Below are 55,726 nucleotides of genomic sequence, written 5' to 3'. Positions count from 1 at the left end.
CGCGCTGACCGCGGCACTGCTCGATCTGCCCGTCGACCGCTGGCCGGTGCTGGGCGGGCTGGGCAACACCAGCTGGGTGCAACTGAGTGCGTACGGAAACCCTGATTCGCTCAACTGGCGTCTCGACGTGTGGAACGCTTCCGCGAGTGTGGCCAGTGACGTCCTCTGAGGTGGGCACCGGTTCCGGGGAACGCCCCGTCCTGCTCGTGCTCGCCGATTCGCTGTCGTATTACGGACCCAAGGGCGGTCTCCCGTCCGACCACCCCGACATCTGGCCCAATATCGTTGCACGGCAGCTTGGTTGGGACGTCGAGCTCGTCGCCCGGATCGGCTGGACGAGCCGCGACGTGTGGTGGGCACTGACGCAGGACCCGCGCGTGTGGTCCGCGGTACCCCGCGCCGGCGCCGTCGTGTTCGCCGTCGGAGGCATGGACTCGCTCCCGTCTCCGCTGCCGACCGCACTGCGCGAGCAGTTGCGTTACGTCCGCCCACCCGCGCTGCGTCGCGTCGTACGGACCGGCTACCAGTGGCTCCAGCCGCGATTGTCGCCGCTGGGCTGGCCGGTGGCGCTGCCCCCGCGGCTGAGCGTCGAATATCTGGAGAGTTCCCGGGCGGCTCTCGCGTACATGCGCCCCGAACTTCCCGTCATCGGAACCCTGCCGTCCGTGCATCGCAGCGACGCCTACGGCAAGGTGCATGCCGGCAGGCCCGGTGCCGTCGCCGCCATCACCGCCTGGTCGGAGGAGAAGAACGTGCCCCTCGTCGATCTCGCGGAGGCGGTGCGCGCCAACGTCTTCAGTGATGACGCCAATCCGGACGGCATCCACTGGGGCTGGGACGGGCACACCGAGGTCGCCGCGGCCATGATGACCGCCCTTCGTGCGGCGGGTGCCGCGCCGGAGGTATCCGGGGACGCCGTTCCGGCCGATCCCGTGTCGAGCGGAGCCGAGTAGTCCGATGCCCGTCGTCGTCGTCACCGATTCGTCGGCATCGATCCTGCCGGAACTCGTCGAGCAGTACGGGATCCACGTGGTCCCGCTCCACGTCCTCAGCGGCGGAAAGGATTTCCGGGAGGGCATCGACGAGGTCCCGGAGGAACTGGCCGGGGTCACCACGTCGGGTGCCTCGCCGAGCGAACTTTCCGAGGCCTACGCGGCAGCACTGGAACTCAGCGACGGCGCCGGAGTTCTCGCCGTCCACATCTCGCGGCAACTGTCCGGCACCTGGGAGGCCGGCCGCCAGGCGGCACAGGAGTTCGACGGCCGCGTGCGGATCGTCGATTCCCAGTCCGCCGGAATGGGATTGGGGTATCCGGTGCTGGAGGCGGCGCGGCTGGCGCAGCGCGGCGCCGACCTCGAGACGGTGTACCGGCGGGCGGTCGACGTCGCAAGCCGTGGACGTTGCCTGATCGTCGTGGACCGGCTCGATCAGCTGCGCCGCGGCGGCCGGATCGGCACCGCCGCGGCACTGCTCGGTACCGCGCTGGCGATGAAACCGGTGCTGCATCTCGTGGACGGCCGGCTGGTGCTGAAGGAGAAGACCAGGACCTCGACCAAGGCGATGGCCCGTATGGTCGACGCCGCGGTGGAGCAGGCGGGTCTGGACAGGACGGCCGTCGCTGTGCATCACATGCACGCCCCGCAGCGCGCGGAGGCGGTGGCGCACCAACTGAAAGACCGGATTCCGCAGGTCAGCGATCTCGTCGTCACCGATTTCAGCTCGGTGATCGGAGCCCACGTCGGGGCGGGCGCCATCGGCATCGTGTTGTGCCCCGAGCCCGTTCTGCAGCACGAAAACCACGATTCATCCACAACTTCGCACTGATCCACAGGCCGATTCGCACCGCCAGGTCGGCGGGCGTCGTCGTGGGCGGGTCGCTCTACTGTCGCGTCATGGGCATCAGGGAAGAACGCTCGAGAGGCCGGACCCGTCTCGCGTTCCTCACGTCGGGGGAGCGTGAGACCGGTCCGGCCACGCCGGCGGCGCCGGAATGGCTGGCCGAGCCCGGCGGAACCGAATTCGACGGCGACATCACGTGGTCGGCCGAACGCCGCCGGGGTGTGTTCTCGCTACCCGACCGGTGGCGGGACGCCCGGTTCGATCCGGGGCGTTCCGGGGCGATCGCGCTGATCGTGGTCGGAATCGTCGTCGCGGTGGCCACCGTGGTGGGCGTGCGCAGCGATCGGCCCGAGACGCAGTCCGTTCCGTCGCTGCCCGCCGCGAGAGCACAGTCCACGGCCGCCGCGGCCGACTCGACGACACCGTCCGCTGCCGCGGCGCCCACCGCGGCCCCCGCGGAGGAGATCGTCGTGAGTGTCGTCGGTCTGGTGACCGCGGCGGGTCTGGTCCGGCTTCCACCGGGTTCCCGGGTGGCGGATGCCCTCGCCGCGGCCGGCGGAGTACGCGACGGTGCCGACACCCTCGGATTGAATCTGGCACAACGACTGTCGGACGGTGACCAGGTACTCGTCGGAGCCGCGACGACGCAGGCGCCCCCGAGCGCGGTGGGCGGCACGTCCACCGGGTCCCCGGCGGCGGGAGGTGCGAACCCTACGGCCGGTGGGCTCGTGAACCTCAACACGGCGACGGCGACGGAACTCGACGCGCTGCCCGGCGTCGGTCCGGTCACGGCCGCGGCGATCGTCGCGTGGCGCACGACCAACGGCACGTTCACCGACATTTCCCAACTGGGGGAGGTGGACGGGATCGGACCGGTGCGGCTCGAGAAGCTGCGCGGTCAGGTCACGCTCTGATGCCCGAGGGTGAACCCCGGCTCCTGGATCTGCGACTGGTTCCGTTCGCCGGGATCTGTTGGGCGGCAACATTGATCGGTATTCTCGGCGGGTCTGCGGCGGCGTGGACCTGGGTGGGCGCACTGTCGGGCGCGGGTATTCTCCTCGCGGCCGGACACGTCGTGCGCGGGCCACGGCGGTGGACGGCGGGAGCGGTGGCGATCCTGCTGTTCGGGTCGTGCTGCGGTGGCGGCGTGGCCTGGCGGGTACAGAACCTGGAACGGCACCCGCTGACCGAACTCGCGCGGAACGGGACGTGGGTGACGTTGGTCGTGACCCCGGTCGACGATCCCCGGCCGATCGCGGGATTCGGACGTCGCGTGCTCGTGCACGCCGACGTCGTCGAGATCCGGCGGGCCACCGAGACGATCTCGACGGGCGGCGCGGTGGTCGTCCTCGCCCCGGCGGAGGGGTGGCTCGGCCTGCTGCCGGGACAGGAGGTGGTTCTGCGCGGACAGCTGAGTCCACCACGGCACCGGGACCTCAGCCTGGCCACCGTCCGGGTGTCGGGGCCGCCCACCGAGGTCGGGCCCGCGCCCCCGCATCAGCGGTGGGCCGGCGCCCTGCGCGCGCGGTTCGCCGCGGCCGCCGCCGTTCTGCCCGAGGACGAAGCCGGACTCCTGCCGGGGCTGGTGGTGGGCGATACCTCCGCGCTGCCGCCGGACCTGAAGGACGATTTCACCGCGACCGGGCTGACGCACCTGACGGCGGTGTCGGGGGCGAACGTCAGCATCCTCCTGGGTGCGGTCCTGCTCCTGGTGCGAGCGGTGGGAATCGGCCCCCGCACCGGCGCGGCGCTCGCCGCCGCCGCCCTGATCGCCTTCGTTGTGATCGCGAGACCGTCCCCCAGCGTGCTGCGCGCCGCAGCGATGGGTTCGGTCGCACTGCTGGCCCTGGTGAGCGGGCGACGGAAACAGGCGATGCCCGCGCTGGCCGCGGGCGTCATCGCCCTCCTGTCATGGTCACCGGCATTGGCAGTGGACTTCGGATTTGCCCTCTCGGCGACGGCCACGGCGGCGCTGATCGTGATCGCGCCGGTGTGGGTGGACCTGCTCGTGGGCCGTGGATGGCCGCGTGCGGTGGCCGAGACGGTGGCGGTGACCGTTGCCGCCTTCGTCGTGACCGCACCGATCGTCGCCGCGATGGCCGGGACCGTGAGCCTGGTGTCGATCTGCGCGAACATGCTTGTCGCCCCCGTGGTCGGGGTGATCACCGTGGTCGGGGCGGTCGCGGCCCTGATCGCGGCGGTCAGCGTGCCCGCCGCGGCCGTGGTGGTGCACCTGACGCACTGGCCGCAGTGGTGGCTCGTGACCGTGGCCGAACGGGGTGCGCGAATCCCCGGGGCGTTTATTCCGGTGCCCTCCGGGCTCACCGGTGCGATTGTCGTTTTCGGCGCCGTGCTCGCGGCCGGTGTGGCGCTCCGCAGTCGCGGGCCCCGGCTGGTGCTCGTCGGGATCACCGTCGGTGCGCTGATGCTGTGGGCGCCGATCTGGCCGCCGTCACTCGGCCGTCTTGTGTGAGCGTCGCCGAATCCGGGCAACCTCCGCAGAACTCGAGGAAAGGGGCGCACCGTGCAGGTGGGTTTCAAGCTGATGGCCGAGACATTCGATCCCCGCGAGATCGTGCGGCAGGCGGTCGAAGCCGAACGCGCCGGATTCGACTTCGTCGAGGTGAGCGATCACTACCATCCGTGGCTCTACACCCACGGTCATTCGGGGTTCGTATGGTCGATGCTGGCGGCCGCAGCGGCAGGTACCAGCAGTATCGGTCTGGCCACCGGCGTCACCTGCCCGTTCGTCCGCTACCACCCGGCGATCATCGCGCAGGCCGCCGCCACCACCGCCGTTCTCAGCGAGGGCCGTTTCACACTCGGGCTCGGCTCGGGGGAACGCCTGAACGAGCACGTCGTCGGCGGGGGTTGGCCGTCGGTCACCGTCCGGCATCGGATGCTGCGCGAGGCGATCGACATCATCCGGCTGCTGTGGTCGGGCGGCTACCACTCCTACGAAGGACGGCATCTCACCCTCGACGACGCCCGCGTCTTCGATCTTCCCGACGTGCCGCCCACGATCGCGGTCGCGGCGGGTGGAACGGAGGCCGTCGGTATCGCCGCCGAACTCGGCGACGGACTGTTCGCCACCGAAGCCGACCCCGACCTGGTGAAGGCCTACGCCGACGCAGGCGGGACGGGACCGCGGTACGGGGAGGTCCCGCTCGCGTGGGCGCGCGACGAGCAGTCCGCGGCCGAATCGGCGCACCGGCTGTTCCGGTTCGGGTTGACCGGGTGGAAGGTGCAGGCGGAACTGCCGAATCCGATCAATTTCGAGGCGGCGTCGTCCTCGATCCGCACGGAAGACGTCCGGGATGCCATGGCCTGCGGGCCGGACGTCCGGCGGCACCTCGACGTGGCAGCCACGTTCGTGGACGCCGGGTTCGATCACCTGGCGTTGATCAACGCCGGACCCGACGTGGACGGGTTCTTCGAGTTCTTCGCCAACGATCTGAGGGAGCCTCTGCGGGCGATGGCGACGCCGTGACTTCCGCTGTGCGGCAGTGTGCTTCGCCGTCATCACCCGCGTGAGACGCGGCGGGAGAATGCTGTTCGGCGCGCTGAACGCGGGGGTGGAGGCCGCGTTCTGTATCGTTTCGACTTCGATTCCCGATGTGTGTATGCGAAACCGAAACACCGACTACCATCCGGTGGCAGATCGAGCGGTGAACGGTCTTGGAACGCACCCGCATTGGAGGGCGAGAGGGATGTCGGAATCGGAGCGGACAGATCTCGATGTGGACGACGAACTGGACGCCGTGCAGGTGCGGAGAGCGCAGCGCGTCGTGGCGGCGCTGTCGCTCGACGCCGCCGACTGCCGCATGCTCCTGTCGATGCTGGGGATCGCGGGGAACCCCGACGCTCCGGAGTCCGACTGACCGCGGTCAGGTCACCTTGCGGTGGTGATGAGCGACGATCTCCTGCGCCACCGTCGCCAGTTTGAGGTTCATGTCCTGTGACGTGGTCTTGAGAATCTCCATCGCCTGGTTCTCGGAAATATTGTGGAAGGCCATCAGCAGACCCACCGCCTTGCCGATCTCCCGGTTACTGACGAGGCCGGCGCGCAGCGTCTCGGCCTCGACATGCTCGTGCACGGCCGCCAGCGCCACCGCCGCGAACGATGCGAGCATGATGCCCTGCTCGACGGACGTGGTGGTCAGCGCTCCCGGGGTGTCGGAGAACAGGTTGAGCGCCCCGACCTTGCGTCCCAGAATGACGAGGCGGAATCCGGCCGCCCCACGCACCGGTGTGTGGGCCAGAACCCGCCGGGACAGGCGGGGCCATTGCGAACCGGCGGCCAGGTCCGTCTCGAACTGGGGGGTGTCGCTGACGATGGCGTCGACACACGGCCCCTCGTTCTCGATGCGCTCGAACTCGTCGACGCGGGCTGCGACCTCGTCGCTGGCGGCGGCGGTCACGTAGCGCGACCCTTCCCGGAGCATCAGGCTGGCGTGTTCACAACCCTCGACGAGGCGCGGTGCGGCGTCGCAGACGGCCTGATGGACGTGCCCGAAATCCTGACCGGCGTAGAGGAGATCCGCGAGGGCCGCGAATGTCGCGGCCGACTTGCCGACGGCCTCGAAGCGCGCCGGTTCGGGCACTCTCTCTCGCATCCTGTCCTCCCGCTTCCGGGTCTGCGCCCGACTCTGTGATGTCAGTCTGCCAGAGTGGGGCGTCGCAGCCGGACCGGCCGAGAAGAATTCGCGATCGGCCGCCGGAATCTTCCGCCTCGGCGGAAGATGGCGCCATGGTGTCGCCCGCCGAGAGCCCACTCGTGACCGTTGCCCAGGGAACGTTGCGGGGCACCCGCCTCGGTGGGGTTCTGTCGTGGAAAGGCATTCCCTACGCCGCGCCACCGGTCGGCGAGTGGAGGCTGCGCTCGCCACGCGCGCCCGAACCGTTCACCGACGTGCGCGACTGCTCCCGGTTCGGCCCCATCGCACCGCAAAACGAGCACGGACCGCTACCCATCGACCCCGGACTGACTCTCGACGAGGACTGCCTGACCCTGAACGTCTTCGCCCCGGCAACGAGTACGGACCGACCGCGGCCCGTGATGGTGTGGATACACGGCGGTGCGTACTACCTCGGGTCGTCGGGGCAGCGCATGTTCGACCCCACCCGCCTGGTCGAGCGTGGCGAGGTCGTGGTGGTGACGTTCAACTACCGCCTCGGTGTGCTGGGATTCCTGGACTTCTCCTCGTTCTCGACGAAGCTGCATCCGTTCGACACGAACCTCGGCCTGCGCGATCAGATCGCGGCACTGACCTGGGTCCGCGACAACATCGCATCGTTCGGCGGCGACCCGGGCGAGGTGACGCTGTTCGGGGAGTCCGCAGGCGGCGGCGCGGTCACGACCCTGATGACGTCCCCGCCCGCGGAGGGGTTGTTCCATCGCGCCATCGCCGAGAGTTCACCCGCCACGTCCGTGTACGGCCCCGAACGTGCCGCGAGCATCGCCGAGTCCTTCCTCGAGCTGCTCGACATCGCGCCGTCCGACGCGGGGCGTCTGCGCGACCTCCCCGTCGACGTGCTGACGAAGGCGTGTGTGGAACTCGTCCAGCAGGTGCCCGCCCGGGTGCCCGGCACCCTCGCGGTGGCCCCCACGGTCGACGGGGACGTGGTCCCGCACTACCCGGTGGCGGCCTTCCGGAAAGGTCGCGCGCATCGGATTCCCCTGCTGATCGGGACTAACAAGGACGAGGCGTCGATGTTCCGGCTGATGAAGTCGCCGCTGATGCCGATCACCCCGGACTCCGTCCATCAGATGTTCGTGGCGATCGCCGCCGACCACCCGGACCTGCCCGCGGACGAGGAACAGGAGGTGGCGGGGGCGTATCCGGACTACCCGAAGAAGCGTTCGGCCATGGAGATCTCGCGCGACGCCGCGTTCCGGATGCCGACGCTGTGGATCGCGGAGGCGCACAGCCGGCTCGCACCGACGTGGCTGTACCGCTTCGACTACGCCACTCCCTTCCTGCGCGCAGCGCGAATCGGCGCCACCCACGGCACCGAGGTGCCGTACGTCTTCGGGAACTTCGGCGTCGTCCCGCACGACCCCACGTTCAAGCTCGGGGGACATCGAACCGCCGGGCACGTGTCGCAACGGATCCAGCGGCGCTGGCTGTCCTTCGCCTTGGACGGCACCCCGGACGGAACGGACGCCGAAGTCGGCTGGCCCCGGTACGACGAAGCGGATCGCACGACCCTGCTCATCGGCAAGTCCGACGCCGTGGTCGCCGACCCGGACCGCGAACTGCGCCGGGCCTGGGGTGAGGACGTGATCGGTTTCAGCTGAGTCCGGCAGGCCGCCGGTTTCGTCTCGGCGAAACGGGGGGATACCTTCTGAATGAGCCCTGCAGCAACGGAATCGGGCCGCGAACTCAGTATGGGGGTCGAGGAGGAGTTCTTCCTCGTCGACGGATCCGGGCACCTGTCCGCGGCCGGGCCCGACGTGGTCGCGGAAGCGGGCCACGACATTCGGGGGCTTCAGCGTGAGCTCGCCCGCTGCCAGATCGAGACGGCGACCGGCGTGTGCCACACCGGGCAGGAACTGCACGAGGAGTTGCGCAGCCTCCGGTGCCGGCTGACGAAGGCTGCGGCCGGCCGCGACCTGTCGCTGCTGCCGAGCGGTACGCCACCAATGGCCGAGAGCGTGCCTCCGGCGATCACCCCGAGCCCCCGGTACGAGGAGATGGCCCGCCACTTCGGGTCGATCGTGGACACGGTGATCACGTGCGGCTGCCACGTGCACATCGGGATCCCGAGCCGCGAGATCGGTGTCCGGGTGGGCAACCAGGTGCGCAGTTGGCTACCGGTGCTCCTCGCCCTCACGGGAAATTCGCCGTTCCACGGCGGGCACGACACGGGCTATCACAGCTGGCGGCACATCCTGTGGTCGCGCTGGCCGTCGGCGGGACCGCCGCCGCACTTCGATTCCGCGGACGAGTACGAGTCGGTTGTCGGCGCGATGATCGGGACCGGCGCCGCCATGGATCGCGGAATGATCTACTGGCACGTCCGGCTCTCCGACAAGCAGCCGACCATCGAGGTCAGGATCGCGGACGTCGCGATGACGGCGGCGCATGCGGCCCTCTACGCCGTGGTGGTGAAGGGACTGGTCGGGTGGGCGCTGCGGTCGGCGGCGGACGGTGTTGCCGTCCCGTGGTTGCGCGTCGAACTGCTGCGCGCGCAGTTGTGGCGTGCGGCCCGCGACGGACTCGACGGTGAATGCACCAGTCCCGCCGCTGACCGGTCGCTGCCGATCCGCCGGCAACTGGAACTGCTGAACGAGTGCATCGCCCCCGGACTGGGGTCGAGCGACCGCGCCTTCCTCGAATCGGGATTCGACACCGTTCTGCGGGAGGGGACGGGCGCCGAACGGCAACGCGCCGAGTTCGAGCGCGGCGGCACCCTCGCCTCGGTGGTGGGTCTCCTGACCCGGGAAGTGGTCAGCTGAGAGGCGGCAGGGAGCTGAGGTAGCCGGGATGCAGCAGCCCCGCGGAGTGGGGGCCCGTGAACACGGCGCCCGCGCTGGAATCGGGCCCGGCGCGGAGCGGACCGGGATCGTCGAGCAACGCCTCCATGGTCGCGGTGTCGACGAGGGCGAGGTCGATGCGCTGCGGGGCGGGGTGGTACAGCGCGAGGATCACCGGTTCGGGGTGGTGGGCGGCGGCGCGTCGCATCACCTGCAGCGCGGGGTCGGTGGCCAGGGCGAGCACGGTGATCCCGGCGAACGACGCGAGCGTGTCCACGACCTCGCGTCCGGACACGCTGCGCCACGTCTGCCCGTACCGGGTGAGCGCCTCGGTGTGGTGCCGCTGATCGGTGACCGGTCTCACCGTGCCGCGCGGCAGGTCGAGCAGCGTCCGCCACTGCGCTTCGAAGAACTCGCACGCGGCGTCGAAGTCGGTTCGCCTCGCGGCGGTGCTCCGAGACCCGTCCGGCTCGGGTTCGAGGGGGCCGTGACCGCGGGCGAACACGGTCTCGGTGTGCCCGGTCACGGAGCAGCGGGCCACCAATTGCACCGACCAGCGGACGAGCAGGCACCCGCGGCAGGTGTACCGGAGACCGAGCTCGTACCGTTGCCCGGCCGCGCGATCGTCGTCGAGGTCGATCGTGTGCGCGTAATCCTGGGGGGCGACGCCGTCCGCCCCGGTATCCGCGGTCATGTGATCGAGTGTCCACCGCCGACACGGTGTCCGGGCGGCGATGGCGATAGTCGGGTCCCGGGGTGTCGGCGAACGTGTCCGCCCCACGTGGCACGATCGTCGCGTGAGCACTCCAACTCAGCTCGAACAGCTCCATCTGGTCCTCGGTGACGAGGAGTTCCTCGTCGAACGCGCGGTGGCCCAGGTCGTCAGCCAGGTCCGTGCGACAGCCGCCGTTGCCGCGGGCGCGGAGCTTCCCGTCAACCGGCTGCGGGCGGGCGACGCGGGGGCGGCGGAACTCGCCGAACTGCTCAGTCCCTCCCTGTTCGCCGAGGACCGGGTGGTGGTGCTGGAGGCGGCGGCCGAGGCGGGCAAGGATGCGGTGGCCCTGGTCCTCGATGCCGCCGGAGATCCCCCGCCGGGCGTCGTCCTCGTCGTTCTCCACTCGGGCGGCGGACGCGCGAAGGCGATGGCCGGGGCGCTGGAGAAACTCGGGGCCGCGGTCCATCCGTGCGCCAAACTGAAGTCCGGCGACATCATCGGCTTCATCCGCGGCGAGTTCCGCACTCTCGGGGTCCGGGTGTCGCCGGACGTGGTGCAGACCGTGTTCGAAGGGGTGGGATCGAATCTGCGGGAATTGGCGGCGGCGTGTTCGCAGCTCACGGCAGATACCGGCGGCAAGATCGACGTCGCGGCCGTGCAGCGGTACTACTCGGGCAAGGCCGAGGTCAGCGGATTCGACGTCGCGGACAAGGCCGTCGCCGGCGACACCGCGGGTGCGATCGAGGCGCTGCGCTGGGCGATGCTGCGGGGTGTACCGCACGTGCTGTTGGCGGATGCACTCGCCGACGCGGTGCACTCGATCGCCCGGGTGGCCCCGGCCGGGCGGGGCGACCCGTTCCGGATGGCATCGGAACTGGGCATGCCGCCCTGGAAGATCAAGAAGGCGCAGGCCCTCGCGAAGGGGTGGACGCCCACCACGGTGGGGGAGGCCCTGCGGGTGGTCGCTGCACTCAACGCCGACGTCAAAGGCGCCGCCGCCGACGCCGACTACGCCGTGGAGAGTGCCGTGGGACGCGTCTCGCGGTTACGTCAGATCTGACGCAGACACGACGGACGCAGACACGACAACAGCCGCTCGATCCGAGGATCGAGCGGCTGTCGGAGCCTACGACGGAAGAACCGTCAGATCTTGTTGACAGCCTGCGCGAGAGCAGACTTCTTGTTGGCAGCCTGGTTGGCGTGAATGACGCCCTTGCTGGCTGCCTTGTCGAGCTTGCGGCTGGTGGCGACGAGGAGCTCGTTGGCCTTGTCCTTGTCACCGGCCGCCGCAGCCTCGCGGAACGAGCGGATCGCCGTGCGCAGCGAGGACTTCACCGACTGGTTACGGAGTCGGGCCGCCTCGTTGGTACGGATCCGCTTCACCTGGGACTTGATGTTGGCCACGCGTAAAATCCTGTCGTCTTTAGCTGGTTACGGTCGAGAAAGCTCTGGGCGCACACATATGCACCGACAGGCGAGATTACCAGTGATCGGTGTCCGATCTCAAACCGGCGGCGGGACGCGCCGACAAATCCTGCGGCTGTGCTGCTGAACGGGTGTGCATGTAGCAGCATGTCTGGGATGACGCCCCCAGCATCGAAGTCGTCAACAGTAGCGAAATCGTCGGCAACCTCGAAAGCCCCCGTCCGAAAATCGGGGGGAAGCACGCAGGCGGGTGCGAAGGCACCGGGAACCCAGTCGCGAACGCGGGTGAGAGCCCGGCCACGCAAGCCCGCAGAACCCGCCCACGTGTTCGACGGGTACACCGACATCGGGCGGTACGGGCTGGCGTTCGACGAGATGTTCGACCGCGACGGCACCGTCCGCCCGCCGTACAAGGGCGTGTTCAAGGCGCTCGAACCGGCGGACCGTGCCGACCTCGCCGCCCGATCCGACGCCTTGGGCAGGGCGTTCATCGACCAGGGTGTGACGTTCTCGCTGTCCGGTCAGGAGCGGCCCTTCCCGCTCGACCTGGTGCCGCGGGTCATCGCCGCAGCGGAATGGACGCGCCTCGAAAAGGGCATCAAGCAGCGCGTGCATGCGCTCGAGCTGTTCCTCGACGACGTCTACGGGGAACAGCGCATCCTGCGTGACCACGTCCTGCCCAAGCGGCTCGTCACGTCGTGTGAGCACTTCCACCGGGAGGCCGCGGGGATCGTCCCGCCGAACGGTGTGCGGATCCACGTCGCCGGGATCGACCTCGTCCGCGACGAGAACGGGGTGTTCCGCGTTCTCGAGGACAACCTGCGTTCCCCGTCCGGGGTGTCGTACGTCATGGAGAACCGCCGCACCATGGCGCGGGTCTTCCCCGACCTCTTCATGTCGCACCGCGTGCGGTCCGTCGGCGACTACGCCTCGCACCTGCTGCGGGCGCTGCGCGCGTCGGCCGCCCTGAACGAAGCCGATCCGACCGTCGTGGTGCTCACCCCCGGCGTCGCGAACTCCGCGTACTTCGAGCATTCGCTGCTCGCCCGGCAGATGGGTGTCGAACTGGTCGAGGGCCGCGACCTCTTCTGCCGCGACAACATGGTCTACATGCGCACGACGGAGGGGGAGCGGCAGGTCGACGTCATCTACCGCCGCATCGACGACGACTACCTCGACCCCATGCACTTCCGGCCGGACTCCGTGCTGGGGGTGGCCGGCGTGCTCAACGCGGCGAGAGCGGGCAACGTCGTCATCTCGAGTGCCGTCGGGAACGGCGTGGGCGACGACAAACTCGTCTACACGTACGTCCCGACGATCATCGACTACTACCTCGGTGAGAAGCCGTTGCTCGCGAACGTCGACACGTTCCGCTGCTGGCTGGACGAGGAGTGCGAACAGGTCCTGGACCGGGTCGACGAACTGGTGATCAAACCGGTGGAGGGCTCCGGCGGCTACGGCATCGTCTTCGGCCCCGACGCGTCGCCGAAGGAACTGAACACGATCACGCGGAAGATCAAGGCGGATCCGCGCGGGTGGATCGCCCAGCCGGTGGTCCAGCTGTCCACGGTCCCGACGAAGATCGGGGACGAACTGGTGCCCCGGCACGTCGACCTGCGGCCCTTCGCGGTCAACGACGGCGACGACGTGTGGGTGCTGCCGGGCGGGCTCACCCGGGTGGCGCTGCCCGAGGGGTCGCTCGTGGTGAATTCCAGCCAGGGCGGCGGCAGCAAGGACACGTGGGTGCTGGCGAGCAGAAGCTCGGACGAGGAGCGGGAACTCGCGGGCGAGGAACTCGTGGCCGAGCCGGCGCAGTCCGCGGAGGCCGAGCAGGGGCCCGAACTCAGTACCACCCAACTTCAGCAACAACAGCAACAGCAGCAGCAACAGGGGCAGGGAGGTGATTGCTGATGCTGGCGAGGAACGCGGAATCGCTGTACTGGATCGGCAGGTACGTGGAGCGGGCCGACGACATGGCCCGCATTCTCGACGTCGCCGTGCACCAACTGCTCGACGACGCCTCGGTGGACCCCGACCGCACGTCGCGGTTGCTGCTGCGGGTGCTCGGCATCGACGCGCCCGACACCCCGCTCGACGTCCGGTCGGTGACCGAACTGGTCGCATTCAGCCGCAACCAGGTGGGCTCGATCATCGATTCCCTCGCCAGTGCCCGCGAGAACGCGCGCGGCGCCCGCGAGGTCACGTCCAGCGAGATGTGGGAATGCCTCAACACCACGTACAACGGGCTCGCGGAACGGGAGCGGGCGGCCAAGCGTCTCGGGCCGCACGAGTTCTTCCGGTACGTGGAGGAACGTGCGGCGATGTTCGCGGGCCTTGCCGACTCGACCTTGAGCCGCGACGACGGGTACCGCTTCCTGCTGCTGGGCCGCTCGATCGAACGCGTCGACATGCTCGCGCGGATGCTGCTCTCCCGCGCGGGCGACCGTCCGTCGTCGCCGGCATGGGTCACGGTGCTGCGTTCCGCGGGTGCCCACGACACGTACCTGCGGACGTACCGCGGTGCGCTGGACGCCAACCGGGTGGTCGAGTTCATCCTGCTGGACCGCCTGTTCCCGCGGTCGGTGTTCCACGCCATCCGGCAGGCGGAGCTGTGCCTCGCCGAACTCGACCACCAGCCCGACAGCCGCGTCGGACCGCGGGCCGAGGCGCAGCGTCTCCTGGGCCGGGCCCGGAGCGAACTCGAGTTCCTGCCGCCCGGCGTGCTGCTCGAGGATCTCCAGGATCGCCTCGCGGGGTTGCAGGAGACCTGCCGCGAGCTCGGAGAAGCCATCGCGCTGCAATATTTTCACGCCGCGCCGTGGGTGGCGTGGACCGATGCACGGGCCGTCGGCGGCGACGCCGTGGTGGAGGGAGAGCTGTGAGCTGGCGTATGAGAGTCGTGCACACCACCGGGTATGCCTACGACGCACCGGTCACGTCCTCGTACAACGAGGCGCGACTGACCCCGCGCGGTGACAGCAGGCAGACGGTGATCCTGAACCGGGTGGAGACGACGCCCGCGACGCGCTCGTACCGCTACACCGACTACTGGGGCACCGCCGTCACCGCGTTCGATCTCCATGCGCCGCACAAGGAACTCGAGGTCATCGGGCTGTCCGTCGTGGAGACCGAACCGTTCTGGGAGCCGGAGGAGAAGGCGGACTGGGACGAGCTGGCCAGTCCACCGCTCACCGACCGGTTCAACGAACAGCTGAGCAACACCACGTTCGTGCCGCGCAGCCGCAAACTCGACGGCATCGCCCGGGACCTGCGCAAGGGCCGCACCCCCGACGAGGCCGTTGTCGCGGCGGCGGACTGGGTGCATCGGGAAATGGACTACGTCCCGGGGACGACGGGCGTCCACACGTCCGCGGTCGACGCGTGGGCAGAGCGGCAGGGCGTGTGCCAGGACTATGCGCACCTGACGCTGGTGTTGTTGCGCAGCATGGGAATTCCGAGCCGGTACGTGTCCGGCTACCTGCACCCGAAACCCGATGCGGCGGTGGACGACACGGTGGCCGGCGAGAGTCACGCCTGGGTGGAGGCGTGGACCGGTGCGTGGTGGGGATACGACCCCACCAACGCGGTGGCGGTCAACGAACAGCACGTGTCGGTGGGCATCGGGCGGGACTACGCGGACGTTCCGCCGCTCAAGGGCATCTTCTCCGGAGGCCGGGCAACTGATCTCGAAGTCGTCGTGGAGATCACGCGTCTGGCGTAAAGTGCGACCCAGATCTCTGTGGAAAGCAGGACTAACGATCCATTTCGACTGACGAAGGTGGGTTCAATGTCTCCAACCGCACAGGAATACGTAGAAGTCGAACCGATCTCGGATCTCAAGAAATACGTAGCAGAGGCGATCGGTACGTTCGTACTGGTCTTCGCGGCGGTGGGGACGGCTGTCTTCGCCGGCGCCAAGGTCGGAAACCTGGGTGTGGCACTGGCATTCGGACTGACACTCCTCTTCCTCGTCTACGCCATCGGCCCGATCTCGGGCTGCCACGTCAACCCGGCCGTCACCGTCGGGCACCTCGCGCTCGGCCGGTTGTCGGTCGCGAAGGCCGGGTTGTACGTCGTCGCCCAGGTCATCGGTGGCCTCGTCGCCGGCGTGGTGATCTACGCGATCGCGCAGAGCCTGCCGTCCTACAACAGGGCCGACGACGGTCTCGGCGCGAACGGCTGGGGCGCCCACAGCCCGTCGGCGATCAAGGGACCGCTCGGCGGGGTCATCGAGAACGGCTACGGCATCGGTGCGGCGATGATCATCGAAATCCTCCTCACCGCGCTGCTGGTGTTCGTGGTCCTCGCCTCGACCGACCAGATCTCCGACGTCCCCCTGGCGGGCGTCTCCATCGGATTCACCCTCGCCGTGATCCACCTCGCGTCGATCCCGATCGACAACACATCCGTCAACCCCGCCCGCAGCCTCGCCGTCGCGCCCTACCAGAACGGCGCGCTCGCCCAGGTGTGGCTGTTCATCGTGTTCCCGTTGATCGGCGGCGCGGTGGGAGCCCTGGCCTACCGATCGCTGTTCGGCCGGTACGACCGACTGCAGAGCTGAGCGACGCCCGAATCCATGCGGGCCGGGATTCTCGCGTGCGCGCTGCTCGTGCTCACCGGCGCGGTGCCCGCGGCCGCCGCGGCCGAGGACGCACCGCCGCGGGGGCCGAACTACGTCGCTCTCGGCGACTCCCGGGCCGCCGGGCCGCTGATCGAGGTGTCCGCGCACCGCGACCTGTGCCTGCGGTCGCCGGACCTGAATTATCCGGCGAAGCTCGGTCAGCTGATCGGCGCCGCCACCGTCACCGACGTCACCTGTTCCGCCGCGACACCCGCGCACGTGATCAGCACCCCGCAGTTCGTGGGGACGCACTTCGCTCCGCCGCAGATCGACGCGCTGCGGGCGGATACCGACGTGGTGACGCTGAGCATCGGCGGGGGCGGCTCGAACCACCTGCCCGTGTCGGTGCGCTGCGTCGCCCTCGTTCCGGGCGCGGACGCCGGTTGCCGCGACGACCCGCGGGCGGAGCAGCTCGCGGTCGAGGGGATCGCGAAGATGGCGCCCCAGGTCGACGCCGTGGTGGCCGCGATCGTCGCGAAGGCGCCGCATGCGGAGGTGTACCTGATCGGGCACGGCGGTTCGGTCGGGCGCCGCGGATGCCGGCCCAACCTGCCGGTGTCCGACGCCGACGCGGTCTGGCTCGAGCGGTACTTCGAGCGGTTCAACCAGATCTACGTCGACGCCGCCGCCCGGTACGGAGTCCACTACATCGACATCGCGAAGGCCGCCGTCGACGGCGGCCACGACGCGTGCGCGCCGACGGGACAGCGCTGGTTCGAGGGGATGGTGCCGCAGTCACCCGCGGAGCCGGCGCACCCGAACGCGCTCGCGATGACGGCGATCGCCGAGATGGTCGCCGACGACCTGCGGCGGTGAGCCGTCAGTGCCAGCTGAAATCGGCGCGCAGACGGGTCGCCACGACCTCGAACTTGTCGCGGTCCATGACGGCGCCCTCACGGCGGATCCCCGCCTCGGGCACGTCCAGCACCCGGTCGAGACGGATCCAGCTCGGACGGCCCTCCGCGTCCCACGAGCCCGACCCGACCGCGATCCAGTCCCGGTCGCCGTCGTGCTTGCTCTGCGACGACAACATCAAGCCGAGCAGGGTCTCGCCGTCGCGCCCCACGACGAGCACCGGCCGGTCCTTGCCCTGGCTGGGGTCCTCCTCGTACGCCACCCACGTCCAGACGATCTCGCCCGGATCCGCGCGGCCGTCGAGGTCGGGGGAGTACTCGATCTTCCGGGCCCGATGAGCCGTCGGCGCGGAATCGGCGGTGACCGGACGTCCCGGGGTGGGCTTCGGTGCGGTCGCGGCCGATCCGGTGAGGACACCGGCCGCGCGGTCCAGTGCGCCGGACTTTTGCAACTGCGCCAGAAGCTGGGGGCCCTTGTCTCGTGCAAGTCGGCCCAACGTCTTCCCGATGCTGCTCCACGTGCTCGCCATGGCCGCCGAGCTTAGTGCGTGTATGCCGCAGCAGCCGCAAAGCGGTGGCTTGGATATCCTGACAGGTGACAGTGGCCCGGAACCGGGCCGGTGCCGGTCCAGGTAAGGGGTCCCCCATCAGCAGCTTCGCCGACAAGACGTTCACGGATCCTGCCCGGATCCGGAATTTCTGCATCATCGCGCACATCGATCACGGCAAGTCGACGCTGGCCGACCGCATGCTTCAGCTCACCGGCGTGGTCGAGGAGCGGCAGATGCGTGCCCAGTACCTCGACCGCATGGACATCGAGCGCGAGCGCGGAATCACGATCAAGGCGCAGAACGTCCGGCTCCCGTGGAAGGTGGGTGACGAGGAGTACGTCATCCACCTCATCGACACGCCGGGGCACGTCGACTTCACGTACGAGGTCTCCCGGGCGCTCGAGGCGTGCGAGGGCGCGATCCTGCTGGTGGACGCCGCGCAGGGCATCGAGGCGCAGACCCTCGCCAACCTGTACCTGGCGATGGAGAAGGACCTCACCATCATCCCGGTGCTCAACAAGATCGACCTGCCCGCGGCCGACCCCGACCGTTACGCCGAGGAGATCGCGCACATCACCGGCTGCGAGCCGGGGGACGTGCTGCGCGTGTCCGGCAAGACGGGCATGGGCGTCAAGGAACTGCTCGACGAGGTCGTGAAGCAGGTTCCCGCTCCCGTCGGCGACCCCGACGGTCCGGCGCGTGCCATGATCTTCGACTCGGTCTACGACGCCTACCGCGGCGTGGTCACCTACGTCCGGGTCGTCGACGGCCGGATCTCGCCCCGCGAGAAGATCACGATGATGTCGACGGGCACCACCCACGACCTGATCGAGGTCGGCATCATCTCGCCCGAACCCAAGGCCAGTATCGGCCTCGGCGTCGGCGAGGTGGGCTACCTCATCACGGGTGTGAAGGACGTGCGCCAGTCGCGGGTCGGTGACACGGTCACCGCCGCGCGGGGCGGCGCGACGGAACCCCTCGTCGGTTACCGCGACCCCAAGCCGATGGTCTATTCCGGGCTCTACCCGCTCGACGGCTCGGACTATCCGGTGCTGCGCGACGCCCTCGACAAGTTGCGTCTCAACGACGCCGCCCTCGCCTACGAGCCGGAGACGTCGGTGGCGCTCGGGTTCGGGTTCCGCTGCGGATTCCTCGGGCTGCTGCACATGGAGATCACCCGGGACCGGCTCGAACGCGAGTTCGGGCTCGAACTGATCTCGACATCGCCGAACGTGGTGTACCGGGTGGTGATGGAGGACGGCTCCGAGCACGTCGTCACCAACCCGTCGTACTGGCCGGAGGGCAAGATCCGCGAGGTGTACGAGCCGATGGTGAAGTGCACCGTCATCGCGCCGAGCGAATTCATCGGCGCGATCATGGAGCTCTGCCAGAACCGGCGCGGCGAACTCGGCGGCATGGACTACCTGTCCGAGACCCGCGTCGAGTTGCGCTACGAGATGCCCATGGGCGAGATCATGTTCGACTTCTTCGACGCCCTGAAGTCGCGGACCAAGGGCTACGCCAGCCTCGACTACGAGGAGGCGGGCGAGCAGCAGGCCGACCTCGTGAAGGTGGACATCCTGCTGCAGGGCGAGGCCGTCGACGCGTTCTCGTCGATCGTGCACCGCTCCGCGGCTGGCGCGTACGGCGGCCGGATGACGTCGAAGCTGCGCGAGCTCATTCCCCGTCAGCAGTTCGAGGTGCCGATCCAGGCGGCGATCGGGTCGAAGATCATCTCCCGCGAGAACATCCGCGCCATCCGCAAGGACGTGCTCGCCAAGTGCTACGGCGGCGACATCAGCCGTAAGCGCAAGCTGCTCGAGAAGCAGAAGGAGGGCAAGAAGCGGATGAAGACCATCGGTCGCGTCGAGGTTCCGCAGGAGGCCTTCGTGGCGGCGTTGTCGTCCGAGTCGGTCGGGGACAAGCCGAAGAAGTAGTCGCTCGATCCTGTTGCCCTGACGTCCGATCGAAAGTAGGAGCTGCCCGTGGCCCTCGAAACCTGGCTCACCCGGACACTGGGAATCGAGGTGCCGATCTTCGGTGCCCCGATGGGCGGACGGGCCGGCGGGACCCTCGTCGGTGAGGTGTCGAAGGCGGGCGGGCTCGGACTGCTCGGCGCGGCCCGCTACGCCACCCCGGAGTGGGTCGCGAAGGAGACGGCGGGCGCGCGGAGCATCGGCGGCGACGCGCTCGGAATCGGGTTGATGACGTGGGCACTCGACGACGACGACACCCTGCTCGACGCCGCGCTGGCCGAGAACCCCCGCGTCGTGTCGCTGTCGTTCGGCGATCCGGCGCCGTACGTGGAGCGAGTGCACGCCGTCGGGGCGCTGGTGGTGTCGCAGGTGAACACGATCGACGACCTGCGGGTCGCGGAGGCCGCGGGGGTCGACGTCGTCATCGCCCAGGGCGGTGAGGCGGGCGGCCACACCGGCCGCATCGGGACGTTGCCGCTGCTGCAGGAGGTCCTGGAGGCCACCGCGCTGCCGGTGCTGGCCGCGGGCGGGATCGCGACGGGCCGCGGGCTGGCCGCGGTCCTCGCCGCCGGCGCCGAGGGTGCGATGATCGGGACCGCGCTGCTGGCCAGCCCCGAAACCATCGGACCGGAGTACGCCCGCGACAGGCTGATCGCCGCCGGCAGCGCCGACACGGTGTACACCTCGGTGTTCGACCAGGCGCGCAGCCAGCCGTGGCCCGCCCGGTGGGGCGGACGTGCCCTCGCCAACGAGTTCACGTCACGCTGGCACGGAGCCGACGCTCCCGAAATCGAACTCGCCACCGCGTACGACCCCGCGAATCCGGACCTCGGCGTCGTCTACGCCGGGGAGGCGGCAGGCCTCGTCGCGTCGGAGCGCCCGGCGGGTGACGTGGTGCGCCGCATCGCGACCGACGCGGAGCGTTTGCTGCACCGCTTCGCGGAGTAACCCGTGGCGCCGGATCCGCGAGTGTGCGAAGGTTAGCCTCCACTTGCTCGGGAGGAGGCGCACGTGCGCGTCGGAGGGATCTTCGCGGTCACGGCCCGGCAAGACCGCCATTCTGTCCCAATTCATGTTCGCCACAAGGCAACTCGTGGTCGTCGCGGACCTGGAGGACGGCGCGAGCGCGGTGTTCCGGAGATTGGGGCTGACGCTGCCGCCGGCCTCGTGGCCGAAGTGGGTGGCACCGGAGGCCGCCTGACCCTCAGCCCCGAGCGGGTGGACGCCCTCGACGCCGATCTCGGCGTCATGCTGCCGAACGGCGGCACCCGCGACGATCTGATGGCACTACCCGGATTTGCCCAGCTGCTGTCCGTGCAGCAGGGTGGTCTCGCCGTCGAGGACTACGCGACGGTGGTCGGGTTCAACACCGCGTCCAGCCTCTACCGGCTGTACTCGCTGGGCCGGATCACGCCGCAACTGGAGGCAGTCGGCACGTGATCAGACGGTGTTGTGGGCGGGTTGGAAGCCGCCGGCCGCCGCCTCCTCGGCGCGGATGACGTGGACCACCGCGTTGATCAACGCCAGATGGGTGAACGCCTGCGGGAAGTTGCCGAGGTGCCGGCCCGAGTCGGGATCGATCTCCTCCGCGTACAGCTTGAGGGGGCTGGCGAAGCCGAGGAGCCGATCGCACAGGCGTTTGGCGCGGTCGAGTTCTCCGATCTCGACGAGCGCCGATACGAGCCAGAACGAGCAGATCGTGAACGTGCCCTCCTTGCCCTTCAGTCCGTCGTCCGTGGTCTCCACGCGGTAGCGCAGCACCAGCCCGCCCTCGGTCAGTTCGTCCGCGATGGCGAGGACGGTGGCGCGGATGCGTGGATCGTCGGCGGGCAGGAACCGCAGGAGCGGCGCGAGGAGGAGGGACGCGTCGAGGCCGTCGCTGCCGTACCGCTGCGTGAGGACGCCGCGCGCGTCGACCCCGTGTTCGAGGATGTCCTCCTTGATCTCGTCGGCCAGTTCGGACCACTGCTGCGCGTAACTCGTCTCGCCCTGCTGATCGGCGAGTTTCGCACCCCGGTCGAGGGCCACCCAGCACATGATCTTCGACGACGTGAAGTGCTGCGGCTCGCCGCGGACCTCCCAGATCCCCCGGTCGGGCAGCCGCCAGTGCTTGACCGCCTCCTCCACCTGGCGTTTGAGCATCGGCCACAGGGTCTCCGGGACCCGCTCCCGCGATTTCACGTGCAGATACACCGAATCGAGGATCGTTCCCCAGATGTCATGCTGGATCTGGTCGTAGGCGCCGTTCCCGATCCGGACCGGTCGCGCGCCGTCGTACCCGGAGAGGTGATGCAACTCCGACTCCTCCAGCGTCTGCTCCCCGCCGACGCCGTACATCACCTGCAGCGGGTGGTGGTTGCCGTCCTCGGCGCTCGACACGTCGTAGATGAACGAGAAGAAGTCGTTGGCCTCCCGGTCGAGCCCGAGGCTGTACAGGCCCCACAGTGCGAACGTCGAATCGCGCACCCACGCATAGCGGTAGTCCCAGTTCCGTTCACCCCCGGGGGTTTCCGGAAGGGACGTCGTCGACGCCGCGAGCAGGGCCCCGGTGGGGGCGTACGTCAGCCCCTTCAGGGCGAGAGCGCTCCGCTGCAGGTAGCCGCGCCACTTGTGGTCGGGAAAGCGGCCGATGGTGATCCATTCCCGCCAGCACTTCGCCGTCTGCCACATCTTGTCGGCCGCCTCGTCGAACGTCTGCGGCGCGGACATGTGCGCCCACGACAGGGCGACGAACACGTTGTCGCCTTCCACCATCCGGGTGCGCGCGCGGGCCTCCCGCCCCTCGAGCCCGATCTTCATGTTCGTCGTCAGTCTCAGCGTCGGATGGTCACCCGGGCTGCTCGACCGGCAGGTGGCGGTGGCCTCCTCGTAGACCTTGCCCGTGTACTCCCAATGCGCCGCGCCGCGGTGGTAATCGAAGGCGGGTTCGCAGCTCATCTCCAGTTCGACGGTGCCGTTGACGCACTTCACCGTCCGCAGCAGGATGTGCTCGGCGTCCCAGTCCGTGGGGGTGCGGCGGTGCGAGCGCGAGCGCTGCTGGACGTTGTGCCACGGACCGAGCACGAGGGCGTCGCGGACGATGAGCCACCCCGTCTCGGTCTGCCACGTCGTCTCGACGATCAGTCCGCCCGGCAGGTAGCGGCGGGCGGCGGGCACGTTCTGCCCGTACGGCCCGATGCGGAAGTGGCCCGCGCTGCGGTCGAGGATGGCGCCGAAGATGCTGGGGGAGTCGGGCCGCGGGACGCACATCCACTCCACCGAGCCGTTGCGTGCGATGAGGCACGTCGATTCGCAATCCGACAGGAACGCGTAGTCGTCGATCGGCGGGAACGAATGGTGGTGATGATGCGGGGCCGCATGCAGCCGGCCGTGGGAATGCGCGTCGCTGGGCACCATGTCATCATCATCGACCGCCACCGCCCCGCCGTCCACCTCTCCACCGGCCCCGGGCGGGCGAACGATAGGGTGGCACGGTGGACCGGATGGCGAGTTGGTGGGACGGCTTCGAGCTGTGGATCGCCGGACTTCCGTTCGTTCCGCAGGTCGCCCTCGTCCTGCTGGTGATGGTGCCGGTGTGCCGGGGTCTGGCGTGGCTGCTCGATCGCGGCCTGGCCGCAGTCTTCGTCCTGCTCAGGCGGGACGTCCGGAAGGTGGAGGAACCCTGATGCCGCGCTCACGCGTCACTCTCGCGCTGCTCGCGCTCATCGTCCTCGTCGTCGTCGCGTGGCTGCTCACCCGGTAAATCCCGTTCGATGTGAGTACTTGGTTCAGCCTCTGCTACATTTCACGGCGTGTCTGAAGCCGCTGTACACCAGGTCCGCCATGAATTGGCGTTGATCGCTGTCGGCATGCTCGCAGTCGCCGACATCGACTGTTGTTGATTTCTCCCCGCGCACCCGAGTGCGCCCGGGTGGCCCCACGCACGCTCGACCTGCCTCGTGCCACCGATCGTCGAACGCACCCCTGACTGCCCGCTCGGGCTGTCTCCGCGTTCCCTCGTTCCGCATCTTCATCGAATTTTTTTCGCACCACGCCTCTGTGACAGTTCCCAGGAAGGTTTCTCCCAATGAAACGCCGTTCTCGCAGTCTTCTCACGGCCCTCGTGACGCTCGGAGCTGTGGCCCTGACCGCGTGCAGCGGTGGCGCGAGCGACACGGTCGGCGGCGACTCTGCCAGTGCCGACGGTAGTGCCGGCACCATCAACCTGTACGCGTACGCCGTGCCGAAGCCGGGCTTCGACAAGCTGATCCCCGCCTTCAACGCCACCGACGAGGGCAAGGGCGTCGCCTTCCAGCCGTCCTACGGTGCCTCCGGCGACCAGTCCCGCAAGGTTAAGGACGGCGCCGACGCCGACTTCGTCAACTTCTCCGTCGAACCCGACATCACCCGTCTCGTCGACGCCGGCCTGGTCGACAAGAGCTGGAACCAGGACGCCTACAACGGAATTCCGTTCGGCTCGGTGGTCACCATGGTCGTGCGCGACGGCAACCCGAAGAACATCCACGACTGGGACGACCTGCTCCGACCCGACGTCGAGGTGGTCACCCCCAACCCGTTCAGCTCCGGATCCGCGAAGTGGAACCTGCTCGCACCGTACGCGGCGAAGAGCAACGGCGGTCAGGACCCGGCCGCCGGTCTCGACTACATCACCTCCCTGGTGAACGATCACGTGAAGATTCAGCCGAAGTCGGGCCGCGAGGCGTCCGAGGCGTTCCTGCAGGGCACCGGTGACGTGCTGCTCAGCTACGAGAACGAGGCGCTGTTCATCGAGGGCAACGGCGACCCCGTCGAGCACGTGACCCCGCCGACCACGTTCAAGATCGAGAACCCGGTCGCGGTGCTGTCGAACAGCAAGAACCTGGAGAAGGCCAACGCGTTCAAGGACTTCCTCTACACCACCAACGGCCAGAAGCTGTGGGCCGAGGCCGGATTCCGCCCGGTCGACCCCGCCGTCGCCACGGAGTTCACCGACAAGTTCCCGGAGCCGGCGAAGCTGTGGACCATCGCCGATCTCGGCGGCTGGGCCAAGGTCGACTCCGAGGTATTCGCCAAGGACACCGGGTCGATCGCTGTGATCTACGACAACGCCACCAAGTAAGACCGACATGAGCAACACACCGACGACGACGGCAGGCGGACGCGGCACCACGGTGCCGTCTCCGCCCGCTCCGCCTGCTCGCAAGAAGGTCGCCCGGGTCACCGGTGCGGTGGGCCCGCTCGGCATCGGCATCGCGACGCTCTGGCTGAGCATCATCGTGGTTCTGCCCCTCGCCGCGCTCACCGTGGCGTCGTTCGGCGACGGCATCGGCGGGTTCGTGGACGCGATCACGTCCCCGGTGGCGCTGGCATCCCTGCGCATCACCGTGCTGGTGTCGGTGGTGGTGGCCGTGATCAACGTGGTCATGGGCACGCTCATCGCCTGGGTTCTCGTTCGCGACGAGTTCCCCGGGAAGCGGATCGTGAACGCGCTGATCGACCTGCCGTTCGCGTTGCCGACCATCGTGGCCAGCATCGTGCTGCTGTCGCTGTACGGCCCGGAGAGCCCGATCGGGGTCCACCTCAATGCCACGCAGCCCGGTCTGATCGTGGCCCTGGCATTCGTGACGCTGCCGTTCGTCGTCCGCTCCGTGCAGCCGGTGCTGATCGAGGTGGACAAGGAGGTGGAGGAGGCCGCGGCCTCGCTGGGCGCGGACAACGTGACGATCTTCCGCCGGGTGGTGCTCCCGACCTTGACGCCGGCCATCATCAGCGGCGCCGGGCTCGCGTTCGCCCGCGCGATCGGTGAATACGGATCGGTCGTCCTGATCGGCGGAAACATTCCCCGAGAGACTCAGGTCGCTTCCCAGTACATTCAACAGCAGATCGAAATCGATCGGCCGGCCGCTGCGGCGGCCGTGTCGGTGGCCCTCCTGGCCATCGCGTTCGTGACGTTGTTCGTCCTCCGGGTCTTCGCCAGCCGGGGGCAGCGTCGTGAGGAGCAGGCGGAATGAAGCTCTCGGGATCGACCCGGATCACGCTGCGTGCGGTCGCGTTGCTCTATCTGTTCGGGCTGCTGGTGGTGCCGATCGTCATCATCCTGTTCCGTACGTTCGAGAACGGTATCGGCGCGTTCGTCGAGTCGATCAGCACGCCCGCCGCGATTTCCGCGCTCAATCTGTCCCTGCTGATCGTGGCCATCGTCGTCCCGGTCAACGTGGTGTTCGGGATCGTCACGGCCCTGGCGCTGGTGCGGGGCCGCTTTCCCGGACGCGGTCTGGTGCAGGCGGTGGTCGACCTGCCGTTCGCCGTTTCGCCGATCGTGGTCGGTGTGTCGCTGATCCTGCTGTGGGGCGCCAACGGCTGGTTCGGCGGACTCGAATCGCTGGGATTCAAGGTGATCTTCGGGCTGCCCGGCATGGTCATCGCCACCCTGTTCGTGACGCTGCCGTTCGTCGTGCGGGAGGTGGAGCCCGTCCTGCACGAGATCGGCGAGGAACAGGAACAGGCCGCGGCGACGCTCGGCGCGAGCCGCTGGCAGACCTTCTGGCTGATCACCCTGCCCGCCATCCGCTGGGGCCTGACGTACGGCGTGGTCCTGACCGTTGCCCGGTCGCTGGGCGAGTTCGGTGCGGTGATCATGGTGTCGTCGGGATTCCCCGGCGTCTCCCAGACCCTGACCCTGCTGGTGCATTCGCGTTACATCGACGACCACAACACGTTCGGCGCGTACTCCGCAGCCACCCTGCTGATGGGCATCGCGCTGATCACCCTGCTTCTGATGACCCTGCTCGACCGCAAGAGGAGCACCACATGATCACCGTGACCGGCGCCCGGAAGAACTACGGGTCGTTCGCGGCCCTCGACGACGTCACCATCGACATCCCCTCGGGTTCGCTGACCGCGCTCCTCGGGCCGAGCGGTTCCGGCAAGTCGACCCTGCTCAGGTCGATCGCCGGCCTGGAAACCCTCGACTCCGGCACCGTGGTGATCGGCGGGACCGACGTCACGAACATCTCACCGCAGAAGCGGGACATCGGGTTCGTGTTCCAGCACTACGCGGCGTTCAAGCACATGACGGTGCGCGACAACGTCGCGTTCGGTCTGAAGATCCGCAAGCGCCCGAAGCCGGAGATCGACAAGAAGGTCAACGAGCTTCTCGAGATCGTCGGCCTCGACGGATTCCAGCACCGCTACCCGGCGCAACTGTCGGGCGGCCAGCGTCAGCGCATGGCGCTCGCGCGGGCACTGGCCGTCGACCCGAAGGTCCTTCTCCTCGACGAGCCGTTCGGCGCGCTCGACGCGAAGGTCCGTACCGACCTGCGCACCTGGCTGCGCCGCCTGCACGACGAGGTGCACGTGACCACCGTCCTCGTCACCCACGACCAGGAGGAGGCGCTCGACGTCGCCGACCGGATCGCGGTTCTCAACAAGGGCCGGATCGAGCAGATCGGTCAACCGGAAGACCTCTACGACCGGCCGGACAACGACTTCGTGATGTCGTTCCTCGGGTCGGTGGCCAAGCTCAACGGGCAGCTGGTCCGCCCGCACGACATCCGCCTGGGCCGCGACCCCGACATGGCCCTCGCGCAGCAGGCGGGGACGGCCGAATCGCTGGGCGTCACGCGGGCGACCGTCGAGCGGGTGGTGCACCTGGGGTTCGAGGTGCGGGTGGACCTGCGCAACGAGGCCACCGGCGAAGCCTTCTCCGCGCAGGTGACGCGCGGCGACAGCGCCGCCCTGGGCCTGCAGGAAGGCGAGACCGTGTACGCCCGGGCGACGCGGGTCCCCGAACTCCCGGAGGCCGAAGTTCCGGTATCCCTGTAATTCCCGAGTGAGGTAGGAGGCGACCGTGCCGACCCCGGCAGAACCCGTCCGTGACAACGTTCTGATCGTGCACTGGCACGACCTCGGGCGTCACCTCGGGTGTTACGGGGCGTCCGGGGTGCGCAGTCCGAACCTCGACCGGCTCGCCGCCGAGGGCGCCCTGCTCACCGACGCGCACGCGGCGGCACCGCTGTGCTCGCCGTCGCGCGGCGCCCTGTTCTCGGGCCGGTATCCGCACAGCAACGGTCTGATCGGTCTCGCCCACCACGGCTGGCAGTACCACGACGACGTCCGCACACTGCCGTCCCTGCTGGCGGAAGCGGGTTGGTACACGGCACTGTTCGGGATGCAGCACGAGACCGCCTATCCCACGCGGCTCGGCTACCACGAGTACGACGTCACCAATTCGTACTGCGACTACGTCACCGATCGGGCGTCGCGGTGGCTGGCGCGATTCCCGACGCGACCGTTCCTGCTGACGGCGGGCTTCTTCGAGACACACCGCCCGTACCCGGTCGACCGCTATCCCGCCGCCGATCCCGACGGGTTCGACGTCCCGTCGTACCTGCCCGACCGGCCGAAGGTCCGTGAGGATCTGGCCGGATTCCACGGTTCGATCGAGGTGGCCGACGCCGCCGTCGGTCGGTTGCTGCAGACACTGGACGACGAGCATCTCGACGACAGCACGTGGGTCGTGTTCCTCACCGATCACGGTGAGGCATTTCCCGGCGCGAAGTCGACCCTGTACGCGCCGGGCACGGGAATCGCGACGATCATCCGGCCCCCGCGACGGCTGCGGGCGGAGCCCCGCGTGTACGACGACCTGTTCAGCGGCGTGGATCTGGTTCCCACGCTCCTCGAATTGCTCGGAGTCCCGATACCCGAGGCAGTGGAAGGAGTCTCCCACGCCGCGCAGTTGCTGGGGCGATCGGCGTCGACGGCGCGCGACGCGTTGTTCACGGAGAAGACCTTCCACGACAGCTTCGATCCCATCCGGGCGGTCCGCACCAAGCGGTTCAGCTACATCGAGAACTACGCCCCGCGTCCCAGGCTCGACCTGCCCCTCGACATCGAGAACAGCCTGTCCGGAGAGGCGCTGGGCACCGAGCATCTCGATCCCCGTCCGAGCAGGGAACTCTACGACCTCGGCGCCGATCCCGACGAGCGGGACAACCTCGCCGACACCGAGGAGTTCGCGGCGACCCAGGCCGAGCTCGCGCTGGAACTGGCGACGTGGCGACGGTCGACGGGTGACTCGATCCCGAGCGAGGAGGAGGGAACGGCATACGCGCGGAAGGCCATGGAGGAGTACCTCGCCACCCTCGATCGGGTGCCGGACGTGCGTTCGGCCTACAGTGCGGAACGCGGAATCCTCGACCAGCCGCGGAGCGGCGCAGTCACGTAGGTGCCGCGGAGCTACCGCCCGGCCTCGTGCCGGGCGAGTTCGGCGAGAATGCGCGCAACGAGGTCGTCGAGGTCGGCCCCGGTGGTGTCGAACGCGAGGTCCGGGTTCTCGGGGGCCTCGTACGGGGCGTCGATACCGGTGAGGCCGCGGAGTTCGCCGGCCCGCGCGCGGGCGTAGAGGCCCTTCGGGTCGCGTCGCTCGCACTCCTCGACGGGGGTGCTGACGTGAATCTCGAGGAAGGACAGGTCCGCGGCTTCGTTCAGTGCGCGGGCGATCGCCCGATCCGACCGGAGGGGCGACACCATCGACGCGATCGCCACCACCCCGGCGTCGGCGAACAACCGGGTGAGATGGCCGACGCGCCGGATGTTCTCGGCGCGGTCGCCCGGGGTGAACCCGAGATCGTCCGAGATTCCGTGCCGGACGTTGTCGCCGTCGAGGAGGTACGCGGCGCGACCGGCATCGACGAGGGTCCGCTCCAGCGCGACCGCCACGGTCGACTTGCCCGAGGCCGGCAGCCCGGTCAGCCAGATGGTGGCACCGCGCTGGGCGGTGGCCGTCCAGCGGCGATCCCGGTCCAGCGACGAGGGGTGCCACTTGATGTCGTTGCGGGTCTGCGCGCCGGGCACGACTTCGCGGGCTTCGCTGACGGTACCGGCGCCGACGGTGTCGTTGCTCTGCTCGTCGATGAGGATGAAGGCGCCCGCGTCGCGATTGGTGGCGTAGGGGTCCGCGAGCACCACCGTGCTCGTCCGGAGCGTGATCCGGCCGATGTCGTTGAGGGCGAGTTCGCTGGGGAGGTCGTGTTCCTCGAGAGTTTCCGGGTCGAGCCGGGTGTGGAGGGCCTGGACGGTGGCACGGACCGTCCGGCTCGTGTGCTTGAGCGCCACCCGGTCGCCGGCCCGGAGCGGTGTCTCGCCGAGCCAGCACACGGTCGCGTCGATCTCGCGGGCGGCGACGGGTGCGCCGGCATCGGCGGCCGCGCTCACCACGAGATCGCCGCGGGCGACATCGAGGTCGTCGGCGAGTTCGAACGACACCGACAGCGGTGCGACCGCGACGGCCCGGTTCGGATCGAGGGTGTCGAGAGCGGTGACCGTGCTGCGGGAACCGGCGGGCAGCACCAGCACCTCGTCTCCGACGGAGAGGGTGCCCGCGGACAAGCGCCCGGTGTAGCGGCGTCGCTGATGATCGGTGGGACGTGCGACCCATTGGATCGGCAGTCGCAGTTCGGACGCGACGGCCGACGGTGCGGCCAGTTCCACCCCCTCGAGGTACTCGAGGATCGTGGGTCCGTCGTACCAGGGTGTCGCATCCGACCGGGTCACGACGTTGTCGCCGCGAGTGGCGGACACCGGGATCACCGTGAGGTCGCGGTGACCGAGGCGTTGCGCGAGTAGGCCCAGTTCGGATTCGACCTCCTTGAACCGGGTCTCGTCGAAGTCGACGAGGTCGATCTTGTTGACCACCGCGACCAGGTGCGGCACGCCGAGGAGGTCGGCGATCCGGGCGTGGCGGCGGGTCTGCCGGAGCACACCGGCCCGCGCGTCGACGAGCAGCACGGCCACGTGGGTGTTCGACGCGCCGGTGAACATGTTGCGGGTGTACCGCTCGTGGCCCGGGGTGTCGGCGAGGACGAAACTCCGGGTGGGGGTGGAGAAGAAGCGGTACGCGACGTCGATGGTGATGCCCTGCTCGCGTTCGGCGCGCAGTCCGTCGGACAGGGCCGCGAGGTCGGCCGCGCCGTCGGCGTCGGTCACCGCCTCGAGGTGGTCGGTGGGGAGGCTGCCCGTGTCGTGGAGGAGCCGTCCGATCAGGGTGCTCTTGCCGTCGTCGACGCTGCCCGCCGTGGCGAGGCGCAGCAATTGTCGGGGCCGGCTGGTGGTGGTCATCAGAAGTACCCCTCGCGTTTGCGGTCTTCCATCGCGGCGACGGAAGTCCTGTCGTCGGCCCGGGTCTCACCGCGTTCGGAGACCGTGGCCGCGGCGATCTCCTCGATCACACCGGCGACGTCGCCGGCGTCCGAGCGCACGGCACCGGTGATGGTGAGGTCTCCGACCGTGCGGTACCGCACCCGGAGTCGTTGCACCAGTTCGTCTTCGGTGGGCAGCGTGTATTCGGACAACCCGAGCAGGATGCCATCCCGTTCGAACACCTGCCGCTCGTGGGCGAAGTAGATCGACGGCAGTTCGAGGTTCTCTAGTTCGATGTACCGCCAGATGTCGAGTTCGGTCCAGTTGCTGAGCGGGAAGACCCGAACCTGTTCGCCCCGGCGGATTCTCCCGTTGTACAGCGACCACGGTTCGGGACGCTGGGAACGCGGATCCCACTGCCCGAACTCGTCGCGGAAGCTGAGCACGCGTTCCTTGGCGCGGGCTCGTTCCTCGTCCCGGCGGGCACCGCCGAACGCGGCGTCGAAGCGGTGCTCCTCGAGAGCGTCGAGCAGGGTGCGGGTCTGCAGGCGGTTGCGGGACGTGCCCGGGCCGCCCGATTCGGTGACGCGGCCCTTGTCGATCGACTCCTGCACCGACGCGACGATCAGCCGGTGCCCGTCCTCGGCGAGCCGGCGGTCGCGGAATTCGAGCACCTCGGGGAAGTTGTGACCGGTATCGACGTGCAGCACCGGAAACGGTACGGGGGTCGGCCGAAACGCCTTCTCCGCCAGCCGGAGGAGAACGATCGAGTCCTTGCCCGCGGAGAACAGCAGAACGGGTCGTTCGAGTTCGGCGACCACCTCGCGAATGATGTGCACCGCCTCGGCCTCGAGCGCGCGAAGTTCGTCCACGGTGGCAAGGGGAGCTGGGGTGGTCATGCCGGGTACCCCTTCTCGGCCGCCTCGATGCGGTAGCGCTCGGCCCATTCCCGGGAGCGACCGTCGCTCTGCCGTTTCAGAGGTGGCGGGGGCGCGAGTTCGGCGTCGAGGCCCAGTTCCACGAGCACCTTCGCCGTCGTGGCCTGCGGGTCCGCCACCAGGTCGGTGAAGCTGATCTCGACGGGTGAGATGTCTTCCGCCGCGAACCAGTCGCGCCAGCGGAGTTCCTGGTCACGCAGAATCGCGGCGAGGTGCGCGATGCCCTCGGCGTTGTACTCGGCTCCGTCGTTCGGGGCGGGTGGGGTGGCGTCGTCGCGCCACACCTGTGTCTGCACGGCGCGCCACATGGACACCGCCTGCCCGACGAGGTCCGGCCGGAACACGTGGACGAACGTCGGGTCGGGCCCGAGCAGGTCGCCCAGTGCGGAACGCAGACCGCTGCCGGTGCGATTCGGCAGTCCGGCAACGCGATCGAGCAATAGCGGAACCTGATTCCACATCAGCTTGCCGCCCCACACGCCGTTGGGGGTTCGCCCGAGGCCGAGCAGTTGGTCGCGCCACTGTTCGGACGTCCGGGTGTCGACCGTTCCCGGTTCGAGCGGGGCGAGCCGCGAAAGCACCGCCTCGTCGGTGACCCCGTCGAACCACTGCCGCGGTTGCGGTGAGCGACTGGTCGACGGCAGGTATTGAAAGAATTCTTCGGGGTTGCCGGCCACGGTCGTGGCGCGCAGGGATTCGACGAGCAGGGTGCTGCCGCTGCGCTGAGACGCGCAGACGAGATATGAGCGTGGCTCCGACATGCCGGAAACTATAAACGCGGAATCGGGGGCCGCAATTGGGGGGAAATCTAATTATCGTGATCGAAACACTTGATTATTCTGCGGCATGTGCATTTGTCGGCGATGTGACGCGGTGTATTCCGATTCCGCAGTTCACAACGGTTTTTCGGCTGCGGAATAGGACGCCGGGAAATGGCGCTGCGGCGAGTGAACAAAGAATCAGGCTGATCGCAATGGGGTGCGAATGCGACGGTGTCAGCCCTTACGGCAAATGAGGACCGGGCACCGCGCGTGGTGGATGAGGCTCTGGCTCGTGGAGCCCACGATCGAGGCGGTGAACGGGTTCCGCCCGTGACTGCCGACAGCGATCAACTGCGCCCCGAACGAGTACTCGAGGAGCACCTTCATCGGCCCGCCGCGCTCGAGGCAGCGGGTGACCTCGACGTCGGGATACTTCTCGCGCCACCCCGCGAGGCTCTCGGCGAGCCAGGCCTCTTCGTGCTGCACGAGATCCGACCAGTCGGTGAAGCGCCGTTCCTCCGAGTACCACGCCCCGAGCGTGGAGTGCTCGGCCCAGGTGTGGACCGCGACGAGGGGAACGCCGAAGAACGCCGCGAACTCGAACGCATGGGCAACGGCCATGTCGCTCAGTTCGCTTCCGTCCACCCCCACCACGACGGGACGGGTTCCACTGACCTCGTGGCCCTGGATGCCGCGCCAGACGACGACCGGGCATTCGGCGCGATTCGACACCCGTACGACGTCGGAACCGGCGACCACCGATTTCATCTCGCTCGTCGCCGCAGGTCCGAGTACCAGCATGCGGGCCGTCTTGGACAGTTCCACCAGCGCCTGGGCGGGAGGTCCGGGATGGGTGCTCCGCTCCACCTCGAGGTCTCGCTGCCCGTCGAGGACGGCCTTCTCGGCTGCGGCGAGAATCTCGTCGCCGTCCGGGGCGCCGTCGCCGCCGCGGGAGTTCGGATGCTTCGGTAGCACGTGCACGAGGCGGAGCGGTTCCTCGAACCGCCGCGCAGCGGATGCGGCCCACGCCGCTGCCTCCAGCGCGCCGTCCGATCCGTCGATACCTGCCACGATGCCGCGTCGAATCCGTGCTGTAGTCATGGGGGTGCTCCTCACCTCCATTCCAGTTTGATCCAGGACGGCGGTGGCGCGCCAGAGGCAAATCGCCGGCCGCGCGCGCGGCGCGGTCGGCCGCCCCGGTGTCACCTGGGGTTTCACCAGTTTCCGGACGAACGTTGAACCGGAAGCACAGTTGTACCGTGTGTACGGCTGGGAGGTGGTGACCGATGCCGGATGCCCAGACGGAGCTCATGCATGCCCTGTACGAGGAGCATGCCCCCGCGGTATGGAGGTATGCCCTGAGGCTGACCGGCGATCGTGTCCGCGCCGAGGACATCGTGCAGGAAGTGCTGCTGCGAGCCTGGAAGCACCCGAACGTGCTGGACCAATCGGAATCGTCGGCCCGGGCCTGGCTGTTCACCGTCGCCCGGAATCTCGTGTTCGACGAGCACCGGAGCGCCCGCTCCCAGCGGGAGATCGGCATGAGCTCCACACCCGAACGAGCCGCACCCGACAGTTCGGATGGTGCGCTCGACGCCTGGATGATGGGCGACGCGCTCGCCCGGCTGACCCCCGACCACCGTGCCGTCCTCGTCCTCGGTTATTACCGGGGGATGTCGACGCATCAGATCGCCGGCGAACTCGGGATACCGGAAGGAACGGTGAAATCCCGCATGCATTACGGATTGCGGGCCCTTCGACTGGCTCTGCAGGAAATGGGGGTGACCCGATGACGTTCGACGACTTCGAGTCGCACGAGGATCCCTACGCCCGCTGGGACGCGGCGTACGTGCTGGGGGCGATGTCCGCCGGCGATCGGCGCGAATACGAGGCGCACCTCGCGCACTGCGCGCAGTGTTCGCAGGCCGTGTCCGAACTGGCGGGAATGCCGGGGTTGCTTGCTCTCATCACCCCCGAGGAGGCATTCGGAACGCTGCCCGGGAACGAGGCAATCGAGGACGAGCAGACGCCCGCACCCCGCGTGCTGGCCCAACTGGTGGGCACGGTGCAGCGGCGCAGACGCCGCCGGCGAGCGGCCACGGCACTCGCTGCCGCTGCCGCCGTGGTGGCCGTCGCCGTCCCCACCGCGGTGCTGGCGACGCAGGACCGGCCCCCGGCCACGCCCGCGACAGCGATGTCTGCCCCGGACCGCGCGAACACCATCGACACGGTGTTCACACCCGTGGTTCCGACCGCGATCACCGCGAGTGCCTCCGTCGCGTCGACGTCCTGGGGCACGGTGGTCTTCGTCGAATGTTCCTACAAGGAGACGTGGCCGGGCGACGGTCGGTACGGCGCCGCCACCGAGGAGTACACCTTGACCGTCACCGATCGCGCGGGAGCCGTGACGACCCTGGCGACCTGGACCGGTGAGGCCGGCCGCACGGTGCGGCCCACCGCCACCACCAGCCTGCCCGTCGACTCGATCGCGAGCATCGACGTACGGTCCTCGGACGATCACCAAGTGCTGCTGACCGCGATGCTGTGAGAAACGGGACGCGGTGAATGTGGTCACGGACGAAGCAGCCCCGGCCCGTGGGGCCGGGGCTGCGCCGATTCCGGAGCCGGTGCGGCAGCCGGTCAGCCGACGACCAGCCCGGCGTGCATCGTTGGGTGATACGTGCAGTGGAACCCGTAGGTTCCCGGCGTCGACGGAACGGTGAGGGTGGCCGTTTCGCCTCCCGCGATCTCGACGTCGAACGCACCCGCCACGTCCGAGGTCACGGTGTGTTCCGCGGTGTCGTCGTTGCGAATGGTGATCCGGTCTCCGGGCGACACCGTCGCGGGAACGGAAAACGCGAATCCCGCGATCACGATCTCGTCCGGTGCTGCGGCGGTTCCGGTCGCCGCCGCGGGCATGGTCATGGTCGTCGGCATGGTCGTGTCCGGCGACGGTGTCGACGAGGCGCCGTCGTCGCTACAGGCGGCGAGTGCGCACACAGCGACGAACACCGACGCGAGGAAAGGTGCGGTGGAGGGTTTCATACTCCTTCCACGATTCGTGGCCGTGTTTCGTTCATCGTGATTGTTCTCGATTGTTCTCGCAAAAATGTTCTGCCACCGGTGAACCCGACCGGCACGTCGTTCGTGTGTATATCCAGTGGGCGGCCGCAGGTCGCCCCGACCCGATCCACGACACGGGGGTCTGCCGATGAATCCCACCTACCACGAGCCGCGGAAATCCCAGCAGAGCATGCGCGTCGCCGACTACATCGTCGCGGCACTGGCCACCGAGGGGGTGGCCCATGTCTTCGGTGTGGGCGGCGCGAACATCGAGGACCTGTACGACGCACTGCACCGTTCCCGCGACGTCGAGGGTGTCGTCGCCAAGCACGAATTCTCGGCGACGACGATGGCCGACGGCTACGCCCGGACGTCGAACCGGATCGGGGTCGTCGCGGCGACGTCGGGTGGGGGAGCGCTCAATCTGGTTGCCGGGCTCGGTGAGTCCTTCGCCTCGCGGGTGCCGCTGCTCGCGTTGGTCGGGCAACCGCCGACGATGCTGGAGGGGGCGGGCGCGTTCCAGGACACGAGCGGACTGGCAGGGTCGATCGACGCCTCCCGGTTGTTCGGCGAGGTGTCACTGTACTGCGCGCGCGTCGAGTCGCCACTCGACGCCCCGCGCCTGCTCGCCGAGGCGCTGGCAGCCGCGCGCCGCGGGGGACCGGCGGTATTGCTGCTGCCGAAGAACATTCAGCAAGCAATCGGTGAATTTCACGTGCCGTCGCGGACGGTGTGGACGGCACCGTGCGCCGCCGCGACGGATGTCACGCGGCTCGCCGAGGCGCTCCGGGACGACTACGGCCGGATCACGGTGATCGCCGGCGACGAGATCGCACGGGCCGATGCGCGCACCGAACTCGCCGCACTCGCGTACACGCTCGGTGCGCGGGTGGCCGCCACGCCCGACGCGAAGGACGTGATCGACCCTGCCGCGCCGGGGCGGCTCGGGGTGACCGGCGCGATGGGGAACCCGGATGTGATCGACGCGCTGCAGGATTCCGACGTCTGCCTGCTCGTCGGCACACAACTGCCGGTGATGGCACGGGGCGGGCTCGATACCGCGCTGGAGAAGACACTGGTGTACAGCGTCGGATCGGCGCAACCGTATCTGCAGACACGTCACCTGCCGACCCGGGACCTGAGGGCAACGCTGCGCCGGCTCGTCACGGAGATCGGACCGCCGGCTTCGCCGATACCCGTCGTGCCGGGCGAACCGACGTCGATCCACGTGCCCCGATCGGACACGTCGGGACTGCACTACACGGACGCGATGCGGGCGCTGGCCGGGGCGTTGCCCGACGACGCCGACGTGTTCGCGGACGCAGGCAACACGGGTGCCGCTGTGGTGCATCACCTTCCGGTTCGACAGGGGGGCCGGTTCGTCGTGGCACTCGGAATGGGCGGGATGGGATACACCTTCGGCGCCGCGATCGGGTCGGCGTTCTCCCGCGGCCGCCGCACCTTCGTGATCGCCGGTGACGGCGCGTTCTACGCGCACGGACTCGAGATACACACGGCGGTCGAGTACGACGTACCGGTCACGTTCGTTCTGTTCAACAACAACGCCCACGCGATGTGCCTGACGCGCGAACAGGTGTATTTCGAAGGCACGTACACGTTCAACCGGTTTCGTCCCGCGCACATCGCCGCGGGGGTCGGGGCCCTGTTTCCCGGGCTGCCGTCGCACACGGTCCACACACACGCCGCCCTGGCCGACGCGCTACGGGCCACGACGGAGTCGGTGGGGCCCGCCGTCATCGAGGTCGTCTGCGACGCCGACGAGCTACCACCGTTCCTGCCGTTCCTGCCCGCCCGAGGCAGTGCCGAGAGAACCGAAACCCGAGAAGGAGCACGCCGATGACCGCCCACGAGATCGCAGCCCTGCCCGACCTTCCCGCCGACCTGCCCGGACTCGTCCGCATCGAGACCTCCGACCGTCACGCCACGACGCCGATCATCATGGACATGCTCCGGTCGGTGTACCCCCACGACCAGGTGTTCGGAAAATACTGCACCGTCAACGAATACATCGACTGCCCACCCGACGAGGTGTTCCGATACCTGTCGGACACCCGCAGCCTGGAAGAGTGGACGTACAGCCTGCGGGGATTCACCCCCACCGACGAGGACGGGCTGTGGCTCGCGTACGACCGCCTCGGCGACACGACCGAGATCTACACGCGCACGGTGGCCCACGCCGATGCGCGCACGGTCGACTATCACTGCGCCTGGGACCAGGGAAAGCACCTGTGGATGGTGTATCTGATGCGGGTGGTGGACGCCCGCACGGTACTCGACGTCGACGGATCGGTCGTGCTGTGGACGAACTGCCACCACCCGTTCTACGAAGACAATCCGTACCCCGAGACCGCGCCGGCGGACCGGGTGCCGTGGGTCGGCGACTTCTGGGACATGTTCGCCGCCGGACACCAACTCGAGATGACCAACCTCAAGGCCATCTGCGAATACCGGTGGGCGAACAACCTGCCGGTCACCCCGGACTGGATGGGTGAGTGAGACATGAACACCGTCAGCCTGATCGACATCGCCGGCTACCTGCCCGAGAACAGGGTGGGCGCCGACTATTTCGCACAGTTCGCCGCCACCGACCGGTTGGCCCACAACATCATGTTCCGGGCGCCGAAGTTCCGCCACCACATCGCGAGCGACGAGAACGCCGTCGACATGGCCGAACGCGCGGTCGCCCCGCTCACCGAACGGAACGGCGCCGAGCTGATCTCCAACGTGGACATCCTCATCACACACACCCAACTGCCCGACGTCCCGATCCTGGGCACCGGCGGCGAACTGGCGCGCCGTATGGGCATCACCCCGGACTGGGTGGTGGACCTGCACAACGGCGGTTGTGCGTCGTTCGTGTACATGATCAAACTGGCGCGTCAGATCATGCAGACCAGCGACGCGTCGACGGCGCTGATCGTGTCGGTGCAGAACAGTGCGGGCCAGATCTTCACGCAGTCCGAGGTACGCACCCTGGCGCAGTCGGCGGTGCCGGGGGACGGCGCCGGCGCCTGCCTGCTCGTGAAGTCGGACGCGGCACCCGTACTCGGCCTCGAGTGCCGGACCTACCCCGAGTTCGCGGGAGACATGACCGCCGCGGTCGATCCGCCCCGCAAATACTGGGAGACCGGAACCGGCCAACTACACATCGGATTCACCGAATCGAAGATCGCGAAGGTCTTCGCCCGGGGAAACCGGCTGGTCCCCGAGGTGGCGATGGCGGTGTGCAAGCAGATCGGTGTCTCCCCGGACCAGATCGACACCCTCGTCACCAACCAGCCCAACCGGTTGTTCCTCCGCAACTGGCGTGACGCACTCGAACTCCCGGCGGAACGACACCCCGACACATTCGACGAGTGCGGCAATCTGTTCGGCGCCGCGATCCCCGTCACGCTCGACATCGAGAACCGGGCAGGCCGGATCCCCAACGGATCGCTGGTCATGATGTCCGCGTTCGCGCACGCGGGCGATTTCGCCGGCGCCGGGGCGATCCGATGGGGCGCAGCCCCGGCCGGGGGTGCGCAATGACGGCGCCGACCCTCGCGGGGCCCGGTGTTCGATTCGACCTCGCCCTGAGCGAGAACCCGTTCGCGCCGCTGCCGTCCGTGCTCGCCGCGCTCGACGACGTGATGCGCCGCGCGCATCGCTACCCGGAGTTCCTGCCCGACCGGCTCGTCGAGATCATCGCGAATCACGAAGCACTCGACCAGGATCAGGTGGTGGTCGGGGCAGGCGCCACCGGCGTCGCCCTGCAGATCATGCACTCCGTCGCGGAGCCGGGGGAGCGGATCGTCTACACCGCCCCGACATTCGACGGGTACCCGATCATGGCGGACATTGCGTCGCTCGACGCCGTGCCGGTGCCGATCCTCCCCGACGGGGGGCAGGATCTGGCGGCGATGGCGGCCGCGATCGACGACCGCAGCCGGCTCATCGTCGTGTGCCGTCCGCACAACCCCACCGGAACGCTCGTCGACTCCGCCGAGTTGCAAGCCTTCCTCCGGTGTGTCCCGGAGCGGGTGATCGTGATCGTCGACGAGGCGTATGTCGAATTCGTCGACCGCGGGCTGATCCTGGACGTGCACCGCATCATCGCCGAACATCCGAATGTCGTGTTCCTGCGCACGTTCTCCAAGGCGTACGGACTGGCCGGGTTGCGCATCGGATTCGGCTTCGCGAATGCGGCTCTGGCGCGGACGATTCGACGACGGCAACTGCCGTTCGGGATGGGCAGCGCCGCCGTTCCCGCGGTCGCCGCGTCGTACGCCGCCGAAGACGAGCTGCGTGCCCGGGTGTCCGCCATCGTCGCCGAGCGCGACGAACTGTGGCGCACCGTGCGCGCGGCGGGAGTTCCGGCCCCGCGCAGTCACGCCAACTTCCTGTATCTCCCCGGTTCGGGTGTCGGCGACACATTGGCCCGCGCCGGAATCAACGCACGCACCTATCCCCACGGTGACGCGCGGATCGCGGTCGGGGACCCGGACGCCGGGCGGGCGGTGGCCGACGCGCTCAGGCCGACAGCGCGCGGTGCCGCTGCAACTGCACCCGGGTGTGCGAGTACCGGTCGAGGATGACGTCGACCAACCGGGGATGTGGCCCGATGGTGGCGGCGTAGGTGATGCCGGGTCCGCACGATTCTGCGGCGCGGCTCAGCCGGTCGGTGAGCAGTCCGGGTGCGAGGAACCAGGGTGCGATCACGATGCGCTCGGCCCCCGCACGCCGCAGGGTCGAGATCGCTTGCCGGACTGTCGGTTCGGCCGCTGTCGCGAAACAGGTGATGCCTCTCGACCAGCCGGTGCCCGCCACGACGGACTCGGCCAGCCCGCGGGTCCGGTCGTTCGCCGCGGGATCGGACGAACCGACCGCGGCGAGCACCACCCCGAGGCCGGACTCGCCGAGGGGACCGCCGGTTTCGACGATGCGCTCACGGACCGCGTCGACCAGCCGTGCGTCGTGCCCGAGGACATCGGCCTGCCGGACGTGCAGATGGGGATGGCGGAGGCGCGCGGCGTCGAGGAGCGCCGGAAGGTCGACGCGGGCATGGAACGCACTGCCCAGCAGCAACGGAACGACCACCGCCGAGGCATGACCCTCGGCGGCGACCGCGTCGATCACCTGATCGACGGACGGTGCGTTGAGATCGAGGAAGCACAGCCGGACATCGAGGTCCGGCCGCCGCACGCGAAGCGCCGACACGGCAGCCGTCACCACCCGCGCACTGCGGGGGTCGCGACTGCCGTGGGCGACAGCGATCAGCGGGGTCATCGCACTAGACGCGCTCGCCGAGCTCCACCGCTGCGATGGCATCTCCGACGAGCCCGGCCGCGAGCGTGTTTCCGCCGGCCGGATCGATCAGCAGGAAGCTGCCGGTGTGGCGGTTGACGGTGTAGTCGTCTGCGACGATCGGTTCGGCGACCCGCACCGAGATCTTGCCGATCTCGTTGAGTTCCAACGACTCCGGCGCGGGCTCCGACGTGAGCTCCTGCTCGTTGAACCGCTCGACGAGCGTTCCGACGATGGCCTGCGTGGTGCGGGTGCCGTGCTTGAGGAGCAGGCGGGCACCGGGACGCAGCGGCTTCTCGGCCAGCCAGCAGACGGTGGCATCGAACTCACCGAGCGGTTCGGGGGCGTCCGCGGGCGAGGCGATGACGTCGCCGCGGGAGACGTCGACGTCATCGGCCAGAACCAGGGTGACGCTCCGGCCCGCGTGTGCGCTGTCGAGTTCGCCGTCCGCGGTGTCGATGCGGGTGACCGTGGTGCGGACACCGGACGGCAGGATCACGACCTCGTCGCCCGGAGTCACCTCGCCGGCGGCGATCTGTCCCGCGTACCCGCGGTAATCCGGGAAGTCCGCGGTCCGCGGACGGATCACGTACTGGACGGGGAAACGGAGACCGACACGGTGGGGTTCGGCGTCCACCGGGATCGACTCCAGGTGCTCGATCAGGGTGGGACCGTCGTAGTACGGAGTGTTCTCCGACCGAACCGCAACGTTGTCGCCGTGCAGGGCCGACACCGGGATCTCGACGACGTCCTCGGACGCCCAGCCGAGCGAACTCGTCAGCGAATTGAACTCCGCCGAGATGTTCGCGAACACGGTGGCCGGGTCCTCGACGAGGTCGATCTTGTTGACGGCCAGCACCAGCTTGGGGACACCCAGCAGCGCGAGAACGGCGGCGTGCTTGCGGGTCTGCGAGATGACACCCTTGCGCGCGTCGACCAGCAGGATCACCAGCTGCGCGGTGGAGGCGCCGGAGACGGTGTTGCGGGTGTACTGCACGTGGCCGGGGGTGTCGGCGAGCACGAAGGTGCGGTTGGGCGTCGCGAAGTAGCGGTACGCCACGTCGATCGTGATGCCCTGCTCGCGTTCCGCGCGCAGACCGTCGACCAGCAGGGACAGGTCCGGGGTGGACAGGCCCTTGTCCACCGACGCGCGGGTGACCGCGTCGATCTGGTCGGCGAGAACCGATTTCGTGTCGTACAGCAGACGGCCGACGAGGGTCGACTTGCCGTCGTCCACACTGCCGGCTGTGGCAAGGCGAAGTAATTGCGCGCTTCGCGGGCTACGCGCCTGGAGGTCGCTCATGATCAGAAGTAGCCCTCTCGCTTGCGGTCTTCCATGGCCGCTTCGGAAACTCGGTCGTCGCCGCGGGTCGCGCCGCGCTCGGTCAGCCGGGACGCCGCGACCTCGGCGAGGATCGCCTGGTTGTCGCCGGCCTCGGACAGCACTGCGCCGGTGGTCGACCCGTCGCCGACGGTGCGGTAGCGCACCGACAGCGTCTGCAGGTCTTCACCCTCGGACGGTCCGCCCCACACGCCGGGCGTCATCCACATGCCGTCGCGCTGGTACACCTCGCGCTGGTGTGCGTAGTAGATGCTGGCCAGTTCGACGTTGTCGCGGGCGATGTACCGCCAGATGTCGAGTTCGGTGAAGTTGCTGAGCGGGAAGACGCGGACCTGCTCACCCGGGGAGTGCTTGCCGTTGTACAGGTTCCACAGCTCGGGGCGCTGCTTCTTCGGGTCCCACTGGCCGAAACTGTTGCGGAGCGAGAAGATCCGCTCCTTGGCCCGGGCCCGTTCCTCGTCGCGGCGCGCGCCACCGAAGACGGCGTCGAAACGGTTCTCGGCGATCGCGTCGAGCAGCGGAACGGTCTGGAGCGGGTTCCGGATCCCGTCGGGACGCTCGGTGAGACGGCCGTCGGCCAGGTAGTCCTCGACCTTCGCCACGTGCAGGCGCAGGTTGTACTTGGCGACGACGTGATCGCGGAAGTCGAGGACTTCCTGCAGGTTGTGACCGGTGTCGACGTGCAGCAGCGCGAACGGCAGCGGCGCAGGCCAGAACGCCTTGATCGCCAGGTGCAGCAGCACCGTGGAGTCCTTGCCGCCGGAGAACAGGATCACCGGGCGCTCGAACTCGCCCGCGACCTCACGGAAGATGTGAATGGCTTCCGACTCGAGGGCGTCGAGCGTGTCGAACTGCGATCCGTCCAACTGCGGCCGCACGGCGGCTTCTGCGAGGGAGGTGGAGATATCGATGGTCATGAGGCGTGCAACCCGCATTCTGTCTTGGCCTGACCGGCCCAGCGTCCGCTGCGCGGATCGCTGCCGGGGGCTGGCTTGCTGGTGCACGGAGCGCACCCGATGGACGGATAGCCCTCGTCGACGAGCGGATTCACCAGAATCGAGTGCTCGTCGATGTAGGACTGCATGTCTTCGTCGGACCACGCAGCGATCGGATTGACCTTCACCAGACCGAACGCGTCGTCGAACGAGATCAGGGGGGCGTTGGCGCGTGTGGGGGCCTCGACCCGGCGGATGCCGGTGACCCACGCCTTGTAGCCTGCGAGCGTCTTCTTCAGCGGGGCGACCTTCCGCAGTGCGCAGCACCGGTTGGGTTCGCGGGCGAACAGATCCTTGCCCTCCGCCGCGTCCTGCTCGGCGACACTCGCCTCGGCGCGCGCGTTGATCACGTTGACGCCGTAAACCTGCTCGACGGCATCACGGGTGCCGATGGTCTCCGCGAAGTGGTAACCGGTGTCGAGGAACAGTACGTCCACGCCGGGATGAACCTGGGCCGCGAGGTGCACCAGCACACCGTCCTGCATGTTCGAGGCGACGATGTAGTCGCTCCCGAACGTATCTTCCGTCCACCGCAGCAATTCCCGAGCGGAGGCGCCCTCGAGACTTGCCGCCCCCTGCGAGGCAAGGCGCCTCAGGTCGTCCTCGGTTGCGCTGGAAAGGTCGACGCTCATCGCAGGTCCTCCTCGTCTGCTCGGACGGTCCATTCGGCGAATCGCTCGCCCTCGTTGCGGTGCTTGACGAACTGGCGCACCACGCGCTCGATGTAGTCGCCCAGCTCGGCGCTGGTCACCTTGTGCTGTCGCAGCTTGCGGCCGAAACCGGCGTCGAGGCCGAGGCTGCCGCCCAGGTGCACCTGGAAGCCCTCGATCTGGTTGCCTGCACCGTCGTCGACGAGCATGCCCTTGAACCCGATGTCGGCGATCTGGGACCGGCCGCAGGAGTTGGGGCAGCCGTTGATGTTCACCGTGATCGGCACGTCCAGGCTGGCGTTGATGTCCGCCAGGCGCTCCTCGAGTTCCGGCGCGAGCACCTGCGACCGCTTGCGGGTCTCGGTGAACGACAGCTTGCAGAACTCGATGCCGCTGCATGCCAGCAGGTTTCGACGCCAGTGCGACGGACGGCCGTGCAGCCCGAGGGGCTTGAGCTCGTCGATCAGCCATTCGACCTTGTCGTCCGGCACGTCGAGCACGATCAGCTTCTGGTACGGGGTGAAGCGGATGCGGTCGGAACCGACGGCGGCCACCGCCTCGGCCACCTTGGTCAGGATGGTGCCCGACACCCGGCCCGCGATCGGGGAGAAACCGATCGCGTTGAGCCCGTTGCGCAGCTTCTGCACACCGATGTGGTCGATCGGGCGCTCCGGCTTGGCCGGTGCCGGGCCGTCGATCAGCTTCCGCTTCAGGTACTCGGTCTCGAGCACCTCGCGGAACTTCTCGATGCCCCAGTCCTTGATCAGGAACTTCAGCCGCGCCTTGGAGCGCAGCCGGCGGTAGCCGTAGTCGCGGAAGATCGAGACCACGGCCTCCCACACGTCCGGAACCTCGTCGAGCGGCACCCAGACGCCGACCCGCTGCGCGAGCATCGGGTTGGTGGACAGGCCGCCACCGACCCACAGGTCCAGGCCGGGGCCGTGCTCGGGGTGGTTGACGCCGACGAACGCGACGTCGTTGATCTCGTGGACCACGTCCTGCTGGCCGGAGATGGCGGTCTTGAACTTGCGCGGCAGGTTCGAGTACTCGGGCTTGCCGATGTAGCGGCGCACGATCTCGTCGATCGCCGGCGTCGGGTCGAGCACCTCGTCGAGGGATTCGCCGGCCAGCGGGGAGCCGAGCACCACGCGCGGGCAGTCGCCGCAGGCCTCGGTGGTCTGCAGGCCGACGGACTCGAGACGCTTCCAGATCTCCGGGACGTTCTCGATCTCGATCCAGTGGTACTGGACGTTCTCGCGGTCGGAGAGGTCGGCGGTGTCGCGACCGAACTCGGTGGAGATGCCGCCGAGGGTGCGAAGCTGCTCCACGTTCAGGGCGCCGCCGTCGCAGCGCACCCGCATCATGAAGTACCGGGCCTCGAGCAGGTCGATGTTCTCGTCACCGGTGAAGGTGCCGTCGTAACCCTGCTCGCGCTGGGTGTAGAGACCCCACCACCGCATGCGGCCGCGCAGGTCGCTCTTGTCGATGCTGTCGAAGCCCTGCTTCGAGTAGATGTTCTCGATGCGGGCCCGGACGTTGAGCGGGTTGTCGTCCTTCTTGGCCTGCTCGTTGGCGTTGAGGGGCTCGCGGTAGCCGAGGGCCCACTGGCCTTCGGCACGTCGCCGGGCCGGCTTCGCCGTGCGCGTCCGCGCGGGTGCTGCCGGGGCGACAGCGGGGGAGGCGTCGGTGGTCGACGTCATGGAGCACTCCTGAATCTCACGGTGCACCGGCTCAGGCCGAGGAGGAGGGCTGATCCTCGCTCGGGGCATTCGAATCCGGCCGGAAGTCGAGAAGAATGATGAACGGGCTGACAGGCTGAATTACTGCGCGAGACAGGGCAGACAACAACAGCTGCAGACACGCTTGAGATCGACGTGACGACGCGCCACAAGTCGCACTCCGGGTCCGGTCATGCGGACCATTGTGCCACGTCAGATCGCTCACGCAGAGCCGGGCACCGATTTCCGCCAATTTTGCGGGAAATATCACGACGAGGGGTCGCCGCGGGTGGGTGGGCAGAGCGGGTCGAGAACCCTGGGACACGGAGGTGAGCCGACCGTGGACACGGAGGCGAGCCGACCATGGACACTGGAGGGGTGAACGGAACGAGCAGTACCACGGTCGGTCGCGACGAGGCGGCGGCGTTCGCGCTGCCCGAACGGGCGCTGGCGGGCGTGGGGAGCCGGCCGTTCGGGATCTACGTGCACGTGCCGTTCTGCGCCACACGCTGCGGATACTGCGATTTCAACACGTACACGGCCGGCGAGCTGGGGACGTCGGCGTCGCCGCAGTCGTGGATGGAGGGGCTGCGGCGCGAACTCGACCTCGCGGCCGAGATGACGGGCGCACCGGCCGTGGACACGGTCTTCGTCGGTGGTGGTACACCGTCCCTTCTCGGCGGCGACGGCCTCGCGGACGTGCTGGGCGCGATCCGGTCGAGTTTCGGGCTCGCCGACGGCGCCGAGGTGACCACCGAATCGAACCCGGAGTCCACGTCGCCCGAGTTCTTCGACCGGCTGCGGGCCGGCGGATTCACCCGGATCTCGCTGGGCATGCAGTCGGCGGCGCAGCATGTGCTGAAGGTCCTCGACCGCACTCACACACCGGGACGTGCGGTCGCCGCGGCCCGGGAGGCGCGGGCCGCCGGGTTCGAGCACGTCAACCTCGACCTCATCTACGGAACGCCCGGAGAGCGCGACGAGGACCTCGACCTCTCGCTGGACGCGGTGCTCTCCGCCGGCGTCGACCACGTGTCCGCGTACGCGCTGATCGTCGAGGACGGCACCGCGCTGGCCAGAAAGGTGCGCCGCGGGGAACTCCCCGCGCCGGACGACGACGTCCTCGCGTCGCGGTACGAGCGCATCGACGCGCGGCTCGCCGATGCGGGGCTGACCTGGTACGAGGTGTCGAACTGGGCGCGGGACGACGCGGCCTGCCGGCACAACCTGGGCTACTGGGACGGCGGGGACTGGTGGGGCGCCGGGCCCGGTGCGCACAGCCACGTCGGCGGGGTGCGCTGGTGGAACGTCAAGCATCCGGCGCGCTACGCGGACCAGCTGGCGGCGGGAAGTCTGCCCGTCGGTGGGAGCGAACAGCTGACCGAGGAAGACGTCCACGTCGAGCGGGTGATGCTCACGGCGCGGCTGCGCACGGGACTACCCGTCTCGGAACTGGACGCCGCGGAGCGGCGCGCCGCCGGCGAGGTAATCGCCGACGGACTGCTGGTGCGCGAGGGCGAGCACCTCGTGCTGACCGACCGGGGGCGGCTGCTCGCCGACGCCGTGGTCCGGACGGTGCTGCGCTGACCCCTCAGGCCGTGACGATGCCCGGCATCTCGTCGTAGTCGAACACCCGGGCGTGCAGGACCACGCGGTTCCGCAGCGCCGAGCGCACGGCCCGGTGGAGCCCGTCCTCGAGGTAGAGCACCCCGTGCCACTGCACCGCGTGCGGGAACAGGTCGCCGTAGAACGTCGAGTCCTCGGACAGCAGCCGGTCGAGTTCGAGGACCTTGGTGGTGGTGACGATCTCGTCGAGCCGCACCTGCCGCGGCGGGATCTTGGACCAGTCGCGCAGCGACAATCCGTGGTCCGGGTACGGCTTGCCGTCCATGACACCTTTGAAAATCATCGCCTCGTCATCCGCCCGTGGTCGTTGCCTTCTGCTCGTCTCCGCTCACCACAGTAAGGCCTGAACCGGTATCGGCGGCGCGGCGATTAGACTGGATCGAGCCGAGATGCGCGTGCACACGCACGTAGCTCAGGGGATGTGACGGCCGAACCGAACGGAAGTTCGGGGACGCCGCTGCTCGTGATGATCGAGAACTGGAGGTGGATGGCGATGTCGAGTACGGACGACAGACGGTTCGAGGTTCTCCGCGCCATCGTCGCCGACTATGTCTCGACCCAGGAGCCGGTGGGGTCGAAGGCGCTGGTCGAGCGGCACAATCTGGGTGTTTCCAGCGCCACCGTCCGCAACGACATGGCGTTCCTCGAGAGCGAGGGCTACATCGCCCAGCCGCACACGAGTTCCGGCCGCGTCCCCACCGACAAGGGCTACCGGCAGTTCGTCGATCGCATCGCCGACGTGAAGCCGCTGTCGACGGCGGAGCGGCGCGCGATCCTCGACTTCCTCGAGTCCGGGGTCGACCTGGACGACGTCCTCCGGCGCGGGGTGCGCCTGCTCGCGCAACTCACACGCCAGGTCGCGGTTGTGCAATATCCCACACTCTCGGCGTCGTCGGTCCGGCACCTCGAGGTGGTCGCGCTGACGCCCGCCCGCCTGCTGCTGGTGCTCATCACAGACTCGGGCCGGGTCGATCAGCGCATCGTCGAACTCGGCGACGTCCTCGACGACGAGGACCTGGCGCGGCTGCGCGGACTGCTCGGCGGCGCCCTCGACGGCAAGCGCCTGGCGGCCGCGTCCATCGCCGTGTCGGAACTCGCCGACGAGGCGCCGGAAGATCTGCGCGACGCCGTGGTCCGCTCGGCCACCGTGCTGGTGGAAACGCTCGTCGAGCATCCCGAGGAGCGGCTGGTCCTCGGCGGCACCGCGAACCTGACCCGGAACGCCGCGGACTTCACGGGTATCAGCGGGTTCCCCGGTTCGCTGCGCGCGGTCCTCGAGGCGCTCGAGGAGCAGGTGGTGGTGCTCAAACTGCTGGCCGCCACCCAGGACGCCGGCACCGTGACGGTGCGGATCGGCGAGGAGACGCAGGTGGAGCAGATGCGCGGCACGTCCGTCATCTCCACCGGCTACGGTGCGGCGGGCACCGTGCTCGGCGGAATGGGCGTGCTCGGGCCCACCCGAATGGACTATCCGGGAACAATCGCGTCGGTGGCAGCCGTTGCGAGATACATCGGCCAGGTGCTCGCCGAGCGGTGACGGCCGGCCCCGGCGACAACGCCGCGAAGGGGCGAGTACACGTACCAGTGGCGAGATAACGAAGTAGAGAAGGACGAGAGACTCAACGTGGCACGGGATTACTACGCAACGCTCGGCGTCGATCAGAAGGCGACCGACCAGGAGCTCAAGCGCGCGTACCGCAAGCTTGCCAGGGAACTGCATCCCGACGTGAACCCCGACGAGGCGGCGCAGGCCCGGTTCCGGGACATCTCGACGGCCTACGAGGTGCTGTCGGACCCGGAGAAGCGGCGCATCGTCGACCTCGGCGGCGACCCCCTGTCCTCGGGTGGCGGCGGAGGCGGTGGCTTCGGCGGCGGTTTCGGTGGCGGACTCGGCGATGTGTTCGAGGCGTTCTTCGGCGGCGGGGGCGGCGCGGGCCGTGGTCCGCGGGGCCGCGTCCAGCCGGGCGCCGATTCCCTCCTGCGCACCAAGCTGACGCTCGCGGAGTGCGCGACCGGTGTCAGCAAGCAGGTCACCGTCGAGACGGCGATCCTCTGCGACAGCTGCACCGGTTCGGGCACCAACGGCGACTCCACCCCGGTGCGGTGTGAGACCTGTGGCGGCGCGGGCGAGGTCCAGTCGGTGCAGCGCTCGTTCCTGGGCCAGGTCATGACGTCGCGGCCGTGCCCCACGTGCCGCGGTGCCGGCGAGACGATTCCCGACCCGTGCCACAAGTGCGGCGGCGACGGCCGTGTGCGCGCCCGCCGCGACATCACCGTGAAGGTGCCGGCCGGCGTGGCCGGCGGAATGCGGATCCGGCTCGCCGCGCAGGGCGAGGTCGGTCCCGGCGGCGGACCGGCCGGCGACCTGTACGTCGAGGTGGTCGAGCAGGCGCACGAGGTGTTCGTCCGCGACGGCGAGGACCTGCACTGCACGATCCGGGTGCCGATGATCGACGCCGCCCTCGGCACGACCGTGACGATCGACACGATCATCGACGGGCCCAAGGAGATCACCATCGAGCCGGGAACCCAGCCGGGATCGGTGACGGTCCTGCGCGGGCACGGCATGCCGAAGTTGCGGTCCGGAATCCGCGGCGACGTACACGCGCATCTCGAGGTCGTGGTTCCGTCGCGCCTCGACCACAAGGAGACGAAACTGCTCCGCGAACTCAAGGACCTGCGCGACCGCGACGTCGCCGAGGTCGTCTCCACCCAGTCGCAGCACAGCGGCGGATTGTTCTCACGCCTGCGTGAAGCCTTCAGCGGTCGCTGACCGTGGCGGCGACGGTCTTCTTCCTCGACCCGCTGCCCGACGTGGGGAGTACCGCGGTCCTGGACGGTCCGGAGGGCCGGCATGCGGCGACGGTGCGGCGGATCGGTGTCGGGGAGCGGATCGTGCTGGCCGACGGCCGCGGCGGTCTCGCCGACACGGAAGTGACGGCCGCCGGGAAGGACCGGCTCGAACTCACCGTGCACGAGCGTCGGCAGGTGTCGGCGCCGTCGCCGAGTGTGACTGTGGTGCAGGCGCTTCCGAAGGCGGAGCGATCCGAGCTGGCGGTCGAGCTGGCCACCGAGGCGGGAGTCGACGCGATCGTGCCCTGGCAGTCGTCGCGGTGCGTGGCGCGGTGGGAGGGCCCGAAGGTCGCGAAGGGTGTCGCGCGCTGGCGTAGCGCGGCGCTCGCCGCCGCCAAACAGTCCCGGCGGGCGATCGTCCCCGAGGTGTCGGAATTGCACCGCACCCCCGGAATGCTCGCCGTCGTCCGCGAGGTCACCGGACGCGGCGGCGTCGTCGCCGTGCTGCACGAGGCGGCCACCCAGGGACTTGCCGAGCTTCCGCTGCGCACGGCCGCCGAGATCGTGCTCGTCGTCGGACCCGAGGGCGGCATCTCCGACGAGGAGATCGCGTCGCTCACGGAGGCGGGCGCCGTCCCGGTACTGCTCGGTCCGCACGTCCTGCGGACCTCGACCGCGGCCGCGGTGGCGCTGGGCGCCATCGGGGTCCTCACCGACCGCTGGGGCGCGGCCCCGCTAGCCTGACAGCCCGTGGACCGCATTCGCATCGCCTACGGAACCGAACCGCAGCAGTTCGGGCACTTCTATCCGCCCGAGGGACCGGTGTCGACCCCGGTCCCCGTGGTGATGGTCGTCCACGGCGGTTTCTGGAGCGGGAAGTACCACCTGAACCTCGGGACGAGTTTCGCGGTCGACCTGGCCCGGCACGGCGTCGCCGTGTGGAACGTCGAATACCGCAGGCTCGGTGCCGGCGGCCGGTGGGACGAGATGTCCGCGGACGTCCGCGCCGCACTCGACGCGATCGCCGGTCCCGTCGCCGAGCGGTCGCCCGTCCCGTTCGACCTGTCGAAGGTCCGGGTGGTCGGCCACTCCGCCGGTGGACAGCTGGCGGTGTGGCTCGCCGGGGAGACACAGACGGCGGTCCGGGCGGAACGGGTCGTGTCCCAGGCCGGCGCCCTCGACCTCGCGTCCGCGGGCGAACGCGGACGGCGGATCGGCTACATCGAGGATCTCCTCGGCGTCCCCTTCGACGAAGACCCGGATCGGTACCGCGCCGCGTCCCCCCACCACCGGCTTCCCGTCGGGGTGCCGGTGGTGTGCATCCACGGCACGGAGGACGCGCAGGTTCCGGCGAAGGTGAGCGTGCGGTACAGCGAGGCGGCGCGGGCGGCCGGGGATCCGGTCGCCCTGCACGTCGTCGAGGGGGAGGATCACTACGCGTTCCTCAATCCCGAGACCGACTGCTGGAAGATCTCGCGGGACGCCCTGCTGTCCGACGCCGTCGAGGTCTGAACCGCGGTCGCCACGAACCCGCCCCTCGCGGCCGGCGTCCCGTAATCGGGTGGGCGCTGTGACCTGCGAGCGATAGACTTCCCTCATCACGACGACCGTCGCGACCACCCGGGAACCGGAAAGTAGGCCATATCCCAAACGTGAGCGAACACGACCAGAACGGCGAGACGTTCGGCGCCACGCGTCCGGCGGAACGCACCGTGCGTTCGAGTATCGATCTCCCACCCGAAACGGTCCCGCCTCTCCTCGGTTCCTCCGACGAGAATCTGCGCGCTCTCGAACGGGTCCTGGACGCAGACATCCATGTACGCGGCAACGCCGTCACGCTGACGGGACGCCCCGGCGACGTCGCGCTCGCCGAACGGGTCATCGCCGAACTGGGCTCCATCGTCGGCCGCGGGCAACCGCTCACCCCCGACGCGGTCCGTCGCACCGTGGGCATGCTCACGCAGGGCCTGAGCGAATCTCCCGCCGAGGTCCTCACCCTCGACATCCTGTCGCGGCGCGGCAAGACGATCCGGCCGAAGACGCTCAACCAGAAGCGCTACGTCGACGCGATCGACGCCAACACCATCGTGTTCGGCATCGGCCCCGCCGGTACCGGCAAGACCTACCTCGCCATGGCCAAGGCGGTGCAGGCCCTGCAGACCAAGCAGGTGTCGCGGATCATCCTCACCCGCCCCGCGGTCGAGGCGGGCGAGCGGCTCGGGTTCCTGCCCGGCACGCTGCACGAGAAGATCGATCCGTACCTGCGTCCGCTGCACGACGCGCTGCACGACATGATGGACCCCGAGGCCATCCCGAAGCTGATGCAGTCCGGTGTCATCGAGGTGGCGCCGCTGGCGTACATGCGCGGCCGCACGCTCAACGACGCGTTCATCATCCTCGACGAGGCGCAGAACACCACCGCCGAGCAGATGAAGATGTTCCTCACCCGCCTCGGATTCGGTTCCAAGGTCGTCGTCACCGGCGACGTCACGCAGGTCGACCTGCCCGGCGGCGCCCGGTCGGGTCTGCGCGCGGCCACCGAGATCCTCGGCGACATCGACGACATCTACTTCGCCGAACTCAACAGCAGCGACGTGGTCCGGCACCGGCTCGTGTCCGACATCGTCGACGCGTATGAGCGTTTCGAGGCGGACCGGGACGACAAGGTCGAGCTCGGAAACCGCGCACAGCGCAGAGCGGCGCACTCGCGTTCTCCACGACGGTAGGGTGAGTGTCGCCGGAACCAGGAGGAAGCGACACACATGAGCATCGAAGTCTCGAACGAATCGGGCATGGACGTCTCCGAAGAGGAGCTGATCAGCGTCGCCCGCTTCGTGATCGCGAGGATGGACGTGCACCCCGCGGCCGAGTTGTCGATGGTCCTCGTGGACTCCGCCACCATGGCCGACCTCCACATGCGGTGGATGGACCTGCCCGGTCCCACCGACGTGATGTCCTTCCCGATGGACGAACTCGAGCCCGGCGGTCGCCCGGATTCGCCCGAGCCGGGGCCGTCGATGCTCGGTGACATCGTGCTGTGCCCGTCCTTCGCCGCCGACCAGGCCGACAAGGCCGGTCACGCGCTCGCACACGAACTCGCGCTGCTCACCGTGCACGGTGTGCTCCACCTCCTCGGCTACGACCACGCCGAACCGGAGGAGGAGAAGGAGATGTTCGGCCTGCAGAACCAGTTGCTCGAAGACTGGTACGAGGATCTGCGCCGAGCCGAGCGGGACGCCGCACTCGCTGCCCGGGACCAGAAGCTGCTCGGCAAGGCCGGCTTCTTCGACTCACCGGATCAGTAACCGCCACGTGAAGGGTCTTCTGTGAGTAGCGCCATCGCGCTGATCGTCCTCGCGATCGTCCTCGTCCCTCTCGGTGGTGTCTTCGCCGCCGTCGATTCCGCTCTCAACACGATCTCGTCCGCACGCATCGAGGAGATGGCGAAGGACGACCGTCCCGGCGCCACCCGCGTCCTCCGCATCCTGTCCGACCGCCCCCGCTACGTGAATCTCATGGTGCTGCTGCGCATCCTGTGTGAGATCACGGCGACGGTCGTGCTCGTCGGCGGACTGTCCGACCTTCTCGAACCCGTGTGGGCGCTCACGGTCACCGCGATCATCATGGTGCTCGTCGACTACGTGGTGATCGGGGTCGGCCCCCGCACGCTCGGCCGTCAGCACGCGTATTCGATCGCGCTGATCACGTCGTTTCCCCTGCAGGTCATCGGAACCCTGCTCGGCCCGATCAGCCGCCTGCTGATCCTGATCGGTAACGCGATCACCCCGGGTAAGGGATTTCGCAACGGCCCCTTCGCCTCCGAGATCGAACTGCGCGAACTCGTCGACATGGCACAGGAGCGCGGTGTGGTCGCCGACGACGAACGCCGGATGATCCAGTCGGTGTTCGAACTGGGTGACACGTCCGCCCGCGAGGTGATGGTGCCGCGCACCGAGATGGTGTGGATCGAGAGCGACAAGAGCGCCGGGCAGGCGACGTCGCTGGCCGTGCGCAGCGGGCATTCGCGCATCCCCGTGATCGGGGAGAACGTCGACGACGTGCTCGGCGTGGTCTACCTCAAGGATCTCGTGCAGGAGACGTACCACTCGCGGGACGGCGGACGCAGTGTCCTCGTCCGCGACGTGATGCGGCCCGCCGTGTTCGTGCCCGATTCCAAACCCCTCGACAGCCTGCTCGCCGAGATGCAGCGCGACCGCAACCACATGGCGGTGCTGGTCGACGAATACGGCGGAGTCGCCGGGCTGGTCACCATCGAGGACGTCATCGAGGAGATCGTCGGCGAGATCGCCGACGAATACGACCAGGACGAGACGCCGCCCGTCGAAGACCTCGGAGACGGCATGTTCCGCGTCTCCGCGCGACTGCCGATCGAGGATCTCGGTGAGCTGTTCGGCACCGAGGTCGAGAACGACGAAGTCGAAACGGTCGGTGGGCTCATCGGATACGAACTCGGCAGGGTCCCGCTCCCGGGATCCGAGGTCGTGTCCCACGGACTCGTCCTCCGCGGTGAGGGCTCGCCCGACGTGCGGGGGCGGGTGCGGATCAGCACGGTGTTCGTGCAACGGGCACCTGTCGACGACGACGATGCCGACGACCGCCGACGGGAGGGTGACGATGACTGAATTGGACGCCGAGGACGCGAAATTGGTGGTGCTCGCGCGGGGGGCGCTCGGCCGCACCGGAAGTGGGCAGGGCGCCGCGGTCCGCGATCTCGACGGACGCACCTACGCGGCCGGAGCGGTCGCGCTGGCGGCGCTGTCGCTGACCGCGCTGCAGGCCGCCGTCGCGGCGGCTGTGTCGAGCGGCGCCGAGGGTTTCGAAGCGGCCGCCGTGATCGGCGGTGACGCGGACGACCCGGGAATCGACGCACTACACGAAATCAGTGCGCAGGCGGCCGTCGTCTTCGCGCGAACCGATGGATCCGTGATCGAGGAGCAACATGAGTAAACCCGAATTCCGTTCCGGATTCGTCTGTTTCGTCGGACGACCCAACACCGGCAAGTCCACGCTGACCAACGCGCTGGTGGGCAGCAAGATCGCGATCACGTCGTCGCGCCCGCAGACCACCCGCCACACCATCCGCGGCATCGTGCACCGCGACCACGCGCAGCTGATCCTCGTCGATACCCCGGGCCTGCACCGTCCCCGGACCCTCCTCGGGCAGCGCCTCAACGACCTCGTGCGCGACACGTACTCCGAGGTCGACGTGATCTGCCTGTGCATCCCGGCGGACGAGAAGATCGGCCCCGGCGACCGGTGGATCGTGCAGCAGGTCCGGCAGATCGCGCCCAAGACCACGCTCGTCGGCATCGTCACGAAGATCGACAAGGTCAGCAAGGACATGGTCGGGCAGCAGTTGCTGGCCGTGTCCCAGCTCCTCGGCCCCGAGACGGACGTCGTGCCGGTGTCCGCCGCGTCCGGGGAGCAGGTGGAGGTGCTGGTCGACGTCCTCGCGTCGAAGATGGAGGAGGGCCCGGCGTTCTACCCGGACGGCGAACTCACCGACGAGCCCGAAGAGACGCTGATGGCCGAGCTCATTCGCGAGGCGGCGCTCGAGGGGCTCGGCGACGAACTGCCGCACTCGCTGGCCGTGGTCATCGAGGAGGTCATTCCCCGCGAGGGACGCACCGAGAAGCAGGGCGAACTGCTCGACGTCCACGCACTGCTGTACGTCGAGCGGCCCAGTCAGAAGGGCATCGTGATCGGCAAGGGCGGCGCCCGCCTCCGCGAGGTGGGCACCAAGGCCCGGCTGCAGATCGAGAAGCTCCTCGGCACCAAGATCTTCCTCGAACTGCACGTCAAGGTGGCCAAGGACTGGCAGCGCGACCCGAAACAGCTGGGCCGCCTGGGCTTCTAGGCGGCTGCGCCGCCCGTGCGTGGGTTTCGGGTGCACGGAGACGGCAACCACCCCCCCGGCCGGCGGCCCCCAGCCC

At 68.8% G+C, this 55,726-nt stretch carries 58 protein-coding genes (1 of these 58 only partly in view); 41 read left to right on the top strand and 17 right to left on the bottom strand.

The window, feature by feature from the left end; translation table 11 throughout:
* The 7 genes from ACFTWF_RS31720 to ACFTWF_RS31690 all read left to right on the top strand — a co-directional run.
* On the top strand, positions 1-169 hold the final stretch of the coding sequence (locus ACFTWF_RS31720; protein WP_378465065.1) for a histidine phosphatase family protein. It extends 491 nt beyond the left edge of the window; only the last 169 of its 660 coding nucleotides appear in the window; the start codon falls outside the window, past its left edge; it ends in the stop codon at positions 167-169.
* Positions 156-953, top strand: a complete 798-nt coding sequence (octT, locus tag ACFTWF_RS31715) for a diglucosylglycerate octanoyltransferase (protein ID WP_378465064.1) — start codon at positions 156-158, stop codon at positions 951-953. Before ACFTWF_RS31720 ends, octT begins: the two co-directional genes overlap by 14 nt.
* A 4-nt stretch (positions 954-957) precedes the next feature.
* On the top strand, positions 958-1,824 hold the full coding sequence (locus tag ACFTWF_RS31710) for a DegV family protein (RefSeq protein ID WP_378465063.1): 867 nt from the start codon (positions 958-960) through the stop codon (positions 1,822-1,824).
* Between the two features lie 68 nt (positions 1,825-1,892).
* Positions 1,893-2,753: a helix-hairpin-helix domain-containing protein gene (locus tag ACFTWF_RS31705; RefSeq protein WP_378465062.1), complete on the top strand. Its 861-nt coding sequence runs from the start codon at positions 1,893-1,895 to the stop codon at positions 2,751-2,753.
* Positions 2,753-4,312, top strand: a complete 1,560-nt coding sequence (locus tag ACFTWF_RS31700) for a ComEC/Rec2 family competence protein (RefSeq protein ID WP_378465061.1) — start codon at positions 2,753-2,755, stop codon at positions 4,310-4,312. The genes ACFTWF_RS31705 and ACFTWF_RS31700 overlap by 1 nt, the downstream gene beginning before the upstream one ends.
* A 51-nt stretch (positions 4,313-4,363) precedes the next feature.
* Positions 4,364-5,329, top strand: a complete 966-nt coding sequence (locus ACFTWF_RS31695; RefSeq protein WP_378465060.1) for a TIGR03557 family F420-dependent LLM class oxidoreductase — start codon at positions 4,364-4,366, stop codon at positions 5,327-5,329.
* A gap of 220 nt (positions 5,330-5,549) precedes the next feature.
* Positions 5,550-5,720: a hypothetical protein gene (locus ACFTWF_RS31690; RefSeq protein WP_185724593.1), complete on the top strand. Its 171-nt coding sequence runs from the start codon at positions 5,550-5,552 to the stop codon at positions 5,718-5,720.
* A 6-nt stretch (positions 5,721-5,726) separates the two neighbouring features.
* Here the strand turns inward: ACFTWF_RS31690 and ACFTWF_RS31685 are convergent, their stop codons facing one another.
* Complete coding sequence (locus tag ACFTWF_RS31685) at positions 5,727-6,455, bottom strand: GAF and ANTAR domain-containing protein (protein ID WP_378465059.1); 729 nt, start codon at positions 6,453-6,455, stop codon at positions 5,727-5,729.
* Positions 6,456-6,589: 134 nt separating this feature from the next.
* Here ACFTWF_RS31685 and ACFTWF_RS31680 point away from each other — a divergent pair, with 134 nt between their 5' ends.
* Both ACFTWF_RS31680 and ACFTWF_RS31675 read left to right on the top strand, forming a co-directional pair.
* Positions 6,590-8,140: a carboxylesterase/lipase family protein gene (locus ACFTWF_RS31680; RefSeq protein WP_378465058.1), complete on the top strand. Its 1,551-nt coding sequence runs from the start codon at positions 6,590-6,592 to the stop codon at positions 8,138-8,140.
* Between the two features lie 51 nt (positions 8,141-8,191).
* Positions 8,192-9,301: a glutamate--cysteine ligase gene (locus tag ACFTWF_RS31675; protein WP_378465057.1), complete on the top strand. Its 1,110-nt coding sequence runs from the start codon at positions 8,192-8,194 to the stop codon at positions 9,299-9,301.
* On the opposite strand, the gene ACFTWF_RS31670 is transcribed toward ACFTWF_RS31675, so the two are convergent.
* On the bottom strand, positions 9,294-10,013 hold the full coding sequence (locus tag ACFTWF_RS31670) for a hypothetical protein (protein WP_378465056.1): 720 nt from the start codon (positions 10,011-10,013) through the stop codon (positions 9,294-9,296). The genes ACFTWF_RS31675 and ACFTWF_RS31670 overlap by 8 nt on opposite strands.
* A 103-nt stretch (positions 10,014-10,116) precedes the next feature.
* Here ACFTWF_RS31670 and holA point away from each other — a divergent pair, with 103 nt between their 5' ends.
* Positions 10,117-11,094: a DNA polymerase III subunit delta gene (gene holA / locus ACFTWF_RS31665; RefSeq protein ID WP_378465055.1), complete on the top strand. Its 978-nt coding sequence runs from the start codon at positions 10,117-10,119 to the stop codon at positions 11,092-11,094.
* An 83-nt stretch (positions 11,095-11,177) separates the two neighbouring features.
* On the opposite strand, the gene rpsT is transcribed toward holA, so the two are convergent.
* Positions 11,178-11,438 carry a 30S ribosomal protein S20 gene (rpsT, locus tag ACFTWF_RS31660; protein ID WP_012688238.1) on the bottom strand — a complete coding sequence of 87 codons (261 nt, stop codon included), beginning with the start codon at positions 11,436-11,438 and terminating at the stop codon, positions 11,178-11,180.
* A 306-nt stretch (positions 11,439-11,744) separates the two neighbouring features.
* Between rpsT and ACFTWF_RS31655 the strand changes: the two genes are divergently transcribed.
* The 5 genes from ACFTWF_RS31655 to ACFTWF_RS31635 all read left to right on the top strand — a co-directional run bounded on the left by ACFTWF_RS31655 (position 11,745) and on the right by ACFTWF_RS31635 (position 16,896).
* Positions 11,745-13,370: a circularly permuted type 2 ATP-grasp protein gene (locus ACFTWF_RS31655; protein WP_378465054.1), complete on the top strand. Its 1,626-nt coding sequence runs from the start codon at positions 11,745-11,747 to the stop codon at positions 13,368-13,370.
* Positions 13,370-14,341, top strand: coding sequence for an alpha-E domain-containing protein (locus tag ACFTWF_RS31650; RefSeq protein ID WP_378465053.1), 972 nt, complete (start codon positions 13,370-13,372; stop codon positions 14,339-14,341). The genes ACFTWF_RS31655 and ACFTWF_RS31650 overlap by 1 nt, the downstream gene beginning before the upstream one ends.
* Before the next feature lie 8 nt (positions 14,342-14,349).
* Positions 14,350-15,180 (top strand): transglutaminase domain-containing protein, encoded by an 831-nt coding sequence (locus ACFTWF_RS31645; protein ID WP_378465052.1) that lies wholly within the window; start codon positions 14,350-14,352, stop codon positions 15,178-15,180.
* Between the two features lie 66 nt (positions 15,181-15,246).
* A complete protein-coding gene (locus ACFTWF_RS31640; RefSeq protein WP_378465051.1) occupies positions 15,247-16,020 on the top strand; it encodes an aquaporin in 774 nt (257 codons plus the stop codon).
* Positions 16,021-16,035: 15 nt separating this feature from the next.
* Positions 16,036-16,896, top strand: coding sequence for an SGNH/GDSL hydrolase family protein (locus ACFTWF_RS31635; protein ID WP_378465050.1), 861 nt, complete (start codon positions 16,036-16,038; stop codon positions 16,894-16,896).
* A gap of 4 nt (positions 16,897-16,900) precedes the next feature.
* On the opposite strand, the gene ACFTWF_RS31630 is transcribed toward ACFTWF_RS31635, so the two are convergent.
* On the bottom strand, positions 16,901-17,464 hold the full coding sequence (locus ACFTWF_RS31630) for a type II toxin-antitoxin system PemK/MazF family toxin (RefSeq protein ID WP_378465049.1): 564 nt from the start codon (positions 17,462-17,464) through the stop codon (positions 16,901-16,903).
* Positions 17,465-17,529: 65 nt separating this feature from the next.
* Here ACFTWF_RS31630 and lepA point away from each other — a divergent pair, with 65 nt between their 5' ends.
* The 3 genes from lepA to ACFTWF_RS31615 all read left to right on the top strand — a co-directional run bounded on the left by lepA (position 17,530) and on the right by ACFTWF_RS31615 (position 20,901).
* Positions 17,530-19,422, top strand: a complete 1,893-nt coding sequence (lepA, locus tag ACFTWF_RS31625) for a translation elongation factor 4 (protein ID WP_378465048.1) — start codon at positions 17,530-17,532, stop codon at positions 19,420-19,422.
* Positions 19,423-19,470: 48 nt separating this feature from the next.
* Positions 19,471-20,409, top strand: a complete 939-nt coding sequence (locus tag ACFTWF_RS31620) for an NAD(P)H-dependent flavin oxidoreductase (RefSeq protein WP_378465047.1) — start codon at positions 19,471-19,473, stop codon at positions 20,407-20,409.
* A 228-nt stretch (positions 20,410-20,637) separates the two neighbouring features.
* Entirely contained in the window at positions 20,638-20,901 is a 264-nt protein-coding gene (locus tag ACFTWF_RS31615; RefSeq protein WP_378465046.1) for a hypothetical protein, read from the top strand.
* On the opposite strand, the gene ACFTWF_RS31610 is transcribed toward ACFTWF_RS31615, so the two are convergent.
* The gene (locus tag ACFTWF_RS31610) at positions 20,902-22,857 is read right to left on the bottom strand and encodes a glycoside hydrolase family 15 protein (RefSeq protein ID WP_378465045.1); all 1,956 of its coding nucleotides are present in this window, start codon (positions 22,855-22,857) and stop codon (positions 20,902-20,904) included.
* 77 nt (positions 22,858-22,934) lie between these two features.
* On the opposite strand from ACFTWF_RS31610, the gene ACFTWF_RS31605 reads away from it, so the two are divergent.
* From ACFTWF_RS31605 to ACFTWF_RS31575, 7 genes are all read left to right on the top strand, one after another.
* A complete protein-coding gene (locus ACFTWF_RS31605) occupies positions 22,935-23,126 on the top strand; it encodes a hypothetical protein (RefSeq protein ID WP_378465044.1) in 192 nt (63 codons plus the stop codon).
* A 126-nt stretch (positions 23,127-23,252) separates the two neighbouring features.
* Positions 23,253-23,342: an Ms4533A family Cys-rich leader peptide gene (locus ACFTWF_RS31600; RefSeq protein WP_317746273.1), complete on the top strand. Its 90-nt coding sequence runs from the start codon at positions 23,253-23,255 to the stop codon at positions 23,340-23,342.
* Positions 23,343-23,527: 185 nt separating this feature from the next.
* Positions 23,528-24,559, top strand: coding sequence for a sulfate ABC transporter substrate-binding protein (locus ACFTWF_RS31595; RefSeq protein ID WP_378465043.1), 1,032 nt, complete (start codon positions 23,528-23,530; stop codon positions 24,557-24,559).
* A 7-nt stretch (positions 24,560-24,566) separates the two neighbouring features.
* Entirely contained in the window at positions 24,567-25,451 is an 885-nt protein-coding gene (gene cysT / locus ACFTWF_RS31590; protein ID WP_378465042.1) for a sulfate ABC transporter permease subunit CysT, read from the top strand.
* Positions 25,448-26,254: a sulfate ABC transporter permease subunit CysW gene (gene cysW, locus ACFTWF_RS31585; RefSeq protein WP_378465041.1), complete on the top strand. Its 807-nt coding sequence runs from the start codon at positions 25,448-25,450 to the stop codon at positions 26,252-26,254. Before cysT ends, cysW begins: the two co-directional genes overlap by 4 nt.
* The gene (locus ACFTWF_RS31580) at positions 26,251-27,264 is read left to right on the top strand and encodes a sulfate/molybdate ABC transporter ATP-binding protein (RefSeq protein WP_378465040.1); all 1,014 of its coding nucleotides are present in this window, start codon (positions 26,251-26,253) and stop codon (positions 27,262-27,264) included. Before cysW ends, ACFTWF_RS31580 begins: the two co-directional genes overlap by 4 nt.
* A 25-nt stretch (positions 27,265-27,289) precedes the next feature.
* Entirely contained in the window at positions 27,290-28,669 is a 1,380-nt protein-coding gene (locus tag ACFTWF_RS31575) for a sulfatase (protein WP_378465039.1), read from the top strand.
* A gap of 11 nt (positions 28,670-28,680) precedes the next feature.
* On the opposite strand, the gene cysC is transcribed toward ACFTWF_RS31575, so the two are convergent.
* From cysC to ACFTWF_RS31555, 4 genes are all read right to left on the bottom strand, one after another.
* On the bottom strand, positions 28,681-30,561 hold the full coding sequence (gene cysC / locus ACFTWF_RS31570; RefSeq protein ID WP_378465038.1) for an adenylyl-sulfate kinase: 1,881 nt from the start codon (positions 30,559-30,561) through the stop codon (positions 28,681-28,683).
* Positions 30,561-31,481, bottom strand: a complete 921-nt coding sequence (gene cysD / locus ACFTWF_RS31565) for a sulfate adenylyltransferase subunit CysD (RefSeq protein WP_378465037.1) — start codon at positions 31,479-31,481, stop codon at positions 30,561-30,563. Before cysD (ACFTWF_RS31565) ends, cysC begins: the two co-directional genes overlap by 1 nt.
* Positions 31,478-32,281 (bottom strand): Stf0 family sulfotransferase, encoded by an 804-nt coding sequence (locus ACFTWF_RS31560; protein WP_378465036.1) that lies wholly within the window; start codon positions 32,279-32,281, stop codon positions 31,478-31,480. Before ACFTWF_RS31560 ends, cysD (ACFTWF_RS31565) begins: the two co-directional genes overlap by 4 nt.
* Positions 32,282-32,515: 234 nt before the next feature.
* Positions 32,516-33,382: a universal stress protein gene (locus ACFTWF_RS31555; protein ID WP_378465035.1), complete on the bottom strand. Its 867-nt coding sequence runs from the start codon at positions 33,380-33,382 to the stop codon at positions 32,516-32,518.
* A gap of 185 nt (positions 33,383-33,567) precedes the next feature.
* On the opposite strand from ACFTWF_RS31555, the gene ACFTWF_RS31550 reads away from it, so the two are divergent.
* Positions 33,568-34,074: a sigma-70 family RNA polymerase sigma factor gene (locus ACFTWF_RS31550; protein WP_185724568.1), complete on the top strand. Its 507-nt coding sequence runs from the start codon at positions 33,568-33,570 to the stop codon at positions 34,072-34,074.
* The gene (locus ACFTWF_RS31545) at positions 34,071-34,829 is read left to right on the top strand and encodes an anti-sigma factor family protein (RefSeq protein ID WP_378465034.1); all 759 of its coding nucleotides are present in this window, start codon (positions 34,071-34,073) and stop codon (positions 34,827-34,829) included. The genes ACFTWF_RS31550 and ACFTWF_RS31545 overlap by 4 nt, the downstream gene beginning before the upstream one ends.
* A 92-nt stretch (positions 34,830-34,921) precedes the next feature.
* Here ACFTWF_RS31545 and ACFTWF_RS31540 read toward each other — a convergent pair whose 3' ends face one another.
* Positions 34,922-35,326 (bottom strand): cupredoxin domain-containing protein, encoded by a 405-nt coding sequence (locus tag ACFTWF_RS31540; protein ID WP_378465033.1) that lies wholly within the window; start codon positions 35,324-35,326, stop codon positions 34,922-34,924.
* A gap of 166 nt (positions 35,327-35,492) precedes the next feature.
* On the opposite strand from ACFTWF_RS31540, the gene ACFTWF_RS31535 reads away from it, so the two are divergent.
* Genes ACFTWF_RS31535 through ACFTWF_RS31520 form a run of 4 tightly spaced genes read left to right on the top strand, consistent with a single transcriptional unit; the run spans position 35,493 to position 39,939 of the window.
* The gene (locus ACFTWF_RS31535; protein ID WP_378465032.1) at positions 35,493-37,205 is read left to right on the top strand and encodes a thiamine pyrophosphate-binding protein; all 1,713 of its coding nucleotides are present in this window, start codon (positions 35,493-35,495) and stop codon (positions 37,203-37,205) included.
* A complete protein-coding gene (locus tag ACFTWF_RS31530) occupies positions 37,202-37,861 on the top strand; it encodes an SRPBCC family protein (protein ID WP_378465031.1) in 660 nt (219 codons plus the stop codon). Before ACFTWF_RS31535 ends, ACFTWF_RS31530 begins: the two co-directional genes overlap by 4 nt.
* Before the next feature lie 3 nt (positions 37,862-37,864).
* Positions 37,865-38,893, top strand: coding sequence for a 3-oxoacyl-ACP synthase III family protein (locus ACFTWF_RS31525; RefSeq protein WP_378465030.1), 1,029 nt, complete (start codon positions 37,865-37,867; stop codon positions 38,891-38,893).
* Positions 38,890-39,939: an aminotransferase class I/II-fold pyridoxal phosphate-dependent enzyme gene (locus ACFTWF_RS31520; RefSeq protein WP_378465029.1), complete on the top strand. Its 1,050-nt coding sequence runs from the start codon at positions 38,890-38,892 to the stop codon at positions 39,937-39,939. Before ACFTWF_RS31525 ends, ACFTWF_RS31520 begins: the two co-directional genes overlap by 4 nt.
* Here the strand turns inward: ACFTWF_RS31520 and ACFTWF_RS31515 are convergent.
* The 6 genes from ACFTWF_RS31515 to ACFTWF_RS31490 form a co-directional block, all read right to left on the bottom strand.
* A complete protein-coding gene (locus ACFTWF_RS31515; RefSeq protein WP_378465028.1) occupies positions 39,875-40,630 on the bottom strand; it encodes a sirohydrochlorin chelatase in 756 nt (251 codons plus the stop codon). The two genes, ACFTWF_RS31520 and ACFTWF_RS31515, sit on opposite strands and share 65 nt — an antisense overlap.
* Before the next feature lie 4 nt (positions 40,631-40,634).
* A complete protein-coding gene (locus ACFTWF_RS31510) occupies positions 40,635-41,951 on the bottom strand; it encodes a sulfate adenylyltransferase subunit 1 (protein WP_378465027.1) in 1,317 nt (438 codons plus the stop codon).
* A gap of 2 nt (positions 41,952-41,953) precedes the next feature.
* A complete protein-coding gene (gene cysD / locus ACFTWF_RS31505) occupies positions 41,954-42,907 on the bottom strand; it encodes a sulfate adenylyltransferase subunit CysD (RefSeq protein ID WP_378465026.1) in 954 nt (317 codons plus the stop codon).
* Positions 42,904-43,617 carry a phosphoadenylyl-sulfate reductase gene (locus ACFTWF_RS31500; RefSeq protein WP_378465025.1) on the bottom strand — a complete coding sequence of 238 codons (714 nt, stop codon included), beginning with the start codon at positions 43,615-43,617 and terminating at the stop codon, positions 42,904-42,906. The genes cysD (ACFTWF_RS31505) and ACFTWF_RS31500 overlap by 4 nt, the downstream gene beginning before the upstream one ends.
* Complete coding sequence (locus tag ACFTWF_RS31495; RefSeq protein WP_378465024.1) at positions 43,614-45,335, bottom strand: nitrite/sulfite reductase; 1,722 nt, start codon at positions 45,333-45,335, stop codon at positions 43,614-43,616. Before ACFTWF_RS31495 ends, ACFTWF_RS31500 begins: the two co-directional genes overlap by 4 nt.
* A gap of 120 nt (positions 45,336-45,455) precedes the next feature.
* Positions 45,456-45,548, bottom strand: a complete 93-nt coding sequence (locus ACFTWF_RS31490; protein ID WP_369426193.1) for an Ms4527A family Cys-rich leader peptide — start codon at positions 45,546-45,548, stop codon at positions 45,456-45,458.
* Positions 45,549-45,716: 168 nt separating this feature from the next.
* On the opposite strand from ACFTWF_RS31490, the gene hemW reads away from it, so the two are divergent.
* Entirely contained in the window at positions 45,717-46,940 is a 1,224-nt protein-coding gene (gene hemW / locus ACFTWF_RS31485; RefSeq protein ID WP_378465023.1) for a radical SAM family heme chaperone HemW, read from the top strand.
* A 4-nt stretch (positions 46,941-46,944) separates the two neighbouring features.
* On the opposite strand, the gene ACFTWF_RS31480 is transcribed toward hemW, so the two are convergent.
* Positions 46,945-47,262, bottom strand: coding sequence for a type II toxin-antitoxin system VapB family antitoxin (locus ACFTWF_RS31480; protein ID WP_005261240.1), 318 nt, complete (start codon positions 47,260-47,262; stop codon positions 46,945-46,947).
* A 210-nt stretch (positions 47,263-47,472) separates the two neighbouring features.
* Here ACFTWF_RS31480 and hrcA point away from each other — a divergent pair, with 210 nt between their 5' ends.
* From hrcA to era, 9 genes are all read left to right on the top strand, one after another.
* Positions 47,473-48,516 carry a heat-inducible transcriptional repressor HrcA gene (gene hrcA, locus ACFTWF_RS31475; RefSeq protein ID WP_012688203.1) on the top strand — a complete coding sequence of 348 codons (1,044 nt, stop codon included), beginning with the start codon at positions 47,473-47,475 and terminating at the stop codon, positions 48,514-48,516.
* An 87-nt stretch (positions 48,517-48,603) separates the two neighbouring features.
* Positions 48,604-49,752 carry a molecular chaperone DnaJ gene (dnaJ, locus tag ACFTWF_RS31470; RefSeq protein WP_185724556.1) on the top strand — a complete coding sequence of 383 codons (1,149 nt, stop codon included), beginning with the start codon at positions 48,604-48,606 and terminating at the stop codon, positions 49,750-49,752.
* 2 nt (positions 49,753-49,754) lie between these two features.
* Complete coding sequence (locus tag ACFTWF_RS31465) at positions 49,755-50,516, top strand: 16S rRNA (uracil(1498)-N(3))-methyltransferase (RefSeq protein ID WP_378465022.1); 762 nt, start codon at positions 49,755-49,757, stop codon at positions 50,514-50,516.
* Between the two features lie 6 nt (positions 50,517-50,522).
* Complete coding sequence (locus ACFTWF_RS31460; RefSeq protein WP_378465021.1) at positions 50,523-51,284, top strand: alpha/beta hydrolase family protein; 762 nt, start codon at positions 50,523-50,525, stop codon at positions 51,282-51,284.
* A gap of 140 nt (positions 51,285-51,424) precedes the next feature.
* Positions 51,425-52,498 (top strand): PhoH family protein, encoded by a 1,074-nt coding sequence (locus tag ACFTWF_RS31455; protein WP_378465020.1) that lies wholly within the window; start codon positions 51,425-51,427, stop codon positions 52,496-52,498.
* 36 nt (positions 52,499-52,534) lie between these two features.
* Positions 52,535-53,077 (top strand): rRNA maturation RNase YbeY, encoded by a 543-nt coding sequence (gene ybeY, locus ACFTWF_RS31450; protein WP_185724552.1) that lies wholly within the window; start codon positions 52,535-52,537, stop codon positions 53,075-53,077.
* Between the two features lie 21 nt (positions 53,078-53,098).
* On the top strand, positions 53,099-54,415 hold the full coding sequence (locus ACFTWF_RS31445; protein WP_378465019.1) for a hemolysin family protein: 1,317 nt from the start codon (positions 53,099-53,101) through the stop codon (positions 54,413-54,415).
* Complete coding sequence (locus ACFTWF_RS31440) at positions 54,408-54,740, top strand: cytidine deaminase (RefSeq protein ID WP_378465018.1); 333 nt, start codon at positions 54,408-54,410, stop codon at positions 54,738-54,740. Before ACFTWF_RS31445 ends, ACFTWF_RS31440 begins: the two co-directional genes overlap by 8 nt.
* Positions 54,733-55,650 carry a GTPase Era gene (gene era, locus ACFTWF_RS31435; RefSeq protein WP_378465017.1) on the top strand — a complete coding sequence of 306 codons (918 nt, stop codon included), beginning with the start codon at positions 54,733-54,735 and terminating at the stop codon, positions 55,648-55,650. The genes ACFTWF_RS31440 and era overlap by 8 nt, the downstream gene beginning before the upstream one ends.
* Positions 55,651-55,726 lie beyond the last annotated feature (76 nt).

The organism is Rhodococcus sp. NPDC056960, from assembly GCF_042674125.1.
In the GTDB taxonomy this organism is placed as follows: domain Bacteria; phylum Actinomycetota; class Actinomycetes; order Mycobacteriales; family Mycobacteriaceae; genus Rhodococcus_F.
Note: the sequence above shows the minus strand (reverse complement) of the source record. Positions and strands in the feature narration are given on the sequence as shown.

Coding starts and splice junctions, on each gene's coding strand:
- ACFTWF_RS31440 (WP_378465018.1), top strand. CDS start 54,408: ATGACTGAATTGGACGCCGAGGACGCGAAATTGGTGGTGCTCGCGCGG.
- ACFTWF_RS31635 (WP_378465050.1), top strand. CDS start 16,036: ATGCGGGCCGGGATTCTCGCGTGCGCGCTGCTCGTGCTCACCGGCGCG.
- ACFTWF_RS31520 (WP_378465029.1), top strand. CDS start 38,890: ATGACGGCGCCGACCCTCGCGGGGCCCGGTGTTCGATTCGACCTCGCC.
- cysT (WP_378465042.1), top strand. CDS start 24,567: ATGAGCAACACACCGACGACGACGGCAGGCGGACGCGGCACCACGGTG.
- ACFTWF_RS31705 (WP_378465062.1), top strand. CDS start 1,893: ATGGGCATCAGGGAAGAACGCTCGAGAGGCCGGACCCGTCTCGCGTTC.
- ACFTWF_RS31550 (WP_185724568.1), top strand. CDS start 33,568: ATGCCGGATGCCCAGACGGAGCTCATGCATGCCCTGTACGAGGAGCAT.
- ACFTWF_RS31700 (WP_378465061.1), top strand. CDS start 2,753: ATGCCCGAGGGTGAACCCCGGCTCCTGGATCTGCGACTGGTTCCGTTC.
- cysC (WP_378465038.1), bottom strand. CDS start 30,561: ATGACCACCACCAGCCGGCCCCGACAATTGCTGCGCCTCGCCACGGCG.
- era (WP_378465017.1), top strand. CDS start 54,733: ATGAGTAAACCCGAATTCCGTTCCGGATTCGTCTGTTTCGTCGGACGA.
- ACFTWF_RS31645 (WP_378465052.1), top strand. CDS start 14,350: ATGAGAGTCGTGCACACCACCGGGTATGCCTACGACGCACCGGTCACG.
- ACFTWF_RS31650 (WP_378465053.1), top strand. CDS start 13,370: ATGCTGGCGAGGAACGCGGAATCGCTGTACTGGATCGGCAGGTACGTG.
- ACFTWF_RS31530 (WP_378465031.1), top strand. CDS start 37,202: ATGACCGCCCACGAGATCGCAGCCCTGCCCGACCTTCCCGCCGACCTG.
- ACFTWF_RS31610 (WP_378465045.1), bottom strand. CDS start 22,857: ATGGTGCCCAGCGACGCGCATTCCCACGGCCGGCTGCATGCGGCCCCG.
- ACFTWF_RS31535 (WP_378465032.1), top strand. CDS start 35,493: ATGAATCCCACCTACCACGAGCCGCGGAAATCCCAGCAGAGCATGCGC.
- ACFTWF_RS31525 (WP_378465030.1), top strand. CDS start 37,865: ATGAACACCGTCAGCCTGATCGACATCGCCGGCTACCTGCCCGAGAAC.
- cysD (WP_378465026.1), bottom strand. CDS start 42,907: ATGACCATCGATATCTCCACCTCCCTCGCAGAAGCCGCCGTGCGGCCG.
- ACFTWF_RS31580 (WP_378465040.1), top strand. CDS start 26,251: ATGATCACCGTGACCGGCGCCCGGAAGAACTACGGGTCGTTCGCGGCC.
- ACFTWF_RS31690 (WP_185724593.1), top strand. CDS start 5,550: ATGTCGGAATCGGAGCGGACAGATCTCGATGTGGACGACGAACTGGAC.
- ACFTWF_RS31630 (WP_378465049.1), bottom strand. CDS start 17,464: ATGGCGAGCACGTGGAGCAGCATCGGGAAGACGTTGGGCCGACTTGCA.
- ACFTWF_RS31510 (WP_378465027.1), bottom strand. CDS start 41,951: ATGAGCGACCTCCAGGCGCGTAGCCCGCGAAGCGCGCAATTACTTCGC.
- cysW (WP_378465041.1), top strand. CDS start 25,448: ATGAAGCTCTCGGGATCGACCCGGATCACGCTGCGTGCGGTCGCGTTG.
- ACFTWF_RS31545 (WP_378465034.1), top strand. CDS start 34,071: ATGACGTTCGACGACTTCGAGTCGCACGAGGATCCCTACGCCCGCTGG.
- ACFTWF_RS31670 (WP_378465056.1), bottom strand. CDS start 10,013: ATGACCGCGGATACCGGGGCGGACGGCGTCGCCCCCCAGGATTACGCG.
- ACFTWF_RS31685 (WP_378465059.1), bottom strand. CDS start 6,455: ATGCGAGAGAGAGTGCCCGAACCGGCGCGCTTCGAGGCCGTCGGCAAG.
- ACFTWF_RS31560 (WP_378465036.1), bottom strand. CDS start 32,281: ATGTCGGAGCCACGCTCATATCTCGTCTGCGCGTCTCAGCGCAGCGGC.
- ACFTWF_RS31640 (WP_378465051.1), top strand. CDS start 15,247: ATGTCTCCAACCGCACAGGAATACGTAGAAGTCGAACCGATCTCGGAT.
- ACFTWF_RS31495 (WP_378465024.1), bottom strand. CDS start 45,335: ATGACGTCGACCACCGACGCCTCCCCCGCTGTCGCCCCGGCAGCACCC.
- ACFTWF_RS31680 (WP_378465058.1), top strand. CDS start 6,590: ATGGTGTCGCCCGCCGAGAGCCCACTCGTGACCGTTGCCCAGGGAACG.
- ybeY (WP_185724552.1), top strand. CDS start 52,535: ATGAGCATCGAAGTCTCGAACGAATCGGGCATGGACGTCTCCGAAGAG.
- ACFTWF_RS31480 (WP_005261240.1), bottom strand. CDS start 47,262: ATGATTTTCAAAGGTGTCATGGACGGCAAGCCGTACCCGGACCACGGA.
- hemW (WP_378465023.1), top strand. CDS start 45,717: ATGGACACTGGAGGGGTGAACGGAACGAGCAGTACCACGGTCGGTCGC.
- ACFTWF_RS31540 (WP_378465033.1), bottom strand. CDS start 35,326: ATGAAACCCTCCACCGCACCTTTCCTCGCGTCGGTGTTCGTCGCTGTG.
- ACFTWF_RS31555 (WP_378465035.1), bottom strand. CDS start 33,382: ATGACTACAGCACGGATTCGACGCGGCATCGTGGCAGGTATCGACGGA.
- ACFTWF_RS31490 (WP_369426193.1), bottom strand. CDS start 45,548: ATGACCGGACCCGGAGTGCGACTTGTGGCGCGTCGTCACGTCGATCTC.
- ACFTWF_RS31675 (WP_378465057.1), top strand. CDS start 8,192: ATGAGCCCTGCAGCAACGGAATCGGGCCGCGAACTCAGTATGGGGGTC.
- ACFTWF_RS31710 (WP_378465063.1), top strand. CDS start 958: ATGCCCGTCGTCGTCGTCACCGATTCGTCGGCATCGATCCTGCCGGAA.
- cysD (WP_378465037.1), bottom strand. CDS start 31,481: ATGACCACCCCAGCTCCCCTTGCCACCGTGGACGAACTTCGCGCGCTC.
- ACFTWF_RS31595 (WP_378465043.1), top strand. CDS start 23,528: ATGAAACGCCGTTCTCGCAGTCTTCTCACGGCCCTCGTGACGCTCGGA.
- ACFTWF_RS31515 (WP_378465028.1), bottom strand. CDS start 40,630: ATGACCCCGCTGATCGCTGTCGCCCACGGCAGTCGCGACCCCCGCAGT.
- ACFTWF_RS31500 (WP_378465025.1), bottom strand. CDS start 43,617: ATGAGCGTCGACCTTTCCAGCGCAACCGAGGACGACCTGAGGCGCCTT.
- hrcA (WP_012688203.1), top strand. CDS start 47,473: ATGTCGAGTACGGACGACAGACGGTTCGAGGTTCTCCGCGCCATCGTC.